54 protein-coding genes (2 of these 54 cut by a window edge) are annotated in these 56892 nt (G+C 68.1%); 26 read left to right on the top strand and 28 right to left on the bottom strand.

Translation table 11 applies throughout. From position 1 onward, the window contains the following. Positions 1 to 1316, top strand: partial view of an FdhF/YdeP family oxidoreductase gene (locus DTA22_RS16585; protein WP_112300148.1) — the 3' portion only. It extends 991 nt beyond the left edge of the window; 1316 of the gene's 2307 nt are visible here — the last part of the coding sequence; the start codon falls outside the window, past its left edge; it ends in the stop codon at positions 1314 to 1316. After that, positions 1316 to 2137 (top strand): formate dehydrogenase accessory sulfurtransferase FdhD, encoded by an 822-nt coding sequence (gene fdhD, locus DTA22_RS16580; RefSeq protein ID WP_112300147.1) that lies wholly within the window; start codon positions 1316 to 1318, stop codon positions 2135 to 2137. Before DTA22_RS16585 ends, fdhD begins: the two co-directional genes overlap by 1 nt. Before the next feature lie 77 nt (positions 2138 to 2214). Here fdhD and DTA22_RS16575 read toward each other — a convergent pair whose 3' ends face one another. The 4 genes from DTA22_RS16575 to DTA22_RS16560 all read right to left on the bottom strand — a co-directional run bounded on the left by DTA22_RS16575 (position 2215) and on the right by DTA22_RS16560 (position 5088). Next, positions 2215 to 3453, bottom strand: a complete 1239-nt coding sequence (locus DTA22_RS16575) for a helix-turn-helix transcriptional regulator (RefSeq protein WP_112300146.1) — start codon at positions 3451 to 3453, stop codon at positions 2215 to 2217. Between the two features lie 101 nt (positions 3454 to 3554). After that, complete coding sequence (locus tag DTA22_RS16570) at positions 3555 to 4046, bottom strand: Clp protease N-terminal domain-containing protein (protein WP_112300145.1); 492 nt, start codon at positions 4044 to 4046, stop codon at positions 3555 to 3557. Continuing rightward, entirely contained in the window at positions 4043 to 4258 is a 216-nt protein-coding gene (locus tag DTA22_RS16565) for a hypothetical protein (RefSeq protein ID WP_005260938.1), read from the bottom strand. Before DTA22_RS16565 ends, DTA22_RS16570 begins: the two co-directional genes overlap by 4 nt. A gap of 59 nt (positions 4259 to 4317) precedes the next feature. Next, positions 4318 to 5088, bottom strand: coding sequence for an IclR family transcriptional regulator (locus DTA22_RS16560; RefSeq protein WP_037226090.1), 771 nt, complete (start codon positions 5086 to 5088; stop codon positions 4318 to 4320). 213 nt (positions 5089 to 5301) lie between these two features. Between DTA22_RS16560 and dctA the strand changes: the two genes are divergently transcribed. The 15 genes from dctA to DTA22_RS16485 all read left to right on the top strand — a co-directional run bounded on the left by dctA (position 5302) and on the right by DTA22_RS16485 (position 25717). Beyond that, the gene (gene dctA / locus DTA22_RS16555; RefSeq protein ID WP_112300144.1) at positions 5302 to 6735 is read left to right on the top strand and encodes a C4-dicarboxylate transporter DctA; all 1434 of its coding nucleotides are present in this window, start codon (positions 5302 to 5304) and stop codon (positions 6733 to 6735) included. After that, a complete protein-coding gene (locus DTA22_RS16550) occupies positions 6728 to 7510 on the top strand; it encodes an MTAP family purine nucleoside phosphorylase (RefSeq protein ID WP_112300143.1) in 783 nt (260 codons plus the stop codon). The genes dctA and DTA22_RS16550 overlap by 8 nt, the downstream gene beginning before the upstream one ends. Before the next feature lie 4 nt (positions 7511 to 7514). Next, on the top strand, positions 7515 to 7922 hold the full coding sequence (locus DTA22_RS16545; protein ID WP_009475269.1) for an allophanate hydrolase-related protein: 408 nt from the start codon (positions 7515 to 7517) through the stop codon (positions 7920 to 7922). 26 nt (positions 7923 to 7948) lie between these two features. Further along, entirely contained in the window at positions 7949 to 8770 is an 822-nt protein-coding gene (locus DTA22_RS16540; protein WP_112300142.1) for a hydroxypyruvate isomerase family protein, read from the top strand. A 34-nt stretch (positions 8771 to 8804) separates the two neighbouring features. Next, positions 8805 to 9689 carry a 2-hydroxy-3-oxopropionate reductase gene (locus DTA22_RS16535; protein WP_112300141.1) on the top strand — a complete coding sequence of 295 codons (885 nt, stop codon included), beginning with the start codon at positions 8805 to 8807 and terminating at the stop codon, positions 9687 to 9689. A gap of 36 nt (positions 9690 to 9725) precedes the next feature. Next, a complete protein-coding gene (gene gcl / locus DTA22_RS16530) occupies positions 9726 to 11531 on the top strand; it encodes a glyoxylate carboligase (RefSeq protein ID WP_037226084.1) in 1806 nt (601 codons plus the stop codon). 8 nt (positions 11532 to 11539) lie between these two features. After that, on the top strand, positions 11540 to 12691 hold the full coding sequence (locus tag DTA22_RS16525; RefSeq protein WP_112300140.1) for a glycerate kinase: 1152 nt from the start codon (positions 11540 to 11542) through the stop codon (positions 12689 to 12691). Continuing rightward, complete coding sequence (gene alc, locus DTA22_RS16520; RefSeq protein ID WP_112300139.1) at positions 12688 to 13746, top strand: allantoicase; 1059 nt, start codon at positions 12688 to 12690, stop codon at positions 13744 to 13746. Before DTA22_RS16525 ends, alc begins: the two co-directional genes overlap by 4 nt. Positions 13747 to 13782: 36 nt before the next feature. Beyond that, on the top strand, positions 13783 to 15180 hold the full coding sequence (locus DTA22_RS16515; protein ID WP_112300138.1) for an NAD-dependent malic enzyme: 1398 nt from the start codon (positions 13783 to 13785) through the stop codon (positions 15178 to 15180). Further along, a complete protein-coding gene (gene allB, locus DTA22_RS16510; RefSeq protein WP_112300385.1) occupies positions 15173 to 16516 on the top strand; it encodes an allantoinase AllB in 1344 nt (447 codons plus the stop codon). Before DTA22_RS16515 ends, allB begins: the two co-directional genes overlap by 8 nt. 207 nt (positions 16517 to 16723) lie before the next feature. Further along, positions 16724 to 18241 (top strand): NCS1 family nucleobase:cation symporter-1, encoded by a 1518-nt coding sequence (locus DTA22_RS16505; protein ID WP_112300137.1) that lies wholly within the window; start codon positions 16724 to 16726, stop codon positions 18239 to 18241. A 12-nt stretch (positions 18242 to 18253) separates the two neighbouring features. After that, positions 18254 to 18982: an aspartate/glutamate racemase family protein gene (locus DTA22_RS16500; protein ID WP_112300136.1), complete on the top strand. Its 729-nt coding sequence runs from the start codon at positions 18254 to 18256 to the stop codon at positions 18980 to 18982. 84 nt (positions 18983 to 19066) lie between these two features. Next, positions 19067 to 21907: a pyruvate dehydrogenase (acetyl-transferring), homodimeric type gene (gene aceE, locus DTA22_RS16495; RefSeq protein ID WP_112300135.1), complete on the top strand. Its 2841-nt coding sequence runs from the start codon at positions 19067 to 19069 to the stop codon at positions 21905 to 21907. Between the two features lie 18 nt (positions 21908 to 21925). After that, positions 21926 to 23398, top strand: a complete 1473-nt coding sequence (pyk, locus tag DTA22_RS16490) for a pyruvate kinase (RefSeq protein ID WP_052032816.1) — start codon at positions 21926 to 21928, stop codon at positions 23396 to 23398. A 135-nt stretch (positions 23399 to 23533) separates the two neighbouring features. Beyond that, positions 23534 to 25717: a malate synthase G gene (locus DTA22_RS16485; protein ID WP_112300134.1), complete on the top strand. Its 2184-nt coding sequence runs from the start codon at positions 23534 to 23536 to the stop codon at positions 25715 to 25717. 58 nt (positions 25718 to 25775) lie between these two features. On the opposite strand, the gene DTA22_RS16480 is transcribed toward DTA22_RS16485, so the two are convergent. The 9 genes from DTA22_RS16480 to DTA22_RS16440 all read right to left on the bottom strand — a co-directional run bounded on the left by DTA22_RS16480 (position 25776) and on the right by DTA22_RS16440 (position 34212). After that, on the bottom strand, positions 25776 to 26513 hold the full coding sequence (locus tag DTA22_RS16480; protein WP_112300133.1) for an anti-sigma factor: 738 nt from the start codon (positions 26511 to 26513) through the stop codon (positions 25776 to 25778). After that, positions 26506 to 27084 (bottom strand): sigma-70 family RNA polymerase sigma factor, encoded by a 579-nt coding sequence (locus tag DTA22_RS16475; protein WP_005259110.1) that lies wholly within the window; start codon positions 27082 to 27084, stop codon positions 26506 to 26508. Before DTA22_RS16475 ends, DTA22_RS16480 begins: the two co-directional genes overlap by 8 nt. Before the next feature lie 98 nt (positions 27085 to 27182). Then, positions 27183 to 27983 (bottom strand): DUF1295 domain-containing protein, encoded by an 801-nt coding sequence (locus DTA22_RS16470; protein WP_112300132.1) that lies wholly within the window; start codon positions 27981 to 27983, stop codon positions 27183 to 27185. Next, positions 27980 to 29290 carry a class I SAM-dependent methyltransferase gene (locus DTA22_RS16465; protein WP_112300131.1) on the bottom strand — a complete coding sequence of 437 codons (1311 nt, stop codon included), beginning with the start codon at positions 29288 to 29290 and terminating at the stop codon, positions 27980 to 27982. Before DTA22_RS16465 ends, DTA22_RS16470 begins: the two co-directional genes overlap by 4 nt. Next, complete coding sequence (locus tag DTA22_RS16460; RefSeq protein ID WP_112300130.1) at positions 29287 to 30669, bottom strand: class I SAM-dependent methyltransferase; 1383 nt, start codon at positions 30667 to 30669, stop codon at positions 29287 to 29289. Before DTA22_RS16460 ends, DTA22_RS16465 begins: the two co-directional genes overlap by 4 nt. Continuing rightward, a complete protein-coding gene (locus DTA22_RS16455; RefSeq protein ID WP_112300129.1) occupies positions 30666 to 31397 on the bottom strand; it encodes a DUF1365 domain-containing protein in 732 nt (243 codons plus the stop codon). The genes DTA22_RS16460 and DTA22_RS16455 overlap by 4 nt, the downstream gene beginning before the upstream one ends. Continuing rightward, positions 31394 to 32734, bottom strand: a complete 1341-nt coding sequence (locus tag DTA22_RS16450; protein WP_112300128.1) for an NAD(P)/FAD-dependent oxidoreductase — start codon at positions 32732 to 32734, stop codon at positions 31394 to 31396. The genes DTA22_RS16455 and DTA22_RS16450 overlap by 4 nt, the downstream gene beginning before the upstream one ends. Continuing rightward, on the bottom strand, positions 32727 to 33374 hold the full coding sequence (locus DTA22_RS16445; RefSeq protein ID WP_112300127.1) for an alpha/beta hydrolase family protein: 648 nt from the start codon (positions 33372 to 33374) through the stop codon (positions 32727 to 32729). Before DTA22_RS16445 ends, DTA22_RS16450 begins: the two co-directional genes overlap by 8 nt. A 172-nt stretch (positions 33375 to 33546) precedes the next feature. Then, positions 33547 to 34212, bottom strand: coding sequence for a fasciclin domain-containing protein (locus DTA22_RS16440; RefSeq protein WP_112300126.1), 666 nt, complete (start codon positions 34210 to 34212; stop codon positions 33547 to 33549). Positions 34213 to 34419: 207 nt separating this feature from the next. On the opposite strand from DTA22_RS16440, the gene DTA22_RS16435 reads away from it, so the two are divergent. Next, entirely contained in the window at positions 34420 to 35019 is a 600-nt protein-coding gene (locus DTA22_RS16435) for a lipocalin family protein (protein WP_112300383.1), read from the top strand. Here the strand turns inward: DTA22_RS16435 and DTA22_RS16430 are convergent. Continuing rightward, complete coding sequence (locus tag DTA22_RS16430; protein ID WP_112300125.1) at positions 34998 to 36479, bottom strand: SDR family oxidoreductase; 1482 nt, start codon at positions 36477 to 36479, stop codon at positions 34998 to 35000. The genes DTA22_RS16435 and DTA22_RS16430 overlap by 22 nt on opposite strands. 59 nt (positions 36480 to 36538) lie before the next feature. On the opposite strand from DTA22_RS16430, the gene DTA22_RS16425 reads away from it, so the two are divergent. Next, entirely contained in the window at positions 36539 to 37885 is a 1347-nt protein-coding gene (locus DTA22_RS16425; RefSeq protein ID WP_037226059.1) for a TIGR01777 family oxidoreductase, read from the top strand. Here the strand turns inward: DTA22_RS16425 and DTA22_RS16420 are convergent. Continuing rightward, positions 37882 to 38238, bottom strand: coding sequence for an MmcQ/YjbR family DNA-binding protein (locus tag DTA22_RS16420; RefSeq protein ID WP_037226057.1), 357 nt, complete (start codon positions 38236 to 38238; stop codon positions 37882 to 37884). The genes DTA22_RS16425 and DTA22_RS16420 overlap by 4 nt on opposite strands. A 77-nt stretch (positions 38239 to 38315) precedes the next feature. Beyond that, a complete protein-coding gene (locus DTA22_RS16415) occupies positions 38316 to 39431 on the bottom strand; it encodes an acyl-CoA dehydrogenase family protein (RefSeq protein ID WP_112300124.1) in 1116 nt (371 codons plus the stop codon). A 168-nt stretch (positions 39432 to 39599) separates the two neighbouring features. On the opposite strand from DTA22_RS16415, the gene DTA22_RS16410 reads away from it, so the two are divergent. The 3 genes from DTA22_RS16410 to DTA22_RS16400 are packed head-to-tail and all read left to right on the top strand — an operon-like array spanning position 39600 to position 42842. Beyond that, complete coding sequence (locus tag DTA22_RS16410) at positions 39600 to 40832, top strand: aminotransferase class I/II-fold pyridoxal phosphate-dependent enzyme (protein WP_112300382.1); 1233 nt, start codon at positions 39600 to 39602, stop codon at positions 40830 to 40832. After that, on the top strand, positions 40832 to 42379 hold the full coding sequence (locus DTA22_RS16405; RefSeq protein ID WP_112300123.1) for an NAD-dependent epimerase/dehydratase family protein: 1548 nt from the start codon (positions 40832 to 40834) through the stop codon (positions 42377 to 42379). Before DTA22_RS16410 ends, DTA22_RS16405 begins: the two co-directional genes overlap by 1 nt. A 43-nt stretch (positions 42380 to 42422) precedes the next feature. Beyond that, entirely contained in the window at positions 42423 to 42842 is a 420-nt protein-coding gene (locus DTA22_RS16400; RefSeq protein WP_112300122.1) for a carboxymuconolactone decarboxylase family protein, read from the top strand. A 16-nt stretch (positions 42843 to 42858) separates the two neighbouring features. Here the strand turns inward: DTA22_RS16400 and aztD are convergent, their stop codons facing one another. The 4 genes from aztD to aztB form a co-directional block, all read right to left on the bottom strand. Further along, entirely contained in the window at positions 42859 to 44013 is a 1155-nt protein-coding gene (gene aztD / locus DTA22_RS16395; RefSeq protein WP_112300121.1) for a zinc metallochaperone AztD, read from the bottom strand. A gap of 75 nt (positions 44014 to 44088) precedes the next feature. Beyond that, positions 44089 to 45000, bottom strand: coding sequence for a zinc ABC transporter substrate-binding protein AztC (aztC, locus tag DTA22_RS16390; RefSeq protein WP_112300120.1), 912 nt, complete (start codon positions 44998 to 45000; stop codon positions 44089 to 44091). Positions 45001 to 45005: 5 nt separating this feature from the next. Then, positions 45006 to 46280 carry an ABC transporter gene (locus tag DTA22_RS16385; RefSeq protein WP_112300119.1) on the bottom strand — a complete coding sequence of 425 codons (1275 nt, stop codon included), beginning with the start codon at positions 46278 to 46280 and terminating at the stop codon, positions 45006 to 45008. 13 nt (positions 46281 to 46293) lie between these two features. Further along, a complete protein-coding gene (aztB, locus tag DTA22_RS16380) occupies positions 46294 to 47148 on the bottom strand; it encodes a zinc ABC transporter permease AztB (protein ID WP_112300118.1) in 855 nt (284 codons plus the stop codon). A gap of 18 nt (positions 47149 to 47166) precedes the next feature. On the opposite strand from aztB, the gene aztA reads away from it, so the two are divergent. Next, the gene (gene aztA / locus DTA22_RS16375; protein WP_037226044.1) at positions 47167 to 47802 is read left to right on the top strand and encodes a zinc ABC transporter ATP-binding protein AztA; all 636 of its coding nucleotides are present in this window, start codon (positions 47167 to 47169) and stop codon (positions 47800 to 47802) included. Here aztA and DTA22_RS16370 read toward each other — a convergent pair. The 3 genes from DTA22_RS16370 to DTA22_RS16360 form a co-directional block, all read right to left on the bottom strand. Beyond that, entirely contained in the window at positions 47783 to 48175 is a 393-nt protein-coding gene (locus DTA22_RS16370; protein ID WP_112300380.1) for a VOC family protein, read from the bottom strand. The two genes, aztA and DTA22_RS16370, sit on opposite strands and share 20 nt — an antisense overlap. 26 nt (positions 48176 to 48201) lie before the next feature. After that, positions 48202 to 48678: a VOC family protein gene (locus tag DTA22_RS16365; protein ID WP_112300117.1), complete on the bottom strand. Its 477-nt coding sequence runs from the start codon at positions 48676 to 48678 to the stop codon at positions 48202 to 48204. A 91-nt stretch (positions 48679 to 48769) separates the two neighbouring features. Further along, positions 48770 to 50047 carry an MFS transporter gene (locus tag DTA22_RS16360; RefSeq protein WP_112300116.1) on the bottom strand — a complete coding sequence of 426 codons (1278 nt, stop codon included), beginning with the start codon at positions 50045 to 50047 and terminating at the stop codon, positions 48770 to 48772. A 275-nt stretch (positions 50048 to 50322) separates the two neighbouring features. Here DTA22_RS16360 and DTA22_RS16355 point away from each other — a divergent pair, with 275 nt between their 5' ends. The 3 genes from DTA22_RS16355 to DTA22_RS16345 all read left to right on the top strand — a co-directional run bounded on the left by DTA22_RS16355 (position 50323) and on the right by DTA22_RS16345 (position 54416). Then, the gene (locus tag DTA22_RS16355; protein WP_112300115.1) at positions 50323 to 52392 is read left to right on the top strand and encodes an acyltransferase family protein; all 2070 of its coding nucleotides are present in this window, start codon (positions 50323 to 50325) and stop codon (positions 52390 to 52392) included. Positions 52393 to 52408: 16 nt separating this feature from the next. Then, the gene (locus tag DTA22_RS16350; protein WP_037226037.1) at positions 52409 to 53146 is read left to right on the top strand and encodes an IclR family transcriptional regulator; all 738 of its coding nucleotides are present in this window, start codon (positions 52409 to 52411) and stop codon (positions 53144 to 53146) included. A 91-nt stretch (positions 53147 to 53237) separates the two neighbouring features. Continuing rightward, positions 53238 to 54416: a 4-hydroxybenzoate 3-monooxygenase gene (locus DTA22_RS16345; protein ID WP_112300114.1), complete on the top strand. Its 1179-nt coding sequence runs from the start codon at positions 53238 to 53240 to the stop codon at positions 54414 to 54416. A gap of 32 nt (positions 54417 to 54448) precedes the next feature. On the opposite strand, the gene DTA22_RS16340 is transcribed toward DTA22_RS16345, so the two are convergent. The 5 genes in view from DTA22_RS16340 to DTA22_RS16320 are tightly spaced (at most 10 nt apart) and all read right to left on the bottom strand, a layout consistent with a single transcriptional unit that may run on beyond the window. Then, entirely contained in the window at positions 54449 to 55075 is a 627-nt protein-coding gene (locus DTA22_RS16340) for a TetR family transcriptional regulator (RefSeq protein WP_112300113.1), read from the bottom strand. A gap of 10 nt (positions 55076 to 55085) precedes the next feature. Continuing rightward, the gene (locus tag DTA22_RS16335) at positions 55086 to 56351 is read right to left on the bottom strand and encodes an NAD(P)/FAD-dependent oxidoreductase (protein ID WP_112300112.1); all 1266 of its coding nucleotides are present in this window, start codon (positions 56349 to 56351) and stop codon (positions 55086 to 55088) included. Between the two features lie 5 nt (positions 56352 to 56356). Continuing rightward, a complete protein-coding gene (locus DTA22_RS16330) occupies positions 56357 to 56542 on the bottom strand; it encodes a rubredoxin (protein WP_037226029.1) in 186 nt (61 codons plus the stop codon). Position 56543: 1 nt separating this feature from the next. Next, complete coding sequence (locus DTA22_RS16325; protein WP_112300111.1) at positions 56544 to 56711, bottom strand: rubredoxin; 168 nt, start codon at positions 56709 to 56711, stop codon at positions 56544 to 56546. Continuing rightward, on the bottom strand, positions 56711 to 56892 hold the 3' end of the coding sequence (locus tag DTA22_RS16320; protein ID WP_112300379.1) for an alkane 1-monooxygenase. Its footprint extends 1051 nt past the window's final position; 182 of the gene's 1233 nt are visible here — the last part of the coding sequence; its start codon lies off the right edge, out of view — the gene reads right to left on this strand; its stop codon occupies positions 56711 to 56713. The genes DTA22_RS16325 and DTA22_RS16320 overlap by 1 nt, the downstream gene beginning before the upstream one ends.

Genomic DNA, 56892 nt, shown 5'->3' with positions numbered 1-56892 from the left:
AGGAGTGCGCGGCGCATCTGCGGCAGGTCGATCTGGGCACGGTGGTCCGGGCGACCGGGCTGACGCTCGAACAGATCCAGGCCACCGCGAACGCGTTGATCGCCTCGAAGAAGACCATCATCTGCTGGGCGATGGGGTTGACCCAGCAGACGCACGGGGTCGCGACCATCCAGGACGCGGTGAACCTGCTGCTGTTGCAGGGGATGATCGGCAAACCCGGGGCCGGGGTGTGCCCGGTCCGCGGGCACTCGAACGTCCAGGGCGACCGGACGATGGGGATCTGGGAGAAGATGCCCGAGTCGTTCCTCGCCGCGTTGGACGCCGAATTCGGCATCCGCTCGCCGCGGGAGCACGGCCTGGACGCGGTCGACTCGATCCGGGCGATGCGGGACGGGAAGGCGTCGGTGTTCGTCGGGATGGGCGGCAACTTCGTCTCGGCGACGCCGGACACCGAGACCACCGAGGCCGCGCTGCGGGGGTGTGCGCTGACGGTGCAGGTGTCGACGAAACTGAACCGCTCCCACCTCGTCACCGGGCGGACCGCGCTGATCCTGCCCTCGTTGGGCCGCACCGACAAGGACGTCCAGAACGGTAAGAAACAGCAGGTCACGGTCGAGGACTCGATGTCGATGGTGCACCTGTCCCGCGGCAGCCTGAAGCCGGCCGGCGACCAGTTGCGTAGTGAGATCGCGATCGTGTGCGGGATCGCGCAGGCGCTGTTCGGTCCCGACCATTCGGTGCCGTGGCGGGAGTTCACCGCCGACTACGACCGCATCCGCGATTCCATCGCCCGGGTGATCCCCGGGTTCGAGGACTTCAACCGCAAGGTCCGCGGGCCGGACGGGTTCGGGCTGCCGCACCCACCCCGGGACGAGCGCCGGTTCGTGACGGACACGGGGAAGGCCAATTTCACGGTCAACGAGCTGTCCTGGCTGCCGGTACCCGAGGGCCGGTTGATGTTGCAGACGATGCGCTCGCACGATCAGTACAACACCACCATCTACGGTCTCGACGACCGCTATCGCGGTGTCAAGGGCGGACGGCGGGTGCTGTTCATCGCCCCCGACGACATCGCCGCACTCGGGTACACCGACGGGGACCGGGTGGACCTGATCTCCGAATGGGAGGCCCCGGACGGGACGGTGCAGGAGCGCCGCGCCGACGACTTCCGGTTGGTGCCGTACCCCACGCCGCGGGGGAACGTCGCCGCCTACTACCCGGAGACGAATCCACTGATCCCGCTCGATCACGTGGCCCGCAAGTCGAACACCCCGGTGTCGAAGGCGATCACGATCCGTCTCGAACGGCGTCTGTGATGGGGCGTGTGACCACCCGGACCCCGGTCACCCGGATCACCGACACCCGGCAGTCCACCCGCCCCGACACCGTGGTGGTGGAGGAGCCGCTCGAGATCCGGGTGAACGGGACACCACTGGCGGTCACCATGCGCACCCCCGGCTCCGATGTCGAACTGGCGCAGGGTTTCCTGCTGACCGAGGGCATCATCGCCGACCGCGCGGACATCGCGTCGATCCGCTACTGCAACAGCGTCGACGAGCACGGTGCCAACACCTACAACGTCCTCGACGTCGACCTCGCACCCGGGGTGTTCCTGCCCGACACCGGTATCGAACGCAACTTCTACACCACCTCCTCGTGCGGGGTGTGCGGGAAGGCGTCGCTCGACGCGATCCGGCAACGCACGAAGCATTCGCCGGCCACCGACACGGTGCGGGTGCCGGCCGCGACGATCGCGGAGCTGCCCGACCGATTGCGGGCCGCGCAACGGGTCTTCGAGACCACCGGCGGTCTGCACGCGGCCGGATTGTTCACCCGGACCGGGGAACTGCTCGCGATCAAGGAGGACGTGGGGCGGCACAACGCCGTCGACAAGCTGATCGGCTGGGCCACCGAACAGAACCGGGTCCCGCTGCGCGGCAGCGTCCTGCTCGTGTCCGGCCGGGCGTCGTTCGAGCTGGCGCAGAAGGCGGTGATGGCCGGCATCCCCGTCCTCGCCGCCGTGTCCGCGCCCTCCTCGCTGGCGATCGACCTCGCCCACGACACCGGGCTCACCCTCATCGGGTTCCTCCGCGGCACCACCATGAACATCTACACCCACCCCGACCGCATCACCTGACGTGAGTGGCAAAGCGTGCGCCCGCACACTTTGCCACTCACATGGGGGTCAGCGCCGGATCGGCAGCGTCGCGACGCTCATGCATGCCTGCTGGTGGCGTCGGCGCGGATGCCGGCCTCGAGGGCGATCGCGCCCGCCTCACCTCGGGACGCCACACCGAGCTTCTTCAGCACACCCGCGACGTGGAATTTGACCGTGCTCTCGCTGATGCCGAGGCTGTCGGCGATCGCCTTGTTCCTCTTGCCGGTCGCGAGGTGGCCGAGGACCTCGAGTTCGCGGGGGTTGAGGTCGCCGAGTTGCTGTTCGTCCGGTCGCGCCACCGGCACGTCGAGGGGGATCGCGACGGCCACCCGGGACCCCCACCCGTCGACCGACTCGACGTCGATCCGGCCACCGAGTGTGTGCACCCGGCCGGAGAGTTGCCGCACCAGCGCGTCGGTGTCGAGACCGCCGTCGCCGTCGTCGCGGACTTCGACGAGGAGGTTCGCGCCGTCGCAGTCCCAGGCGATGCGGATTCGCTCCAGGGCGGCCTGCGCCGCGAACGCCAGGACGGCGCTCCGCACGACGGCCCGCGCGGCGCTGGCGACCTCGCCGGGCAGCGCGCGACCGTCGACCGGCGGATCGACGTAGTCGACGCGCACAGGCCGGTGCTGGAGCAGCGGCCGCAGTTCGCCCTGCAGCCGGGCGAACGCGGTGGTGACGGCTTCCTCCGCGAGGTTGCGGTCGGATTCGCCCGCGGAACGCAGAGTCACCAGCGCCGAGGACGCCGTCTCGCTCGCTGTGATCCGCGACCGGCGGTCGTCCAGGTCCTTGGACCGGAGCGTCGACAGGATCGATTCGAGCGTCGCCGCGTGCAGGTCCGTCAGCTCCACGATGGTCCTGGCCCGCTCGCTTGACGCCGCCCGCGACTCCGCCAGGTATGCCGGGCTCGCCTGCGCCACCTGATGCCGGATCGACACTGCGACGACGCCGAAGGCGCCCGCCACCAGCGGAACCTCCCGAATGCGCTGCCGCGGCTTCGGGAGAACGAGGAGGAGGGTGCCCGTCGCGTCCAGCAGCGCCCACACTTTCCGCTTCGCGCCGGCAATCACGGTTTGGTCGTCGAACGGGGTGCCTTCCGTCATGCGGGTGCGCAGCGCGTCCAGTTCGGCGATGGTGACGCGTTCGACCACCGACGGATCACCGCTGACCTTGCGGGGACGTCCCGTGCATTCCCGGGTGAAGATCACCAGCGCGGTGTGCGGCCAGATGTCGGCGAGGAACTTGGAGAAGCGGACGGCGATGTCGGGCAGCGGACCGTCGATGACGTCCCGCATGGAACCGAGAACATCTGCAGGGGACACAGAAGTCGAGCTGGGAAGAACCACGTGTCGAGCCTATCCGCGCAGGCGGCGAACATCGGGCCTGGGCCGTCCGCTCACGATGCCGGCTCGGCCCGGGCGGCGTCGACGACGTCGGACCGGACGAGCCCCAGTGATTCCAGGGCCCGCGCCGCGGTGCCGTGCGTGATGGTGGCGACGGCTGCGACGATGTCGGCACCGACGATCGGTCGCCGTTCCGACTTCGCGAGAGCCACCGCATTGCGGAACGCGGCCTGGGCCGGTTCGGTCAGCCGCAGCGGCCCGGTGCGGGGGCGGCTGAGTGCGCTGGTGGCGACGCCCGCGTCCGTCATGCCTGCCGCCGCGAGGGCTTCCCCGTGCACGCGAATGACCGCCTCGCGCAGTGCGTCCCGGTTCGATCCGAGATGCTCGAAGACCCGGCGGGCCGTACCGTCCGGCAGCGTGAACGATGCGAGCAGCAGGTGCTCGAGGCCCGGTTCCCGGTCGCCCAGCCGGTCGGCCTCGGCCTCTGTTTCGGAGAACAGCGTCTTCATCGTCCGCATGTCGCGCCATGCCCGGGTGAACTTCATCGTGTGCCCCTCGTCTTCTTGTCGGAGGATCGTCCGGGACCGAGGCGTTTGTGTGCCGCCTGACCCGAGACGCCGAGAGCCTGACCGATGTCCGCCCAGGTCCAGCCGGCGGACAGTGCGTGTGCGACGGCGTCACGCTCGAGCTGGTCGGCCTGACGCCGCAGCGCGACGACGGCGGCGAAAGCGGTCGCCGGGTTCGGATCGTCACTCACGCTATCAACTTAAGTTGATGCGGCGGATCCGTCAACCTTTGTTGATGAGTCGCCCGGATTCAGAGAGCGGCGTTCTTGTCGAACTCGGTGCCGAGTTCCTTCGCGACGCGCTTGAGCAGCGGCACGATCTGGTCGGCCGACTCGAGGGTGACGCGGGCCGCGGGCCCGGAGACGGAGATGGCGGTGGGGGTCGGAGCGTTCGGCACCGGCACCGAGAAGCAACGGACGCCGATCTCCTGCTCGCCCTCGTCGATCGCGAACCCGCGGTTTCTGCTCAATTCGAGATCGGCGATCAGCATGTCGGGGTCGGTCAGGGAGTTCTCGGTGTACGTCGTCATGCCGGTCCGGCTGACCAATGAGCGCACGGCGTCATTCGACAGTTGCATGAGGATGGCTTTGCCGACGCCGGTGCAGTGTGGGTAGACGCGTCGGCCGACCTCGGTGAACATCCGCATCGCGTGCTCGGACGGCACCTGCGCGACATAGACGGCCATGGTGCCGTCGAGAACGGCCATGTTCGCGGTCTCGCCGGTTCCGCGCACCAGTTCGGACAGGTGCGGTCGCGACCAGGCGCCGATCAGCTGGGTGGCGCTCTCGCCGAGGCGAATGAGCTTGGGCCCGAGCGCGTACCGCCGGGTGGGTAGCTGCCGGACATATCCGCGGTTCATCAGGGTGCGGATGAGCCGGTGGATGGTCGGGAGGGGGAGTCCGGCCAGGTCGGCGAGTTCGCTGACCCCGATGGACCCGCCGGCGCTCGCCATGATCTCGAGTATGTCGAATGCGCGCTCGACCGACTGCACGCCACCGGCCGGACTCTGACCGTTCGTCATGTCTGTCTCCATCCTCTGACTGCCCGAGAGCCTCCACATTCTTTCCGTCAGACGGAAAGGGCGCTCCGTATGACGATAGCGCGGGAGTGACGGATCGCGACGATTCCTTCGCTACATCGGTTGACAAACCCGGGTGTGACGGCGTTCACTATATCGAGATACGAAATACAACTTCCATAATATGGAAAACGCCAAGCCCCGAGGGAGGGCCCCGTGTCTGAAGTCGAAATCGCTGCGAAACCCACAAAGCAGCGTTGGTACAGATCACTTTTCGTCCAGGTCCTGATCGGAATTGCCCTGGGCATCGCCACCGGAATCCTGTTTCCGGAGTTCTCCCATCACCTGGCGCCGCTGGGTGAGGGCTTCATCAAGCTGATCAAAATGGTCGTGTCGCCGCTGATCTTCCTGGTGATCGTCACCGGCATCGCCAAGGTCGGCAGCATGAAAGCGCTCGGAAAGATCGGCGGCAAGGCGCTGCTCTGGTTCACGGCCGCGACGACCTTCGCGCTCGGGCTCGGCCTGCTCGTCGGAAACCTCGTCAAGCCGGGTAGCGGGCTCAACATCGACCCGGCCACACTGGACACCAGCGCCCTGGACGAGAAGACGCAGGGCGGCCACCTGCCGGGTGGCGTCGAGTTCGTCATGCACATCATCCCGACCAGCGTGTTCGATGCGTTCGCGCAGAACAACCTGCTGCAGGTGCTGCTGTTCGCGATCCTGTTCGGCGTCGCGCTGGCGTCCTTCAGTGAATCGGCTCCGCCGATCCTGATGGATGTGATCGACCAGACGCTGCACGTCATCTTCCGCATCGTCGGCTACATCATGTACCTGGCGCCTCTCGGTGCGTTCGGTGCGATGGCATTCACCGTCGGCAATTACGGTGCCGGCTCCCTCAAATCCTTCGGAATACTCATCCTGGCGTGCTACGGCGCTGCACTGGTCTTCATCGTCGTCCTGTCGATCGTGGTCAAGCTGATCACCGGAGTGAACGCATGGAAGTTCATCAAGTACTGCCGCGAAGAATTCATGCTCGCCCTGGGCACCGGATCGTCCGAGGCGGTCATGCCCCGCATCATCAAGAAGTTGGACAACGCGGGATGCGACCGCGCCGTCGTCGGTCTGGTGATCCCTACCGGCTACTCGTTCAACCTCGACGGAGCCGCGATCTACCTGTCGCTGGCGATGATGTTCCTGGCGCAGGCGGTCGGGGTGGACCTCGGCTTCGGCGAGCAGCTCGTGATCATGGGCATCCTCATTCTCAGTTCCAAGGGTATGGCGGGGGTGCCGGGGTCGGCCTTCGTCGCCCTGTCCGCGACCGCTGCCGCGATCGGCGCGTTCCCCGTGGCCGCCGTCGCGTTGCTGCTCGGCGCCGACCGGCTCATGGACTCCATGCGCGTGTTCACGAACCTGCTCGGTAACTGCCTCGCCACGTTTGTGGTCGCGAACTGGGAGGGCATGCTCGACAAGGACAAGATGCGAGCGGTTCTCGACGGGAAGGTCACGCCCGACGACCCGGACGACGTCACCATTCACCCGCACCCGGGGCACGAACACCTCGAGGACGCCCCGGCACGGCCGGCGATCGAGAGGCGCGAAGCGCTGACCACGAACGGGGCCTCGGAAGGAACGGTGAACCACCATGCCTGACACCCAGCCCACCGTCGGAGTGCTCGGCACCTGGGGTTACTACGGACTCCTCGACGACGCCGAGCAGGTTCAGGTCGACACCCCGTACGGGCCGACGTCGGACAGCATCGTCCTCGGGTCGTCAGGGGGCCGCCGGCTCGCCTACCTGACCCGCACCGGACGGCACCGCGACATCCCGCCCCACCGCATCAATGCCCGCGCGAACATCTGGGCCCTGCACAGCCTGGGCGTGCGAACGATCCTCGCGCCCACCCCGTCCGGCTCGCTGCGACCGGCGATCGGCGTCGGCTCGGTCGTCGTGCCCGACCAGCTCGTCGACCGCACCGGCCGCACCGACGACACCTTCCACGACGACGACGTCCACGTGTCCTTCGCGGATCCGTTCTGCGTCCGCGGACGCCAGGCGGTGGTCTCGACGCTCCGCCGGAGCGGATGGGTGGTCAACGACGGCGGCGTCATGGTGGCGATCCGCGGCCCCCGATTCTCGACCCGGGCCGAATCCCGCTGGTACGCGGCCCAGGGATGGGACCTGATCAGCATGACCCCGTACCCCGAGGCGGCGCTGGCCCGTGAACTGGGCATGTCCTACACCTGCATCGCCCTGGTCACCGATCACGACGTCATCAGCGACACCCCGTGGCCGGTCACCCAGGACCTGGTGCGCGAAGGTCTGGACGCCAACACCAAACGACTACGCGAAGCGCTGCTTCAGGTAGCGATCGAACTGGCAGGCAAGCCCGAACCGGCGACACCTGCCCACGGAAGAAGGAGCTGACAAGATGGCCGAATTGTTCTGCAACGGTGGAGCGATGCGTGGCGGAAACCTGCATCACAACGTGTCTGCACACACGTTCCTCGGCACGGTCCGGACCGCACCGAAGTACCGATTCTTCTCCGTACGCGACGAATTCCCCGCACTGCTGCTGGCAGAGACCGGGGGAGCCTCGATCGAGGGCGAGCTCTACGACGTGCCGATCGGTGACATTCGCACCGACTTCCTCCCCGAGGAGCCCGAGGAACTCGAGCTCACCGTGATCGAACTGTCGGACGGCCGTTCGGTTCTGGCGGTAGGCCTGCGACCGGGCCTCCTCGAGAGCAGAGCCGGCGAGCTCACCGAGATCACCGATCACGGCGGCTGGCGACGCTATCGCGGCCTGCCCGAGCCCGACAACACCACCGTCTCCTGAACACCCCGACAGCGAAAGAACAACCGATGGATACCTTGGCCTACACCCTGAACTGCTCGATCCTGCTCACCGACGTGCCGCTCCTGCAGCGCCCGCAGGCTGCCCGCGACGCCGGATTCGACGCCGTCGAATTCTGGTGGCCCTTCGACACCGCCGTACCGCGGGACAGCGACGTCGACGCGTTCGTGGCCGCGATCGAGAACGCCGGAGTGCAGCTCACCGGGTTGAATTTCGCGGCGGGCAACATGCCGGCGGGGGATCGCGGACTGCTGTCCGACCCGGCGCAGGTCTCGGCGTTCCGCGACAACATCGACATCACCGTCGGAATCGGAGAACGGCTGGGCACCAGAGCTTTCAACGCCCTGTATGGTAATCGTATCGACGGCACGGATCCGAAGATTCAGGACGACACGGCCACCGACAACCTCGCCCAGGCGGGCAAGGCGGCGGATCGCATCGGTGCGGTCGTGCTCGTCGAACCGGTCAGCGGCACGCCGGCGTACCCGCTGAAGACCGCCGGCGAGGCGATCGCCGTCATCGACCGGGTGAAGGCCGAACACGGTGTCGATTCGCTCCGGCTCCTCGCGGACCTCTACCACCTCGAGGTCAACGGCGACGACGTCGGCGCCGCGATCGACGCCTACGCCGACCGCATCGGGCACGTGCAGATCGCGGATGCTCCGGGTCGCGGAGAACCCGGCACCGGAACGCTCGACATCGACGGCTACCTGAAGAGGCTCGCCGGACACGGCTACCGCGGATACGTCGGGCTCGAGTACAAGTCGACGCGGCCGGACACCTTCGACTGGTTGCCCCGCGAACAGCGCGCGTCCCGCGCCGCCCACTGACACACCACCACTTTCGACGGAATCGAGGAGACTCGTGAGCACTATCGCATTCATCGGACTCGGAATCATGGGTAGCCCCATGGCCGTTCATCTCGCCAAGGCCGGACACCAGGTGGTCGGATACAACCGCTCGCCCGAGCGCACCGCGGCACTCGTCGAAGCCGGCGGCACCGCGGCGGACTCCATCGCCAAGGCCGTCGCCGGCGCCGACGTCGTGGCCGTGATGGTCCCCGACTCGCCCGATGTGCAGGCCGTACTCGCCGGTGAGGACGGAGTCTTCGACCACGCCCCGGCAGGCGCTCTGATCATCGACTTCTCCAGCATCCGGCCCGACGTCACCACCGCACTCGCCGCGCAGGCGGCCGAGCGTGGATTCCGGCTGATCGACGCCCCGGTATCGGGTGGCGAGGCCGGGGCGGTCAACGCCGCACTGTCGATCATGGTCGGCGGCGCCCCGGAAGACTTCGAGTCGGCCAGGCCGATCCTCGACGTCGTCGGGAAGACGGTGGTCCACGTGGGCCCGAACGGATCCGGGCAGACGGTGAAGGCAGCGAACCAGCTGATCGTCGCCGGCAACATCCAGCTCCTCGCCGAGGCGATCATCTTCCTCGAGGCCTACGGTGTCGACACCGCGGCCGCGGTGGAGGTACTCGGCGGCGGGCTCGCCGGATCTGCCGTCCTGAACCAGAAGGCGCAGAAGATGCTGGACCGGTCGTTCGAACCCGGATTCCGTATCGACCTGCACCACAAGGATCTCGGCATCGTGACCAGCGCTGCCCGTGAGGCCGGCGTCGTGACACCCCTCGGCGCCGTCCTCGCCCAGCTGATGGCCTCCGCCCGTGCGAACGGTGATGGTGGCCTGGATCATTCGGGCCTGCTGCGCGGAGTGGAGCGGCTGTCCGGCCGCCCCTCCCAGTGACCCGCCTCAACTCGTAATCCTCGATGGAGAACTGATATGCCTCGTATGCGCGCCGCTGATGCAGCGGTCAAGATTCTGGAACTCGAAGGTGCCACCCAGGCCTTCGGCCTCCCCGGTGCGGCGATCAACCCGTTCTACGCAGCAATGCGTGACCACGGTGGGATCAAGCACGTCCTCGCCCGCCACGTCGAGGGCGCATCCCACATGGCCGAGGGGTTCACCCGCGCCAAGGCCGGAAACATCGGTGTCTGCATCGGGACGTCCGGGCCGGCCGGGACCGACATGATCACCGGCCTGTACTCGGCGATGGCGGACTCGATCCCGATCCTCGCGATCACCGGGCAGGCCCCGGTCGCGCGTCTGCACAAGGAAGACTTCCAGGCCGTCGACATCGCCGCGATCGCGGGGCCGGTCACGAAGATGGCGATGACGGTGCTCGAGCCGGCCCAGGTTCCGGGTGCGTTCGCGCAGGCATTTCACCTGATGCGGTCCGGTCGGCCCGGACCTGTTCTCATCGACCTGCCGATCGACGTGCAACTGGCGGAGATCGAGTTCGACCCGGACACGTACCAGCCGCTGCCCGTGTACAAGCCGGCCGCGTCCCGGGCGCAGGCGGAGAAGGCGCTCGACATGCTGGAGGCCGCCGACCGCCCGCTGATCGTCGCAGGCGGCGGCATCATCAACGCCGACGCCGCGGATCTGCTCGTGGAACTGGCGGAACTGCTGGACGTTCCGGTGGTGCCGACGCTGATGGGCTGGGGCACCATCCCGGACGACCACCGCCTCGCCGCGGGCATGGTCGGTCTGCAGACCGCCCACCGGTACGGCAACGCCACCATGCTGGCGTCGGACTTCGTCCTGGGCATCGGCAACCGCTGGGCCAACCGGCACACGGGCGGACTCGACACCTACCGCAAGGGGCGCAAGTTCGTTCACGTCGACATCGAACCCACCCAGATCGGGCGCGTGTTCGCACCGGACTACGGGATCGTCTCCGACGCCAAGGCCGCGCTCGAGCTGTTCGTCGCCGTCGCGAAGGAGCGGAAGGCCGCCGGAACCCTGGCGGACCGCAGCACCTGGGTCGAGGACTGTGCCACCCGGAAGCGGACCATGCAGCGCAAGACCCACTTCGACGACGTCCCGGTCAAACCGCAGCGGGTGTACGAGGAGATGAACCGCGTCTTCGGGCGCAACACCCGGTACGTCAGCACGATCGGGCTCTCGCAGATCGCCGGCGGCCAGTTCCTGCACGTCTACAAGGCGCGCAACTGGATCAACTGCGGGCAGGCCGGCCCGCTGGGCTGGACCATTCCCGCCGCTCTCGGAGTGGTTGCCGCGGAGCCGGAGACGCCCGTCGTGGCGCTGTCGGGTGACTACGACTTCCAGTTCATGATCGAGGAACTGGCGGTGGGCGCCCAGTTCAACCTGCCGTACATCCACGTCGTGGTGAACAACTCCTACCTGGGACTGATCCGTCAGGCGCAGCGCGCATTCGACATGGACTTCTGCGTGCAACTGGGCTTCGACAACATCAACACCCAGGAAGCCACCGAACACGATGTGCTGCCCGCGGTCCCGAAGGGGTACGGCGTCGATCACGTCAAGGTCGCCGAGGGCCTGGGCTGCAAGGCGCTGCGGGTCACCGAGCCCGGTGAGATCGCCGGCGCCCTCGAGAAGGCGCGTGAACTCGCCGGTGAGCACAAGGTGCCGGTGGTGGTCGAGGTCTTCCTCGAGCGGGTCACCAACATCGCGATGGGCACCGAACTCGACAACGTCGCCGAGTTCGAGGATCTGGCGGAGAGCTGGGAGCACGCTCCCACAGCCCTCATGCTGCTGGACTAGGGGGCACCGTGACACGTGTACTGGTCGCACCCGACAAGTTCAAGGGATCCCTCACCGCCGCGGAAGTGGCGGACGCCCTCGCCGACGGACTCGTCGCCGGTGATCCGTCCTGGGTGATCGATCGTGTTCCGGTCGCGGACGGCGGCGACGGCACCGTCGCGGCGGCCGTCGCCGCAGGATGGTCGCCGGTCGCCGTGGCCACCACCGGGCCGACGGGTCGGCCCGTCACCTCGTCCTACGCGGTGCGCGGCTCGACCGCGGTGGTCGAACTGGCATCGGCGGTGGGCTTGGTACTGCTCCCGGACGGTGTGGCGGACCCCTTGGGTGCCAGTACATTCGGACTCGGCACCGTCGTCAGGCACGCGCTGGAGGGGGGAGCCCGCGAGATCATCGTCGGTCTCGGGGGCAGCGCGTCAACCGACGGCGGTGCCGGCTTGTTACAGGCTCTCGGCGTGCGTGTCCTCGGCGCCGACGGCACCGAGGTCGCGCAGGGGGGAGCGGTGCTGCGCCAGGCAGCCCGGGTCGACCTGACCGGCCTCCACCCGGCGGCGCGTGAGGCGCATTTCCGACTCGCCTGCGACGTCGACAATCCGCTCCTCGGCCCGACCGGGGCCACCGCGGTGTACGCAAGCCAGAAGGGCGCTGCCGCAGAAGAACTGGTGGTGCTCGAGGACGCCATGACCCGGTGGGCGCAGGTCGTGCGCGCCGCGACCGGCCGCGACGACAGCCGGGTCGCGGGGGCGGGCGCTGCGGGAGGTGCGGCGTTCGGCGCGATCTCGGTGCTGGGGGCCGACACCCGGCCCGGCATCGACACCGTCCTGGGGCTCGTCGACTTCCCTGGGAGGCTCGCCGGGGCGGACCTCGTCATCACCGGCGAGGGGTCACTCGACGAGCAGAGTCTCCACGGCAAGGCGCCGATCGGCGTCGCGACCGAGGCGCGTAGGGCCGGAATCCCCGTCCTGGCCGTGTGCGGCCGAAACCTGCTCAGCGACATCCAATTGCACAGCGCCGGCATCTCCGCGGCATACGCGCTCGCGGACCTGGAACCGGACCTTCACCGATCGATCAGAGATGCGGCGGAACTACTGCGCCGGATCGGCTGCACGATCGCGGCATCGACTGCCGAACTCGCACCACTCAGCACACGAGGAGAATCATGACGTCCACCGACTTCACCGCACTACCCGACCTCGCCTCACGCGCCCTCGGCGGAAGCGTATCCGCGGCCAACGACGAACTGTTCGCCCAGCGGGAGAACCTCATCAAGGCGGAGGCCCCGTTCTTCGACCCGGCCGATTTCGGGCACAAGGGCAAGGTGTACGACGGGTGGGAGACCCGCCGCCGCCGCGACGACGGCCACGACTACGCGATCGTCCGGCTCGGGGCCGCGGGCATCATCCACGGGATCGTCGTGGACACCGCGCACTTCAAGGGCAACTACCCGCCCTTCATCTCCGTCGAGGCGGCGTCGATCGAGGGCTACCCGTCCATCGAGGAGGTCATGAAGGCGGACTGGCAGACCATCGTCGAGAAGTCCCCGGCCGAGGGTCACGCCGCGAACGCCTACGCCGTCGCCGACCGGCACCGGTGGACACACGTGCGGCTGTCGATCTACCCCGACGGCGGCGTCGCGCGGTTGCGTGTGCACGGTGAGGTCGTGCCCGACCCCCGGTTCCTGGACGGGACGGTGGACCTGCTGGCGGCGGAGAACGGCGGACGCCTCGTCGGCTGCTCCGACGCGTTCTACGCCTCGCCCGCGAACATCATCCTTCCCGGGCGGGCCCGGAACATGGGGGAGGGCTGGGAGAACTCCCGGCGTCGTGGCGGCGGCAACGACTTCGCGGTGTTCTCGCTGGCCGCGGCCGGCATTCCCCGGCACGTCGAGATCGACACCAGCTACTACGTGGGGAACGCGCCCGGCTGGGTGCGGTTGAGCACCGCCGACGCGCGGACCGCCGACATCACGGACGAGGGCGCGTGGACCGAACTGCTGTCCCGCACGGCCGTGCAGCCCGACACGAGGCACCGGTTCGTCCTGGACGGCACCGACGCGGCCACGCACCTGCGACTCGACGTCTACCCCGACGGCGGCCTGTCCCGGCTGCGGCTGTTCGGCGATCTCGACGCGACAGCGCTGTCGGAGACGCGACGCACCTGGTGGGAAGCCCTTCCCCAGAGCCATCAAGCGCTCGTCGCCGACCAGGCGCCGCGCTAGTCCGAGCCCCTACCTGACGAACCCGAGGAAACACGCATGCCCAATCCCAGTCCCGGTTACTCCATCACCGTTCGCGTCACGGCCCCGGTCGGGGCAGGCACCACTTCGACTCTCGCGGGGGCGGTGGCCTCCGTGAAGGGCGCCATGACCGCGTTGGACGTGGTGGAGAGCCACCCCGACCACATGGTCATCGACGTGACGTGCGACGCCTCCGACGTCGAGCACGCCGAGCAGATCGCATCGGCAATCGCCGACGTGCCCGGCGTCGTGGTGGGCAAGGTCAGTGACCGCACGTTCCTGCTCCACCTGGGCGGGAAACTCGAAGTGGTGCCGAAGGTTCCGCTCAAGCACCGCGACGACCTGTCCCGCGCGTACACGCCCGGTGTCGCCCGGGTCTGCACCGCCATCGCGGAGAACCCCGAGGACGTCCGGCGGCTGACGATCAAGCGCAACACCGTCGCGGTCGTCACCGACGGCTCGGCCGTGCTGGGGCTGGGCAACATCGGTGCCGCCGCGTCGATTCCCGTGATGGAGGGCAAGGCGGCACTGTTCAAGCAGTTCGCCGACGTCGACGCGTGGCCGGTCTGCCTGGACACCCAGGACACGGACGCGATCGTCGAGATCGTCCGGGCCCTCGCACCGGTGTACGGCGGAATCAACCTCGAGGACATCTCCGCCCCCCGCTGCTTCGAGATCGAGGCACGGCTCCGCGACATGCTGGACATCCCGGTGTTCCACGACGATCAGCACGGCACCGCCATCGTGGTTCTCGCCGCACTGACCAACGCGCTGCGGGTGGTCGAGAAGAGCCTCGACACGGTGAAGATCGTGGTCTCGGGTGTCGGAGCCGCCGGACACGCGATCATCCGGCTGCTGGTCGCGCAGGGTGCGACGAACATCGTGGCGTGCGGGCGGAACGGAATCCTCTCGCCCGACGACACGTCCGACTCGTTCCGGTCCTGGATCGCGAACAACACCAACCCGGACGCGCGGTCCGGATCGCTGCGGGACGCACTGGTCGGCGCGGACGTGTTCATCGGTGTCTCGGCGCCGGACATCCTGACCGGCGACGACATCGAAACGATGGGTCCCGACTCGATCGTGTTCGCACTGGCCAACCCCGTGCCCGAGGTCGATCCGGTCGCGGCAGGCAGGCACGCGGCGGTCGTCGCGATCGGGCGCTCCGACTTCCCGAACCAGATCAACAACGTGCTCGCGTTCCCGGGCGTGTTCCGGGGTCTGCTCGACGCGCACGCCGTCGAGATCACCGACGACATGCTCATCGCCGCCGCCCGCGCGATCTCCGATTCGGTGTCTCCGTCGGAACTCAATCCCACGTACATCGTGCCGAGTGTGTTCGATGCCGCAGTCGCCCCGGCCGTGGCGGCCGCGGTGCGCGGCGCGGCGGGTGTGGGGCGTGAAGACGATGTCTGACCGGCTCGACCTGCTGTTCCGTGCCCCGCGGGTGATCACCGCGGCCGGGGAGGTCGCCCGCTGCGTGGGTGTGCGGGACGGCCGGATCGTCGTCATCGAACCGTTCGGCGCCCAGCTCGACGCCGAGGTCGTCGTCGAGTTGGGCGACGACGAGGTGCTGATCCCCGGTCTCGTCGACACGCACGTGCACGTCAACGAACCGGGCCGCACCGAGTGGGAGGGGTTCGCGAGCGCGACCCGGGCCGCGGCCGCCGGCGGGGTGACCACGATCGTCGACATGCCGCTCAACAGCATCCCGCCGACCGTCGACGTCGCGGCACTGGACGTGAAACGCCGGGTCGCCGCCGATCAGGCGTACGTCGACGTCGGGTTCTGGGGCGGCGCCGTACCCGGCAACGTCCCGGACCTGCGAGCCCTGCACGACGCGGGCGTGTTCGGGTTCAAGTGCTTCCTGCTGCATTCCGGCGTCGACGAGTTTCCGCCGCTGGATCCGGCCGAGCTCGAACTGGCGCTGAAGGAGATCGCCGGGTTCGGCGCGATGATGATCGTGCACGCGGAAGACGCGCACGCGATCGACCGCGCGACGTCACCCGGCGGCGAGAACTACGCGGACTTCCTCGACTCGCGGCCGCGCGGTGCCGAGAATCTCGCCATCGCGGAGGTTATCGAGCTGGCCCGGTGGACCGGGTGCCGGGTGCACATCCTGCACCTGTCGAGCTCCGATGCGTTGCCGATGATCGCGTCCGCCCGCAAGGACGGCGTGAAGCTCACCGTGGAGACGTGCCCGCACTATCTGTCGTTCGTATCCGAAGAGATACCCTCGGGAGCAACGCAATTCAAGTGCTGTCCGCCGATCCGTGAGGCCGGGAACCGTGAGCTGCTGTGGCAGGGCCTGGCCGACGGCGTGATCGACTGCGTCGTCACCGATCACTCCCCGTGCACGGTCGACCTCAAGAGATTCGACATCGGCGACTTCGGTGTCGCGTGGGGCGGCATCGCCTCGCTGCAGGTGTCGCTGTCCGCGGTGTGGTCGGAGGCCAAACGTCGCGGGCACAGCCTGAACGACGTGGTCCGGTGGATGGCGGAGAACCCGGCCGAGCAGGTCGGGCTGAACACGAAAGGGCACATCGCGCTGGGGTACGCGGCGGATTTCGCCGTGTTCGCGCCCGAGGAGGCGTTCGTGGTCGACGTGGCAAACCTGCAGCACAAGAATCCCGTCTCCGCCTACGATCGGCGTGCCCTGGCCGGCGTCGTGCGCAGTACCTGGCTTGCCGGCAAGCGGATCGAGCTCGATGAGGCGCCCCGGGGGCGGCTGCTCAGCCGCGGACTGGCCTGACCGTGCCCCGACCTCACCCCCTGTAGCGCTGGATCCGAAATATCTAGTGCTACAGGGGGTTTGTCGTGTTCGGGGCGATGCGGCACCAAGATATATCCTGCGGAAATCATTGACCGGCCAGTGTTGCCTGGCTCACACTTGGAGGGACCAATGGAACAAGATTTCCGCGATACGGAATATTGTTCGCCGCCACGCAAGGACAGGCACATGCTCATAGACGACACAGTCTCGCGGCACACCACCACCGTCGCGACACCGACGCCGCCAGCGGCCGAGACGAGTACCACACTCTACAACCTGGACCTGGCACCCACGAAGGCCTCGGGTCGCCGCTGGGGTAGCTACAGCATCTTCACGCTGTGGACCAACGACGTCCACAACATCGCCAACTACTCGTTCGCCATCGGCCTGTTCGCGCTCGGGCTGGGCGGCGGCCACATGATCCTGTCGCTCATGATCGGTGCGGTCATCGTCTGCGTCGCGATGACCTACGCCGGGTTCATGGGCCAGAAGACGGGCGTGCCCTTCCCCGTGATGAGCCGGATCAGTTTCGGAATCCGCGGCGCCCAGATTCCCGCCATCGTCCGCGCGGTCATCGCGATCGTCTGGTTCGGAATCCAGACCTACCTCGCGTCGATCGTCTTCCGGATCTTCCTCGTCGCCGTGGCACCGTCGCTCGACCGCTTCGACCAGAACTCGATCCTCGGACTCTCCAGCCTCGGATGGATCTGCTTCATCGGGATCTGGGCGATCCAGATCGTCGTCCTCGTCTACGGAATGGAGGCCGTGCGCCGATTCGAGAGCCTGGCCGGTCCGCTGATCCTGGTCACGGTCGGCTCGCTTGCCCTGTGGATGCTGTTCCGCACCGACTTCTCGATCGCGTGGACGTCCGATCAGCCCGCCTCGGGTGGGGAGATGTGGCGGCAGGTCTTCGCCGGGGCGGCCCTGTGGATGTCGATCTACGGCACCCTGATCCTCAACTTCTGCGACTTCTCGCGGCGCTCCCCGTCGAAGACCGCCGTCGTGCGCGGCAACTTCTGGGGTCTGTTCGTCAACGTCCTCGCGTTCGCCGTCATCGCGTTCATTCTGTGCGGCGCCCAGTTCCAGATCGACGGGACGATCATCGACAGCCCCACCGACATCGTCGCGGCAATCCCGAACACCCTGTTCCTGTCGCTGGCCTGCCTCGCCCTCGTGATCGTGACGATGGCCGTCAACGTCATGGCAAACTTCGTGGCACCGTCGTACGTGCTGTCGAACCTCGCCCCCGAGAAGATCAGCTTCCGCAAGGCAGGCATCATCAGCGCCTGCATCGGCGTGGTCCTGCTGCCGTGGAATCTCTACGACAGCCCGGTGGTGATCAACTACTTCCTCGGTGGCCTCGGTGCCGTCCTCGGCCCGCTGTTCGGCATCATCTTCGTCGACTACTGGTTCATCCGCCGCACGAAGGTCGACGTACCCGCCCTCTACTCGGACGGTCCGACCGGAACCTACTACTACCGCAAGGGATTCAACCTTCGGGCGATCTATGCCCTCGTTCCCGCCGCGCTCGTCAGCACCTTGTTCGCGGTCGTCCCGGCCTTCCATCTCGTCGCCCCGTTCTCCTGGTTCATCGGAGCGGGCCTGGCGGCAGCAATCTACGCGGTCGTCGGCGACCGCACCCGGCAGTACGTGGACGTGTCCGGCGAGTCCATCGCCGTGGACAGCGGCCACGGCGACCACTGACAGGAGCTTTCGATGCGTATTCTCGTCGTCAACGTCAACACCACCACGTCCATCACGGACGCCATCGCCAAGCAGGCCGAGACCGTGGCGGCACCCGGTACCGAGATCGTCGGGCTCACACCGGAGATCGGTGCGGAATCCGTGGAAGGAAACTTCGAAAGCTACCTCGCCGCGATCGCGGTGATGGACCGGGTGCGGTCGTACCCGGAACAGTACGACGCGGTGATCCAGGCCGGGTACGGCGAACACGGCCGGGAGGGCCTGCAGGAACTGCTCGACGTACCCGTCGTCGACATCACCGAGGCGTCCGCCAGTGTCGCAATGATGCTGGGACACAAGTACTCCGTGGTCACCACCCTCGACCGCACCGTACCGCTCATCGAAGACCGGCTCCGGCTCGCCGGCCTCGACGCCAAGTGTGCGAGTGTACGCGCGAGCGGTCTGCCCGTCCTCGCGCTGGAATCCGACCCCGAGGCCGCGATCGAGGCGATCGTCGACGAGGCCGAAGCTGCAGTGCGCGAAGACAAGGCCGAGGTGATCTGCCTCGGCTGCGGCGGAATGGCCGGCCTCGACGACCGAATCCGTGAGCGCACCGGCGTTCCGGTGGTCGACGGCGTCAGTGCGGCTGTCAAATTGGCGGAATCTCTTGTAGGGTTGGGACTCTCGACCTCGAAGGTGCGCACCTACGCGCCCCCACGTCCCAAGCAGATCACAGGATGGCCGCTCGCGAAACCGCGGTAGTCACCTGTGCAGTGAGTCGCACAGCGTCGTCCTCACCCCGGACGGCCACCACGGCGCCCTATCCCGCGCCCGCAACGATGGAGTATCCCTTTGCTCGAACAGACCACGACCTCCGTAGACCCCGGCCGCGCCGGTTCGGTTCGCGTCATCCGTGAGGGTGTTGCGTCTTATCTGCCGGATATCGACCCGGACGAGACCACGGAGTGGTTGGAATCGTTCGACGGACTGTTGGACCGGTCCGGACCGACCCGTGCCCGGTATCTGATGTTGCGGATGCTCGAGCGGGCCGGGGAGAAGCACGTCGCTTTGCCGGCGTTGACGTCGACCGATTATGTGAACACCATCCCGACGGAGAACGAGCCGTGGTTCCCCGGCGACGAGGAGACCGAGCGCCGGTACCGGGCGTTCATCCGGTGGAACGCGGCGGTGATGGTGACCCGTGCGCAACGGCCGGGGGTCGGGGTCGGTGGCCACATCTCGACGTATGCGTCGTCGGCCGCGCTGTACGAGGTGGGGTTCAACCACTTCTTCCGCGGCAAGGACCATCCCGGGGGTGGGGATCAGATCTTCATCCAGGGCCACGCCTCGCCGGGCATCTATGCCCGCGCCTTTTTGGAGGGGCGGATCCCGGCGGAGCGGATGGACGGGTTCCGGCAGGAGCACTCGCACGCCGATCAGGGCGGCGGGTTGCCGTCGTACCCGCACCCCCGGCTGCTGCCGGATTTCTGGGAGTTCCCGACCGTGTCGATGGGGTTGGGCCCGATGAACGCGATCTACCAGGCCCGGTTCAACCACTACCTGCACGACCGCGGCATCAAGGACACCGCCGATCAGCACGTGTGGGCGTTCCTCGGGGACGGGGAGATGGACGAACCGGAATCGCGGGGTCTGGCGCATGTGGCGGCCACCGAAGGTCTGGACAATTTGACGTTCGTGGTGAACTGCAACCTGCAACGCCTCGACGGCCCGGTCCGCGGCAACGGCAAGATCATCCAGGAGCTGGAGTCGTTCTTCCGCGGCGCCGGCTGGAACGTGATCAAGGTGGTCTGGGGCCGCGAGTGGGACGCGTTGTTGCACGCGGACCGGGACGGTGCCCTGGTCAACCTGATGAACGTCACCCCGGACGGGGACTACCAAACGTATAAGGCCAACGACGGCGGGTACGTGCGGGAGCACTTCTTCGGGAGGGATCCGCGGACGAAGGAACTGGTCGCGAACCTGTCCGATCAGGACATCTGGAACCTCAAGCGCGGCGGCCACGACTACCGCAAGATCTATGCCGCGTACGCGGCGGCGATGGCGCACAAGGGGCAGCCGACGGTGATCCTGGCGCACACCATCAAGGGCTACACCCTGGGCAAGCACTTCGAGGGCCGCAACGCCACCCACCAGATGAAGAAGCTCACCCTGGATGATCTGAAGAATTTCCGGGACCTGCAGCGCATCCCGATCTCCGACGAAGAGTTGGAGAAGGACCCGAAGATGCCGCCGTACTACCACCCCGGCGCGGACGCCCCGGAAATCCGGTACATGCTCGACCGGCGGAAGGCGTTGGGTGGGTTCCTGCCGCAGCGCCGCACCAGCCCGGCGCCGTTGCCGCAGCCGGCGGACTCGACCTACGACGTGGTCCGCAAGGGCTCCGGTAAGCAGCAGGTCGCGACCACCATGGCGTTGGTGCGGATCATGAAGGAGTTGTTGCGGGACAAGGAGATCGGCAAGCGGATCGTGCCGATCATCCCGGACGAGGCCCGCACCTTCGGGATGGACTCCTGGTTCCCGTCGCTGAAGATCTACAACCGCAACGGGCAGTTGTACACCGCGGTCGACGCCGATCTGATGCTGGCCTACAAGGAGTCGGAGATCGGGCAGATCCTGCACGAGGGCATCAACGAGGCCGGCTCGACCGCCTCGTTCACCGCGGTCGGCACCTCCTACGCCACCCACGGTGAGCCGATGATCCCGCTGTACATCTTCTACTCGATGTTCGGGTTCCAACGCACCGGCGACGGCCTGTGGGCGGCGGCGGATCAGATGGCCCGCGGCTTCGTCCTCGGCGCCACCGCCGGACGCACCACCCTCACCGGCGAGGGACTCCAGCACGCCGACGGGCACTCGCTGCTGCTGGCGTCGACGAACCCGGCCGCCGTCGCCTACGACCCGGCGTTCTCCTACGAGATCGCGCACATCGTCAAGGACGGGCTGCGCCGGATGTACGGCGGCACCGAGGGGGTCGACGGGTTCGGCGGCGAGGACATCTTCTACTACATCACCCTCTACAACGAGCCCTACACCCAGCCCGCCGAGCCCGCCGACCTGAACGTCGAGGGCCTGCTCAAGGGCATGTACCTGTTCAAGAAGTCCGAGGCATCCGGCGGCTCCGCGCCAGAAAATGGGCACTCCGCAGGCTCCGCGCCTAGGGCCCAGATCCTGGTCTCCGGTGTCACCATGCCCGAGGGCCTACGCGCCCAGCAGCTGCTCGCCGACGACTGGGGCGTTGCCGCGGACGTGTGGTCGGTCACCTCCTGGGGTGAGCTGCGCCGCGAGGGCATCGAACGGGAGCAGCAGGCGCTGCGCGACCCCGGCACCGACGCCCCGCTGCCGTACGTCACGCAGGCGTTGTCCGATGCCGCCGGCCCGTTCGTGGCGGCCTCGGACTGGATGCGCGCCGTCGCCGACCAGATCCGCCAGTGGGTCCCCGGCTCGTACACCACCCTCGGCACCGACGGGTTCGGGTTCTCCGACACCCGCCCCGCCGCCCGCCGGTACTTCAACGTCGACGCCGAATCCATCGTCGTCGCCGTGCTGTCCACCCTCGCCGGCGAAGGCACCCTCGACCGCTCCAAGGCCGTCGAAGCCGCCAACCGGTACCGCATCGACGACGTCCGCGCCGCCGCCATCTCCTACGCCGACACCGGCAGCGCATAGAACGGAATCGAAAAACCGATGACAGCAACAGTTTCCGAACAACTCCTCACACCCGTCCGGGAGGCGCCCGCGTCGGCGAGGCGCGCGAAGATCGTGTGCACCCTCGGGCCCGCGACGGCAACCGGCGACCGCATACGCGAACTCGTCGACTGCGGAATGGACATCGCACGGCTCAACTTCAGCCACGGCGAACATGCCGACCACGAGGAGAACTACCTCCGGGTGCGGGACGCGTCCGAACTCACCGGCCGGGCGGTCGGTGTTCTCGCCGACCTCCAGGGCCCGAAGATCAGGTTGGGGCGCTTCGCCGAAGGCAGCACCGTCTGGTCGGACGGCGACGTCGTGCGGATCACCGTCGACGAGTGCGACGGCACCCACGACCGGGTGTCGACCACCTACAAGCAACTGGCCGAGGACGCCGAGCCCGGTGACCGGTTGCTCGTCGACGACGGCAAGATCGGATTGGTCGTCACCGGCGTCGACGGCAACGACGTCGTGTGCCGGGTCACCGAGGGCGGCCCGGTCAGCAACAACAAGGGTGTGTCCCTGCCGGGGATGAACGTGTCGGTTCCCGCCCTGTCGGACAAGGACATCGCCGATCTCGAGTTCGCGCTGCGTCTCGGTGTCGACCTCATCGCCCTGTCGTTCGTGCGATCGGCGGCAGACATCGAACTCGTCCATGCCGTGATGGACCGGGTCGGCCGCCGGGTCCCCGTGATCGCGAAGCTCGAGAAACCGGAGGCGATCGACAACCTCGAGGCGATCGTGCTGGCGTTCGACGCTGTGATGGTCGCCCGGGGCGATCTGGGCGTCGAACTTCCCCTCGAACAGGTGCCGCTCGCGCAGAAACGGGCCATCCAGGTCGCCCGCGAGAACGCGAAGCCGGTGATCGTCGCGACGCAGATGCTCGAGTCGATGATCGAGAACTCGCGGCCCACCCGCGCCGAGGCGTCCGACGTGGCCAACGCCGTCCTCGACGGCGCCGACGCCGTCATGCTGTCGGGTGAAACGTCCGTCGGGAAGCACGTGATGGAGACGGTCCGCACCATGGGCCGGATCATCAGTGCCGTGGAGGAGAAGTCCACGCACGTTCCGCCGCTGGCGCACGTGCCCCGCACGAAGGGCGGTGTGCTGTCCTACGCGGCGCGCGACATCGGGGAACGATTGGGCGCCGCGGCGCTCGTCGCGTTCACCCAATCCGGGGACACCGTGCGGCGGCTCGCGCGGCTGCACACTCCGCTGCCGTTGCTGGCGTTCACCCCGCTCCCGGCGGTGCGCGCTCAACTCGCGCTGACGTGGGGCACCGAGACGTTCCTCGTCGACCCCGTGGAGTCGACCGACCAGATGATCCACCAGGTCGACCACGCGCTCCTCGGCCTGGGCCGGTACCAGCGGGGCGACCTCGTGGTCATCGTCGCGGGATCGCCTCCGGGCACCGTCGGCTCGACCAACCTGATCCACGTCCACCGCATCGGCGACGAAGACCACTGATCGGATGTGACGCCGTAACCGTACGCCCGTCCGCTATTGACAGAACTCGATGGACACGGTTTTCTTAATGTCAAGATACGAAACTGTGTTTTCGCATCGTGGAAGTTTTGCCAAGTGCGGAAGGTGAGTCATTTCATGACTGAGCGTGTTGAGGTCGGCGGTCTGCAGGTCGCGAAGGTGCTCTACGACTTCGTGAACGAGGAGGCACTGCCCGGGACCGGGGTGTCGGTGGACGGGTTCTGGTCGGGTGCGGCCAAGGTGATCGGGGATCTGGCGCCGAAGAACCAGGCGCTGCTCGCCACCCGCGACGACCTGCAGGCCCGGATCGACGCCTGGCACCGGGACCGGGCCGGCACCGCGATCGACCCGGCCGAGTACACGGCGTTCCTCACCGAGATCGGGTACCTGGTGCCCGAACCGGCCCCGTTCGCGGTGTCCACGGCGAACGTGGACACCGAGATCACCGCCACCGCCGGCCCGCAGCTGGTGGTCCCGGTCCTCAACGCCCGCTTCGCGCTGAACGCCTCCAACGCCCGCTGGGGGTCGCTGTACGACGCCCTGTACGGCACCAACGCCATCCCCGACGACGGCGGCGCGGAGGCGGGCGACACCTACAACAAGGTCCGCGGCGACAGGGTCATCGCCTGGGCCCGGCAGTTCCTCGACACCGCCGCCCCCCTCGCGCAGGGGTCGCACGCCGACGCCGCCCGCTACACCGTCGACGGCACCGCCCTGCGGGTGCAGCTCGCCGACGGCACGATCACCACCCTCGCCGAGCCGGGCAAGTTCGTCGGCTACCTCGGCGCCCCCGACGCCCCGACCGGTGTGCTGCTGCGCAATCACGGGTTGCACGCGGAAATCCAGATCGACCCCACCTCCCCGATCGGCCGGACGGACGCGGCCGGGGTCAAGGATGTGGTGCTCGAGTCCGCGGTCACCACCATCATGGACTTCGAGGACTCCGTCGCCGCCGTCGACGCCGACGACAAGGTGATCGGCTACCGCAACTGGCTCGGACTCAACCGCGGCGACCTGGCCGAGGAGATGACCAAGGGCGGGAAGGCGTTCACCCGCCGCCTCAACGGCGACCGCACCTACACCGCCCCGGACGGGTCCGAACTGACCCTGCACGGGCGGTCGCTGCTGTTCGTCCGCAACGTCGGCCATCTGATGACCACCCCGGCGATCCTGCACCCGGACGGCACCGAAATCCCCGAGGGCATCCTCGACGCCCTGATCACCTCCCTGTGCGCCGTCCACGGGCTCGGCACCTCCGAGGCGACCGGCCCGCTGGTCAACTCCCGCACCGGGTCGATCTACATCGTCAAACCCAAGCAGCACGGACCCGACGAGGTCGCGTTCACCACCGAACTGTTCGGCCGCGTCGAGCAGGTGTTGGGATTGCCCGCCAACACCCTCAAGGTCGGCATCATGGACGAGGAACGCCGCACCACCGTCAACCTCGCCGCCTGCATCCGGGAGGCGTCGGAGCGGGTGGTGTTCATCAACACCGGGTTCCTCGACCGCACCGGCGACGAGATCCACACCTCGATGGAGGCCGGGCCGATGATCCGCAAGGCCGAGATGAAGAAGCAGACCTGGATCACCGCCTACGAGGACTGGAACGTCGACGTCGGCCTGGCGTGCGGGTTGCAGGGGCGGGCGCAGATCGGCAAGGGCATGTGGGCGATGACCGAGCTGATGGCCGAGATGCTCGAGCAGAAGATCGGCCACCCCAAGGCCGGCGCGAACACCGCGTGGGTGCCGTCCCCGACCGGGGCCACCCTGCACGCCACCCACTACCACCAGGTCGACGTGGTCGCCGTCCAGAACCGGCTGACCGGCACCCGGCGGGCCACCCTCGACGAGATCCTCACCATCCCCCTCGCCCCGAACACCGACTGGTCCGAGGCCGAGAAGCAGGAAGAACTCGACAACAACTGCCAGTCCATCCTCGGGTACGTGGTCCGCTGGATCGACGCCGGCGTCGGCTGCTCCAAGGTCCCCGACATCCACGACGTCGCCCTGATGGAGGACCGCGCCACCCTCCGCATCTCCTCCCAGCTGCTGGCGAACTGGATCCGGCACGGCGTGGTCACCGCCGACCAGGTGGTGCAGTCGCTGCAACGGATGGCCCCCGTCGTGGACCGGCAGAACCAGAACGACCCCACCTACCGGCCGCTGGCCCCGGACTTCGACACCAACATCGCCTTCCAAGCCGCCAAGGAACTCATCCTCGACGGCACCCACCAGCCCTCCGGCTACACCGAACCGATCCTGCACCGCCGCCGCCGCGAATACAAAGCCGCCAACGCCTGACCGAAAGCCCCCCACGTGAGTGGCGAAGCGTGCCCCGGCACACTTCGCCACTCACGTGTCAGGTGAGGTTCACCGTCGCGAAGATGTCGCCGGTCGGCTGGGTGGAACCGCCGGGCGGTTCCACACTGAATCCGAGCGCCGTGGACTGGTCGATGTCGTTCACGACCGCGGTGGTCGACGGCGACACGTCATCGGCTTCCATGATTCCGGCGGACACCGGTTCGTGCGACGGTCCGAGCAGCCACATCTGATAGACGGAACCGGACTCGGGCGGTGGGACGTCGTTCATCACCAGCACGCCGGCGTCGACGTCCTTGGAGTACACGACGGTGGCCGAACCGCCACCGGCGATCGGTGCCACCGCCGTGCGGACGTCGTCGGCGGCGAGGATCTGCGCGGGCACGGGTTGGCCGTCCTCGCTCTGCAACTGCTGAGCGACGGTGATGCCACCCACGGCGAGGACGATCACCGCGGCCGCCGCACTCAGGGCTGCCACGAGACGCCTGCGCTTGCGCGCACGAACCTCGTCCAGCGCTATCGGTGCGGGCGCAGCGGCAGTGCCGGGCAACGCATCGAGGATGCGCCCGAGCAGGTAGTCGGGCGGCTCGACCGCGGTGGACGCGGACTGGGCGGCCATCGTCTCGTGCACGCCGCGGACGGCGGTGTCGAATTCGAGGCGGACGTCGGGCGGTGCGCTCTGGACCGCGGTGTCGATCTCGCGGCGCTGCTGATCGTCGACGGCGTCGAGGGCGTACACCTGAGCGAGGTCGAGGATGTCGTGCTGGGACTCATCCATCGAACTGCACCCCCAGACATTGCTTGAGCCTGATCAATCCGTCTCGAATTCGTGACTTCACCGTGGGAAGCGCAACCGACAGCCGTTCCGACACCTCTCGGTACGTCAGCCCCCCGTAATAGGCGAGGACCACGGTTCTCTGCTGGACTTCGGTGAGCGTGCCGAGGCAGTCGACGACGTCGCTGGTGTCGCCGCGTCGGGTGACCTCTTCCGACACCGCGTCGAACGGTCCGTACCAACTCGAGGCGCCGTAGGCGGCTTCCCGTTCGGTGCCGGACTGCTCCGACCGCACCCGGTCGACGGCACGGCGATGGGCGAGGGTGATCAGCCACGACAGCGGCGACCCCTGCTTCGGATCGAATTTCTCCGCGTTGTTCCAGACCTGCAGGTACACCTCTTGGGTGGTTTCCTCGCTGTATCCGGGATCGCGCAGGACCCGCAGCACCATGCCGTACACCCGCGCGCTGGTGCGTTCGTAGAAGTCGCTGAAGGCATCCCGCTCGCCCTGTGCGATACGCGCCAGCAACGCCGTCAGCGTCACGTTCTCCGTGTCCCTGTCGACACCGGTCATCGGCCCATTCCGTTCATCGATCCACAGCCTAATAGCAGGTTGCGGCCGGTGTGGCCACGATGGGACCCGACGGGGAGCGAGCGATGCCGGCATAGCGCTCACCGCTTCGGCGGCAAGGGGAGGAAGTAGCTGGTTCGCTGCTGGTATTCGGGGTAGCCGGGACGCTGCGACATTGACTTCTCGAGCAGCCTGGCCCCGGTCGCGAACACCAGGAAGTACGTCATGACCACGGGAGACAGCACGGTGACGGCGCCGGGCCACACGCTCGCCGCGATGAGCCACAGTCCCCACCACACGCAGGAATCGCCGAAGTAGTTCGGGTGCCGCGTCCACGCCCACAGGCCGGCGTCCATGATCTCGCCCTTGTTGGACGGGTCCGCCTTGAACGCCTTCAACTGGTGGTCGCCGACCGATTCGAACACGACGCCGACCACCCACAGGAGCACTCCGAGCACCCCGACGACCGTGCCGAGGCCGGATGCGGGACCGAGCACGGCCGACACCTGCAGCGGCAGCGAGACGAACCACTGCGCGAGTCCCTGGGTGAGAAAGATCTTCCTGACGACGACACCGGGCGAGTCGCCGCCGGCCCGGTCGAGCATCTCCACGTAGCGCGGGTCCTCGCCTTTGCCCGCGGACTTGGCGTACATGTGCCAGGTCAGTCGCAGACCCCACACGGCGACGAGCACCACCACCAGCCAGCGGCGCAGTGTGTCGCCGTCGCCGATGACGGCGGCCACGAGCGCCACCAGGACGAAACCGAGGCCCCAGGACACGTCGACGACGTTGTAGCGTCCGATCCGCCGGCCGACGAGGAACGTCGCGGCCTGGAGGACGGCGAGCACCAGAACGCTCGCCGCGGTGACGGCGCCGAAGTCCGACCAGTCGAATCCGTTCATCGGAGCACGTCGGATCCCGCGGAGTCGACCCGCACGGCAGGCATCAGCGACCGACCCGCGGCCGTCGGCTTCACGGCCAGGATCTGATCGACACCCATGCGGCCCTGCTCGAAGCTCATCCCGCCGCCGACGAGATACAGCCGCCACACCCGGGCCATCTCGAGCCCGACCATCTCGACGACGTCGTCCCAGCGGGACTCGAACTTCTCCAGCCAGGCGTCGACGGTCCAGACGTAATGCTCGCGAAGACCATGCACGTCGCGCACCTCGAGCCCGGCTCGTTCGAGGTACGCGACGCTCTCACCGACGGGACGCATGGTCATGTCGGGAGCTATGAACGACTCGATGAACGGGCCGCCGCCGGGATGGCGTCCGGTGCGCGACATCTGCTGGATCAGCACCCGCGCACCGGGCTTCGCGTTGTCGTAGAGGGCCTGCGCGTACCGGGCGTAGTTCTTCTCGCCCACGTGCTCACCCATTTCGAGGGAGGCGACGGCGTCGAACGGGCCGTCGGGGACCTCGCGGTAATCCTGCAGACGGATCTCGACGCGGTCCTGCAACCCTCGCTCGGCGATCCGCTTGTCGATGAACGTCTTCTGCTCGCGGGAGATGGTGACACCGACCACCTGTGCGTCGTAGGCGGCTGCGGCGTGGAGGCTCAGCGATCCCCAGCCGCAACCGACGTCGAGCAGTCGCATGCCCGGTTCGAGTCCGATCTTGCGGCACACCAGGTCGAGCTTGTCCCGCTGGGCGTCCTCGAGTCCGTAGTCCGAATCCTGCGGCGTTCCCGGCGCATTCCGGGTGAAGTAGGCGCACGAGTAGGCCATCTGCGGGTCGAGGATCAGGGCGTAGAAATCGTTGGACAGGTCGTAGTGGTGACTGATCGCGGCGCGGTCACGCAGCAGGCTGTGCAGCCGTCCGCGGATGTTCGCCTGCGTGGCAGGCGCGGGGAGCGGTCCGCCCGCGACCCCCAGCTTCGCGGCGACACGCAGCACCTTCGCAACCGTCGACGGGCTCGGCCGGACTCCGCCGAGCCCTCGCTCGCGGGCCACCGCCCACACGTGTGCCAGGGCCTCGCCCAGGTCGCCCTCGACGTCGATCTCACCCGTCACGTAGGCCTGCGCGGCCCCGAGTTCGCCGGGGTTCCACAGCAATCGGCGCAGGGCGTCCGGGCTGCGCAGCACCACCTTCGGCGCCGTGACCGGGCCTGCGGTGCTGCCGTCCCACGCGGTCAGATGCACGGGCAGTTCGCCGCGGACGAGCGGACGCAACGCCTTGTCGAGTTCGGCGGCAACGGTCACGGTCATGCTCCCGTCTTGTCGAGGACGAGCTGCTGGACGTCGATGTAGCCGGAGCGGAACCCGGCCTCCGAGTAGCAGAGGTAGAAATGCCACATGCGGCGGAAGGTCTCGTCGAATCCGAGTGCCTCGGCCTGCGCGCTGTGCGCGGCGAACCGTTCCTTCCACAGGCGCAGCGTCTCCGCGTAGTGCTGTCCCATGCTCAGGCGTTCCCGCACCCGTAGTGCGGTGTGTTCGGCGGTGATCGATTCGATCGCCTCGGTCGACGGGAGGAACCCGCCCGGGAAGATGTACTTGTGCACCCAGGTGTAGGTGTTGCGGGTCTGCAGCATCCGATCGTGCGGCATGGTGATCGCCTGCAGCGCAACCTTTCCGCCCGGTGCGAGAAGCTTGTCGAGCACCCGGAAGTAGGTGGCCCAGTACTGATGTCCGACGGCCTCGATCATCTCGACGGACACGATGGCGTCGTACTCGCCGTCCACGTTGCGGTAGTCGAGCAGGTCGATCTGCACGGACTCCGAGTGTCCGGCCTCGGCGACGCGCAGACGGGCCAGGCTCTGCTGTTCGCTGGACAGAGTCACCGAACGGACCACGGCACCGCGTTCCGCCGCCCGGATGCACAGTTCTCCCCAGCCCGTCCCGACCTCGAGCAGCCTGGTGCCCGCACCGACGCCGGCCTCGTCGAGCAGCCGATCGATCTTGCGGCGCTGCGCGTCCGCGAAGTCCTCCCACTTCGGGCTGATCTGTGGGACGGGTGCCCGCAGGACCGTCACGTCCCGGACCTGCCCCACGCGGGTCGGGGTCGACGAGAACAGTGCGCTCGAGTACGTCAGCGTCTCGTCGAGGAATGTCTCGAACATCTCGTTGGACAGGTCGTAGTGCCGGGAGATGTTGGAGCGGGTGTTCTGCTCGGTGTTGCGTTCCTGGGCGGGATGTTTGGCGACGTAGAGTGCGCGCAACCGTTGCAGCGGGCGGGGAATGAGGGTCGCCATCCGTGAGGCGAACACGCTCAGCACCGCGGCCAGATCCGGCGACGTCCAATCGCCGGCCATGTAGGACTCGCCGAAGCCGATGAGGCCGCTCGTCCCGACCCGCCGGGCGAACGCGTCGGGATTCCGGATGATCATGCGCGGCAGGATTTCCTGCTCCCGGCGTGCCCCCACCAGGGTGCCGTCGGGGTACTCGATGCGGACGTCGAGGTCGGCGGCCGCGCGGCGGAACAGGCGGTCGGCGACCTTCGCCGACACCGAGGCGCGCGCACCGGTCGGCACGTCGGCCAGCCCGGGCCAGATCCGGTTGTCGATCCGCGGATCCTCGCCGGTGAACGCGAGGTCGGCGGTACTCAGGGCGGGCGATCCGTCCATGTCGGTGTCCTTGTTCCTTCTCACTGAACTGTCTCCTTCTGCCGGCCGTCGGGCCGGGCCGTGACGGGGAGTCCACGGGCCCACAAAGTGATTCCCTGGATGCGAATGCGAGCCGACACCACGAGAGGTGCCAGGGGAGTGCGTAGTTGAGTTCTCAGGACCGTGCGGCGGGTGGCCGGCTGCCGCGTCCCCCGCACCGTCGCGGTGAACGGGGCGTGCCCGTCCCGGTGGAGCACCACGTTCAGGGAGAGCGTGTCGCCGGGCTCGGGAAACCGCATCTCGTAACGGCCGCTCACGTCGTTGAACGGTGAGACGTAGAACTGCTTGTCCACCTCGGCGCGGTCGTTGCCGTCGGGCCGGATCAGGTAGCTGTGCCGCTGATCATAGGTGTTGTGCACCTCGGCGATCACACAGCGGAGGCCGCCGTCGATGTCGTGGCACCAGTACACGCTGAGCGGGTTGAACACGTAGCCGAGCACCCGCGCGTTGAGTAGCGCCGTCACCGTGCCACCGCGCAGGTCGACTCCGTGGGTGGCGAGGAACGCATCCACCCTGGCGCGCAGCGTGTCCGCGCCGGCGCCGGGGCCCATTTCGAAGTGGTCCTCGGCGCGGAAGCGGGCGAACGGACCGAGCCAGCCGGGAAGGTCGTCGACGTCGACGTACCAGCTGTAGCTCGAATACTCGAAACTGTTGCGGACCGGTTCGGTGCGCGCGTGCCGGATCGTCGTCGAGTAGATCGCCGGCGCGGTCACGACACCGTCTCCCGTTCGCGGTGTCGTCCGGTGTGCGTGTCCCACGATCCGCCGATCCGTTCGGCGGCGCGCAGACCCGAGAGCGCCCCGTCCTCGTGGAACCCCCAGCCGTGGTAGGCGCCCGCGAAAGCGAAGGTGCCGGAACCGAGTTCGCGCAACCGCGACTGCGCGGCCACGGAATCGGGGGTGTAGACGGGGTGCTCGTACGTCATCTCGGTGACGACCTTCGACGGGTCGACGAGGTGCTTCCCGCCGAGTGTGACGAGGAACCGCCGGTCGCGCACGGTATCCAGGCGCATGAGCCGGGTCATGTCGTAGGTGACGATCACGCCGGTCGCGTCCGTGCCGTCGGCGGGAGTCAGGTAGTTCCAGGAGGCCCGGGCGTTCTCCGCGCGGGGGAGCAGCGACTCGTCGGTGTGCAGCTGAGCGTGATTCACCGAGTACGGCATATCACCCAGGATCTCGGTCTCGAGGTCCGAGGCGTCGCCGAGCACGGCGAGCGCCTGACGGGGGTGAACGGCCACCACCACGGCGTCGAAGTACCGCACGTCGCCGCGGCCGTCGACGATGCACGCGCCGCCGTCCGGGGTGCGTTCCACCTGCTGGACGGGGGTGTCGAGAAGTATCTCGTCGAGGTGTGCCGCCACCTTCTCGACGTAGCGGGCGGAGCCGCCGGTCACGGTGCGCCAGGTGGGTGACCCGAAGACGGTGAGCATTCCGTGGTGCTCGAGAAACGTGAACAGGTAGCGGGCCGGGTAGTGCTCGGCCGTCGTGGGGTCACACGACCACACCGCCGCGACGAGCGGAGTCATGAAATGCTCGACGAAGTACGGGCTGAAACCGTTGCGGCTCAGGAACTCGCCCAGCGGTTCCCGCGCGCCGACGTCGTCGGCGGGAGCGTCGAGCACGGTGCGGGCGCAACGGTGGAACCGGAGGACCTCGCCGAGCATCCGCCAGTACCGCGGCCGGGCCAGGGTGCGCGCGGTGGGGAACAGCCCGCGGATCCCCTTCGCGCCTGCATATTCGAGCCCGCTCGCATCGGATCGGATCGACATCGACATGTCCGAATCCTGGGTGGCCACGTCGAGTTCGGCGAACAGGCGCAGCAGGGTGGGGTAGGTGCGGTCGTTGTGCACGATGAAGCCCGTGTCGACGTCCACTTCTGCGCCCGAGTCGAGTGTCAGGTGGTGCGTGTGGGCGTGACCGCCGAGACGGGCGTCGGCCTCGTAGAGGGTGACACGGTCGTGGCGGGACAGAACGTAGGCGGCGGTCAGCCCTGCGACGCCGCTACCGATCACCGCGACGTTCCTGCGTTCGAGCTTCTCCGAATCATGCATGGCGACCTGCTTTCCGGTCAGTCGGTGCGGCGACGACACCTTCGGCAATGAAGGCGTCGAGAACGAAATCGGCGGTGATGCGATGCCACCGGCGAGGCCGGGTGAGCATGAAGTGTCCGGCTCCCGTCAGGGGAGTCCACGACGCGTTCACCCCACGAGCCAGCGCCTGCTCGGTCTGGACCCGGGAAGAGGTGGGATCCGTCCAGCGGTCGGCGGTTCCGTGCGCGACCATCAGGCTGCGGTCGGCGGGCACCAGTTCGCCGTCGGATTCGGGCCACCAGGGTGCGAGCGCGGCGATCGCCCGGACGTTGTCGAGGGCGGCGAGGTGAGCGGCGACGCGGCCGCCCATCGAATGCCCGACGACGGCGACGGGGACGTCCCCGAACCGCTGTCGGGCCCGCTCGAGAGCGACCCGGGCGTCGTGCACGGGGCTGGCCTCGGGGGCGTTCCATCCGCGGACCCGGTACTGCACGCGCTCCACGACGATTCCCTGCCTCCCGAGCGTGGACCGCAGAGACCAGGCCATCCAGGTCATGCGCAGATTCGACAGGTGCCAGAACCGCGAGGGTGCCTGACTGCGTGGTTTGCCGCCGGGCAGCACGAGCACGTACGCCGGGGCGGTGGGTGAGCCTTTCTCCATAACCGTTATTCGGAGCTGACTTTGCGCCGGATGGGCGGACCCGCACCCGCTCACGTGAGTGGCGAAGCGTGCCGGAGCACACCATGGCACTCACGTGGGGCACGCGAGAGCCCGGCGGCATCGGTGTGGGACCGATGCCGCCGGGCGCGGGAGAACTGTGAGAGGAGGGTGCTTACTGGGGCATCAGAACGGAGTCGACCAGGTACACCGTGGCGTTGGCGGTCTGGACGCCACCGCAGATGACGCCGGCGTCGTTGACCTTCAGGTTGTCGCCCGAACCGGTGACGGTGACCGTGCCACCCTCGACGGTCGTGTGCTGGCCGTCGATGTCACTCGGCGCGATCTGGCCGGGGACCACGTGGTACGTCAGGACCTTGGTGAGCAGCGCCGGGTCGGTCTTGAGGGTCTCGATGGTGGCCGGGTCGACCTTCGCGAACGCGGCATCCACCGGCGCGAACACCGTGAACTGTCCGCTGTTCAGCGTGTCCACCAGGTTGACCTGCGGGTTGAGCTGACCGGATACGGCGGCGGTGAGGGTGGTGAGCAGCGGGTTGTTGGACGCGGCCGTCGCGACCGGATCCTGCGCCATGCCGCTGACCGAACCGGCGCCGTCCGGCACCGTCTTCGCGTACTCGGCGCAGCCCGGACCGACCAGGTTTGCGGCGGGATCGGCCATGGCGGACGAGGTCATCGAACCGGACGACATCGACTCGGACGTCATCGCCTCCGAGGCCGAGCCGCTGCTCGACGAGTCGCTGTCGTCCGACGAACACGCTGCGCCCAGCAGGACGAGGGACGTGCTCGCTGCGACTGCCAGAACTCGTGTGGTGATGTTCATGGGTTATTGCCTCTCTCCGGTGTGGGTGCGGATGAGCACCATCGACAGGCATTCGGAGCGGTCTCCCGAACGGATGGGTCGAAGGTTTTCGCGGATCGACCCATCCGATCCGGGAGAGGCGTCGAATGCCCCGAGAGAGGGTGCTGCGCAGGCCCTCTGTTCAGGCTGCCCGTTTCGTCGACGCAAGAGATCGTGAAAGGACTCGAGATGACACTCTCGAAGGCACGTGGATTCGCCGCAGGACTGCTGACCGTCGCTGCGGCCGTGGTGCTGGCGAACCCGGCACAGGCTCAGCCCGGTGCGCTCGCACCCGTCCCGTCCCTCGACGTCCAGAGGTACCTCGGCACGTGGTATCAGTTGGCCGCTGTGCCACAGCCGTTCAACCTGGACTGTGCGCGGGACACGAGGGCGACGTACGGGCTCGTCGACCCGTCGAACGTCAGCGTCGCCAACTCGTGCACCACCTGGTCGGGCGGAACGAACGGCATCAACGGCAATGCGCGTGTCACCGACCCGGTCACCAATGCGCAACTCCACGTGAGTTTCCCGGACGTGCCGTTTCAGAGTTCACTAGACGGTCCCACCAACTATGTGGTCACTTACATCGCCGACGACTACTCGTGGGCGCTCGTCGGTGACCCGGCACGGGCTTCGGGTTTCGTCCTGTCCCGCAACCCGGCGGTCGACGACGCGGGATGGACGCAGATCCGGCAGGTGGTGGAATCGCGTGGCTACAACTCGTGCCTGTTGCTGACGTCCCCGACCACCGGTGGCCGAGAAGGAATTCAGCCGCTCTGCACGGTCTGACGGGCCGCGGAGCCGGTGATGTTCTCCATCATGCCTTTGAAGATGATTCCGTGGAACGGCATGATGGAGTACCAATACAGCCGTCCGGCGAGGCCTTTCGGGAAGAAGATGGCCCGCTGATCGAGTCGGGACCGGTCGGGATCCACACTGTGGACGCGCCATTCGAGCCACGCCCCGCCCGGTGCCCGCATCTCGGCGCGCAGTCGTAGCAGCGACCCCCGGTCGATGCGTTCGACCCGCCAGAAATCCAGGGGGTCGCCGGTGTTGAGCTGTTTCGGGTTCCGGCGTCCACGGGTGAGTCCGACACCGCCGACCACGCGGTCGAGCCAGCCGCGCACCGACCACGCGAGTGGGAACGAGTACCAGCCGTTTTCCCCGCCGATGCTCTCGACGACGCTCCACAGCGTTCCGGCGTTCGCGTCGCAGTCCTTGGTGCGTTCGTCGGTGTAGACGACCTCACCGGCCCAATCGGGATCGGACGGGAGCGGATCGGACGGGGCGCCGACCGGGGACGCACTGGCCCATGTCGTCTCCACCTCGCCGTTGTCGATGCGCCGCAACGCCAATCGCACGGCATCCCGGTACGTGGTCAGGCCTGCCTTCGGCGGCGGGATGACATCGTCGATGTCGTGCTCGGAGGCGACCGCGTCGTTCTGCAGCGATTCGATCAGGGCCCGCCCGAGCGAGCGGGGGATCGGGGTGACCAGACCGATCCACAGACCGGCGAGCTTCGGGGTCAGCACAGGGAGGACGAGGATGCGACGCTGACGCAGACCGGCGACCTCGGCGTACGTCTGCATCATCTCGCCGTAGCGGATGACGTCGGGGCCGCCGATGTCGAAGGTGCGGCTGCGCGGCAACGGTGCCTCGGCCGCGGCGACGAGGTAGTGCAGAACGTCGCGGACGGCGATCGGCTGGATCCTGTTGTTCACCCACCGCGGGGTGGTCATCACGGGGAGCCGGTTGGTGAGGTGGCGGATCATCTCGAACGACGCCGAACCGGAGCCGATGACCACCCCGGCCTGCAGAACCATTGTGGGAACACCGGAGTCGACGAGGATCTGCCCCACCTGGGTGCGGGAGCGCAGGTGCGGCGAAAGGTCGACCGAGTCGGGATGCAGTCCGCCGAGGTAGACGATCCGGCCGACACCGGACGTGCGGGCGGCCTCGGCCACGTTCTCCGCGCTGACGCGTTCGGCCTCCTCGAACTCGTCCGACCCGCCCATCGAATGCACGAGGTAGTAGACGACGTCCACGTCCGTGAAAGCGGCAGAAAGGGATTCGGGATCGCTCAGGTCGCCGCGAGCGATCTCGACGTCGGACGCCCAGGGAACGTCGGTGAGCTTTTCGGGTGAACGCACCAGCACCCGCACCCGGTAGCCGGCTTCCGCGAGCCGGGGTGCGAGGCGTCCGCCGATGTATCCGGTGGCGCCGGTGACCAGTACACGTAACTGTGTCATTCCCACACGCTACTCGTCGTTGTCACCGCCTCGCCCGCTGTGGCGACTAAGGTCGGGTCATGGGCATCGTGCATTCGAGTGTGGTCGAGGCCTCGCGGGACGAGTTGTTCGCCTGGCACACGAGGGCCGGGGCGTTCACCCGGCTGTCACCACCCTGGCAGCCACTGAGTCTCGCGAAGGAATCCGAGTCTCTGGAATCGGGTCGTGCCGAACTGCGCCTGCCCGGCGGCCTGACGTGGATCGCGCAGCACGACGCGAAGGAGTACGACCCTCCGCACCGGTTCGTCGACTATTCGGCTGCCCTGCCGCTGCGACTGCTGGTGCCGTGGCGGCACACGCACACGTTCGACGTCGTGTCAGAGGGCCGGACCCGGGTCACCGACCGGGTCGACACCATCGTGCCCGGCCACTTCCTCCGATCGACGTTCGTCTACCGCCATCGCCAGCTCGCCGACGACATGGACCGGCACCACTGGGCGTCCACCCTCCTGCCGGGTCCCCTCACCGTCGCGGTGACGGGGAGCTCCGGTCTCGTCGGCTCCGCCCTCACCGCGTTCCTGAGCACCGGCGGGCACCGGGTGGTTCGCTTAGTGCGCCGCGCTCCCAGCACACCCGACGAGCGGCGCTGGAACCCCGACGCTCCTGCCGCGGACCTGCTCGACGGAGTCGACGCCGTGATTCACCTCGCCGGCGCATCCATCGCGGGACGGTTCACCGACGGTCATCGCCGGGCGATCAGGGACAGTCGCATCGAGCCCACCCGAAGGCTGGCGGAAGTCGCCGCAGCGTCCGGGCAGGGACCGAAGATCTTCGTCGGTGCGTCGGCGATCGGGTACTACGGCCCCGACCGGGGCGACGAGGTGCTCCACGAGCAGGACCCGCGGGGCGACGGCTTCCTCGCCGATGTCGTGGCGGACTGGGAGGACGCAGCGAAGCCGGCCGCCGACGCAGGACTGCGGGTGGTCCACGTCCGCACGGGGATCGTCCAGTCGCCGAGCGGCGGCGTTCTGCGCCTGCAACGGCCGCTGTTCGAGGTCGGACTCGGAGGTCGTCTCGGTGCCGGAACGCAGTGGTTGTCGTGGATCGACATCGACGATCTGATCGACGTCTACCACCGCGCCGTCGTCGATGCGGGGTTGAGCGGTCCGGTCAACGCGGTGGCGCCGAACCCGGTTCGCAACGAGGAGTACACCGCAGTCCTGGCGTCGGTGCTGCACCGGCCGGCGTTCCTCCCGGTCCCCGATTTCGGCCCGAAGCTCCTGCTCGGCGAGCAGGGCGCGCGCGAACTCGCCCTCGCCGATCAGCGCGTCACCCCGGGCAAGCTCCTCGACCGCGGTCACCGGTTCCGGCGCCCCGACCTCGACACGGCGCTGCGCCACCAGCTCGGGCGGTTCACGACGGACTAGGGGTGCCCCCCGGCGTCGTACGCCGCCACGACGCGCTTCGGGGCGGTGAGACGCCACGCCTCCTCGACGAGTTCGGCCAGTTCGTCGGTGTCGACACGGTCGAGGACGACGTCGATCCAGCCCCACCGGCCGAAGAACGGCGCGACCAGGAAGACGTCGGGATCCTCCTGCAGCAGAGCCGCCTGCGTTTCCTTCGTCGCTTTGAGGCACACGGTGGGGGCGCCGTACCCGACGAGACCGAACATCTTCTTGCGCACGCGGAAGGTCGGCTGATCACCCCAGTTGGCGATCACGACCTCGTGCGCCTCCGGCAACGCCAGCATCATCGCGCGCACGTCGTGTTCGGTGGGCATCACAGCTCCTGGTCGGGCGGTCGGTGGTCCGGGGACCTTTATATCCCCGGCCACCGACAGCCCGGACCGCGGCGGGGTCAGACGAAGGCGAACTCGTCTCCGGCGTGGAACTTGGCGAGCGATTCGGAGACCGAACGCCGTGACGGCGGGTGGAAGGCGAATGCGTGGACGGCGGCGGCGAGGTAGCCGATATCGGAGGACGTGATGAACGCGATCCCGCCGAGCGACTCGACGGCCGCCGCGGACGCGCGGACGAGTGCGTCGCGAATCGCAATGCGCGAGAACAACAGCCGAACCGAGATGTCTTGTCCGCGTTCGCCTTCGTCGACGGCGCGGGCGATGTTCTCGATCGCGGCCATCGCGTTCTCCACGTCGGCGGCGGCGCGCACGTAACCCTCGTAGTCGTCCTTGCCTGCCGCCAGTAGCCGCTCGAGCAGAGCGCTGGCCGCGCCCAGGTAATTCGCGGTGACGAGCATGCCGAACCACAGGTACCCGGTCATCTCGTGTCGGCCGTCGGGGTCGTCGGCGCCGTTGAGGAGGACGAGGTCGGCGGGCACCTCGACGTCCTCGAGGTGCACCTCGTCGCTCTCGGCTCCCGCGAGGATCCAGCTCTCCCAGAACGGGCGCACCGAAATGCCCGGCGTGCCGGCGGGGATCAGCGCGATCGCCCGCTCACCGGTGTCGACCTCCACGCTGGCGGTGAGCAGGTCCATCGAACTCGACAGACTGCACGGCTTCTTGCTGCCGTTGACGAGGTAGCTCGACCCGGTCCTGGTGGCGGTCATCGTGGGGATGAAGACGTTGCCGCCGGTGACGCCCTCGGAGAAGCCGGAGGCGACGACGGCGCGTTGTTCCACGAGGCTCGTGATCAGCGCGCGGTCCTCGTCCGTGCCCTCCTGCGCGAACTCGTTGAGGGTGGCGAGCGACAGATGGTGCATGGTGGTGGCGGCGCCGAGAGACGGCGACCTGCTCCCGATCGCCCGTTGGACCCGCACGGAGTCCAGGGCGGAGGCGCCCAGCCCGCCGGACTCCTTCGGAATGGTCAGAGCGGTACCGCCCGCGTCCCGGAAGCGCCCGATCGTCCCGCTGTCCCGGCCCTCCAGCGTCAGCAGTGGTGTCTCGTCCAGGTAGGTGGCGAGGTCGGGCAGATACGACTTCAGCGCTGCGTGTTCACGGGCCATCAATGCGGTCATGACACTCCTCGAATGTGTTCGCGGAAATTCCGGATCTCCAGGGAGATCCATAGGGATATTCGGAGTGAGGAGTAATCCGGTTTGGTCGGTGCCACCAAACCGCATCCGCGGCCGCTCCGAATCGACGGAGAAATTCCGATCATGCACACCGCGAGGAGATTGGTATCGATGGCTGCGAACAGATTGATCCAGAGGCTGGCTGGCGACGACCGGGTAGATCTGCTCCGGGCAGTTCGTGAGTCCGATGTGAGTCCGTACTTCCGGGTGATGGAGTCCGCCACCGCGCCCATCGTCCAGGTGGAGGGCGCCGACCGGATCATGCTCGGTTCCAACAACTATCTCGGGCTGGCCGATCACCCCGCCATCCGTCAGGGAGCGCAGGACGCCCTCGATACGTTCGGCGGCGCGATCACCGGAAGCCGCCTCCTGAACGGCACCATGGACCTGCACCTCGACCTCGAATCGGAAATCGCCGAATGGCACGGCACCGAGGACGCCATGGTCTTCACCACCGGCTATCAAACGAATCTCGGCACCATCAGTGCCGTCGTCGGCGTGGGCGACGTCGTCGCGGTCGACTCTGCCGCCCACGCGTCGATTCGAGACGGATGTGCTCTGTCCGGTGCGACGATCCGCAAATTCCGTCACAACGACGTCGCCGACCTGGAGAGCATTCTCGGGGACACCGCAGACGGGGACGGCGCGGTGCTGGTGATCGTGGACGGGTTGTATTCGATGGAGGGCGATCTCGCCCCACTCGGCGCGGTCTCCGAACTCTGCGACCGCTACGGTGCGGCCCTGATGGTGGACGAGGCGCACAGTCTCGGTATCTTCGGCAAGCAGAGGACCGGCGCCGCCGAACTGCTCGGCATCGACGGCGACACCGACATCCGGATGGCCTCGCTGTCCAAGAGTCCCAGCTCCACAGGAGGATTCATCGCGGGGTCCCGTGACCTGCTCGACTCGCTGCGGGTGAATGCCCGTGCCTTCCTGTTCACGACGTCCGGTGTTCCCGCCGCGGTGGGGGCGTCCCTCGCCGCGGTGCGACTGATCCGCAGCGAGGAGGGGGAACAGCGCGCACGACGCGCGCTGGACAACGCCGCGGTCCTGCGGTCCGGACTGGCGGACAACGGACTCGACGTGGGTGCGTTGTCGCCCCTGCCCGGCGGTGGTGAGACCGTGACGCCCATCGTGTCCGTCCACGTCGGCGACGACCTCGAGGCGATGAACCTCTGGCGCGCCCTGTTCGACAGGGGTGTGTTCACCAGTGCGGCACTCTATCCCGCCGTTCCCCGCTCGGGGGCGATGCTCCGGCTGTGCGTCATGGCCACCCACACGGACACACAGTTGCGGCGGGCGGTCGACGTGATCTCCGAGACCGTCAGGGAGGCCGCGGCGTGATGAAGGTGGCCGTCACCGGCGCGACGAGCGACTTCGGCGCCGCGATCCTGCCTGTGCTGCTGGCGGATCCGGACATCGACACGGTGATCGGGCTCGCCAGGCGGGAACTGCCGATCGAACATCCGAAACTCGAGTCCGTCCGGATGGACATTCGTGATCCGGGCATCGAGGAGGTGTTCCGTGGCTGCGAGGCCGTGGTCCACCTGGCGTTCGTGGTGGAGGAGATCCGGGACAAGGCGGAGACCCACGACATCAACCTGAGGGGTTCCCGCAACGTCATCGACTCCGCTTACCGGGCAGGCGTGCTGCGCGTCGTGATCGCGTCGAGCATCAACGCGTACGGCCCCGAGCTGCGTCCGAAGCCGGTGAACGAAGACGTCTATCCCGCAGGCGATCCCGACCGATACTATTTCCACGACAAGGCCGAGGTCGAGCATTACGCCGAGTGGTGGCTGCGCCGCCACCCGGGGGAGATGGCGATCTCGATGCTGCGGCCCACCTACATCATCGGACCGGACTTCTCCAACGACGGCATCGACCAGCTCACCGGCCCGGTCGGGGCCTTTCCGCGGGCCGACGACGCCGCGTATCAATTCCTGCACCAGCGGGACATGGCGGATGCGTTTCACCGCGCCGCGAAGCAGGACCTGGTGGGCCCGTTCAACCTCGGACCGCGGGACTGGGTGGGTGTCCGCGACCTCGCGGCGATGCAGGGACAGCGGATGTTCGACGTGCCCGAACGCCCGGCGGTCGTGGCGGCGAACGTCGCGTTCCGGCTCGGACTCACCGCGTTCTCCGGCCAGTGGGTGACCGCGGGGGAGACCGTCGTCGATTCGACGCGCCTGACCGAGGCGACCGGCTGGGCGCCGACGCTGACGGCCCGGGAATCGGCGGCCGTCATGGTCCTGCTACAGGGGAAACCCCTGCTGCGCAGGGAAGATGCCCTGGAACGCCGCATCGCCTGCGAGGCGGCGCTGGAGCCGGCATCCGAATTCGTCGGCGTCGACGGCCGCGGGATCGAGCACGTCCAGATTCCCGCGGCGACCGGGGCCGTGCACGCCGAGGTTCACGCGGCGCGGTCGGGCGGCTCAGCCACCGTGGAGTCGGGTGGCTCAGCCACCGTGGTCCTGCCGGCACCACCCGGACTCCACGCGCGGTACCTCACCCCCTTCGCCGCGGAACTGGCGGAGAACGGCGTCGACGTCGTCGTCGTGGACCTCCCCGGACACGGGTTGAGCACGGGGAAGCGAGGTCGTGCGACGGCGGCCGGGGTGAACGACGCCCTGGCGGTTGCCCTCGGCTACGCCCGGATCCGGTTCGGTGCCACTCCGCTGGTGGTGAGGGTCGGCGACGCGACCGAGCGCGTGTCGCGGCCGGGACGATGGCGATCGAAGATTTCCCGCTCGCGGACCCAGATGTCGGTCAACCCGGCCGACGGACTGCTCCCGCGGCGGCTGCGGTACGAGGGTGGGCTGGAGGATGTCCCGCACGCCTACTCCGTCCGCGACGTCGTCTCCCTCACCCGCGCCGATCGCGTCGACTCGTAGAGTGACTCTCGAACACGTAGGCGCTGTGAACAGGAGTGAACCCATGACCAGTGAAGAACCCGGGAAGCGGAGTCCGGCCGTCGAGGCGGGGCTGACGGTGCGGCGTGAGGTGATGGGCGCCGACTTCGTCGAGCGGGCGCTCACTCGCACAGCGGGGACCGACAGTGAGCAGCTGCAGGAGTTCGTCACCGAGCACGTCTGGGACGCCGTGTGGAACCGGCCGGGGCTGGATCGGCGCAGCCGCAGCCTCCTCAACCTCGGCATGCTCATCGCGCTGCGCGCGCACGGTGAGCTGAAGGGTCACGTGCGGGGTGCCCTGCGCAACGGTCTGACCCGCACCGAGGTCGTCGAAGCGGTGATCCACGCGAGCGCCTACTGCGGCGCCCCCGCCGGGTTGTCGGCGATGGCGGTGGTGCAGGAGGCGCTCGACGCGGAACTGGGACCGCTCAAATCCGAAGACTGACGCTGCGATACGCGAATCAGCGGGCGACGCCGGTGATCTCGTTCGGGGTCTCCGGCAGGTCGGCCTGCCCGGACACTGCCCAGGTGTCGAGGTCGATCGTGTGGATCTTCTTGTTCGCGGGGTCGGTCACGTAGGCGGTGTGGTCCTGCACGTACAGCGCGGGCCTCGGCGACTGCCACTTGTCCGGCTCGGTCCACGGATCGATGACGTCGACGGTGCGGCTCACCGCCTTGCTGTTCGGGTCGATCACGTGCACGGCGCCGTCGGTGCCGAGGACGAGGGCCTCACCGTGCGGGGCTCGCCCGAGCGAGCGGAACGTGTAGCTGGTGCCCAGGTCGACGAGGGTGAGTTGTCCGGTGGCGGTGTCGGTGAGCGAGACTCGTTCGGGGCGTTCGAGTTCGGCGTCGGGATCGGTCTTGTAATCGCCCAGGATTATCGGTGAATCCTCGTCGCCGGCCTGGTTTCCGATTCGCCCGTAGGGGTCCGGGCTGGTGACCTTGGTGATGACGCCGTCCCGGTAGATCAGCAGGCCGTTCTGGCATCCCACGACCACCGTCTCGCCGGCGGCGACGGCCTCACCGTGCACGCCGGGGCAGTCCTCGTTGCGCACGATCTCCTTGCGGTCGCGGTCGAGTACGACGATGCCGGTGCGTTCGTCCTCGTTGCCGACCGTGGTGAGCAGGCTGCCGTCCGAGAGTTCCACGGCCACTCCGTGATGCGCCTCCGGCGTCGTGAACTCGGTGGTGTCGGGTGTGCCGTCGGAGAGTTCGGCCGGATCGAACACGCGCACGAGTCCGGTGCCGTCGTCGAACAACACGGTCTTGCCGTCGTGCCGGACCACGTGGCCGGGCGTCTTCGCCTCGAACGTGACGTCGGTGAGGGCGGGTTCGGCGGTGTCGAGGGCGGTGAAGCTGTTTCCGGTGCTGACCAGCACGTGCCGGTCGTCGCCTGCGGGGTTGAGCCGGGTGAATCCGTCCACCTCGGCCGAACCGACCACGTCGAGGCTCTGCGCGTCGAGAACCAGCACACCGCCGTCGTAGCTGAGTGCCAGCCGCGGTGTGGCCGAGTCGGTGGTGGTCGCTTCGGCCGTGCCGGAGTCGGTGGAGCAGGACGTGAGCAGTGTCGCCGAGAGTGCCACGGCGGCAACGGCGGTGGGGAGAGGTCTACGCATAAGGGTCACTCAGGAGAATTAACTCTTATTGCAAACGGTTGTCAAAGTCGGAAATGTGCATATGTGAATGCGTCGCTACGTCAGCCCCTCCGCGATCGCCAGGGAATTCGAATCCATCATCTCGATGTACGTGCCCGCGCCCGAGCCGATCTCGCCCAGCGATTCCGTGAACAGCGAGACGACGTCGACGGGAACACCGGCCTCCGAGGCCAAGACCTGCGCGAGCCGATCGGGCTGGGAGGAGTCGACGAAGATCGCGGGAACCCGCGCCGCAGTGATCGTCGCGGCGAGGTCCGAGAGGTCCGACGCGCTGGGCGACGCCAGGGTCGTCCCGCTGGGAATCACCGCCCCCACGGTGTCGAAGCCGAAACGTTGGGCCAGATAACCGAAGACGTGATGATTGGTCACCAGCTTTCGCCGATCTGCGGGGACGGTCGCGAATCTGTCCGTCATCCGGGCGGTGAGTTCCCCGAGTTGCCGGGCGTAGCCGTCCGAGTTCGTGCGGACGGCTCCCGCGTCGATCTCCGGCACGTGGTCGATCACCGCGTCGCGGATCAGTGCAACAGCCTCGCGTACCCGGTCCGGATCGGTCCAGATGTGCGGATCCAGGGTGCCCGTGGACTTTCCGGAACGGTACTCGATCGGCCGCACGGCCTCACCGACGTGCAGGATCGGGACGCCCTCGGAGCGTGCGGTGTCGACGGTTTTGCCGATTCCCTCCTCGAGTCCGAGACCGTTCGAGACGAGCAGGTCGGCACGCTCCACCCGCGCGGCGTCCGATGCGGAGATCTCGAACGAATGGGGATCGGCGCCTCTCGGCATCAGCACCATCACGTCGGCCTGGTCGCCGACGACGTTCTGCACCACATCACCCAGAATGTTCGTGGTCACGACCACGACCGGTCCGTCGGAGGCGCCCGGGGAGCACGCCGTCACGGACAGCGTCGTGAGTGCGGCCAGCAGGGCCGCCGGCAGCAGGCGCCGCATCCCGCTCACAGCCCGACCACGCCGAGGGTGGACGCGGCGACCCCGACATCGAGAGTGCGCGCGACCCGCGCATCGTCCCGGAAGTCGATCTCGGTCACCGTCTTCGACGCGGGATCCGAGACGTACGCGCGGGTGCCGCCGACGACGACGGCAGGCGGAGTCGCCGACTCGTCGCTCCAGTCGTAGGGGGCGGCCAGGACGTGCGAGGAAGCGGTCTCCGCGCCGGACGCCGTGTCGTACACGCGGAAGGTGCCGTCCGCGAGGACCGCGAACACGGTGCGGCCGTCGCCCGACAGCGCGACATCCAGCGCGCGATCCGCGGTCCGGACGTGCGTCCACCCGCGGGTGCGGGCATCGAAGACCAGCACCCCGTCATTGGTGGCGGTGGGTCCGGCGGCGGCGACCTGGATCGGCAGGCCGTCGTGTCCGCGGAACGACATGGGTCGGGTGGCGGCGCCGATGCCTGCCGGGTACGGAATCTTCTCCGACGTCCACGCGCCGGCGGCGGTGGTCGCGAGGAACAGTCCGTCGTCGCACGCGGCCAGTGCGTCCGTGTCGGACACCGCCGTGCCGTGCATGTTCGGGCAGGCGGTGTCGAAGCCATGCTCGACCTCCCCGTCCGCGGTGTGGACCTCGAACGTGCCGGGGCGGGAATCGGTTCCGTTCGTGGCCGAGTGCGACACCACGAAACCGTCGGCGATCGGCAGGGCAACGCCGTGGTGCGGTGCGTCGGCGTCCACGACGGCGCCGACGTCGATGCTGTCCTTGCGGAGCGCGGCGAAATCGATCACGCGGGCGACGCCGTCGCCGTCGAAAAACGTCGCCACCTTGTCGTCACCTTCGATGACGTGCGCCGGCGTGCCGCCCTCGAGGACGCCGAGTTCGACCGGTGGCTTGGTGTACGAGTGGGTGTGGTCACCGTGGTCGATGGTCCAGGAACCGGCGTCCACCACATGCACCGCGCCGCCCGCGCCGTCCACGGCGAACGCGTAGCGGTCCTTCACCGTCGTCACCCGCGCCGGGTTGTCGAACTCGAACGAATGGAGAGTCTCGGCGGTCGCAAGGTCGAGCACGTCCACGCGGCCGGAATCGGCATCCGACACGACGAGCCGGGGTTCGGGCCCCTCGATCTCGGTGGATCCGGCCTCGGCGGCAAGGTCGCTACCCGGTTGGCTCCGGCTGTCGGGGGACGCGGCCTCCTCCTGTGGAGATGCGCAGCCGCCGAGGGTCAGCGCGGCGACCGCGGCAATTGCTGCGCGGGCGAGGGTCGTGTTCGGCATTGAGGGTCTCCATCTATCGAACGGGTATCGGGGTCGGCAAGAGGGCAGGCCGAAGTCGTCGCGCCGCCGACCGGGCCAGGGCCGCGACGAAGAACTGGAGCACGGCGATTCCGGCGATCGTCGCGCCCGCGGCGGTGTCGGCATTCCACGACACGATCAGCCCGGCGAAGGTGGCGGACCAGCCGAGGAGCACGGCAATCGCCATCGTCGCGCCGATCGACCTGCCGAACAGCGCTGCGGTGGCGGACGGGGCGACGAGGAGGCCGAACACGAGCAGGGTGCCGACGATGCGGAACGAGGCGACCACTGCGAGGACCACCAGTGCGAGGAGCGCGAGGTGCGCCCACCGAGGCTGCAGACCCAGGGTGTGGGCCTTGCGTTCGTCGAAGACGAGGGCGACGAAGGGGCGGTACGCGATCACCGAGACGATCCCGGCGACCGCGGCCGCCGCCGCGAGCCAGATCAGGTCTTCCCGCGTCGCCGACAGGACGTCACCGAACAGGAAGGCGGTGAGATCGACCGCGAACGACCGTGCACGCGAGACGATCACGACACCCAGCGCGAGCATGCCGACGAACAGCAGGCCGATCCCGGTGTCCTCGGACAGGCGCGAATTCTTCGACACCCAGGCGACGCCGAGGATCATGACGACCGCACTCGCGGCCGCGCCGACGAGGAGGTTCGCGCCGGCGAGATAGGCGACGGCCACCCCGGGCAGCATCCCGTGTGAGATGGCCTCGCTCATGAAGGCCATGCCGCGCAACACGACCCACGTGCCCACCAGGCCGCAGAGGACGGACACCAGCATTCCCGCGAAGAGCGCGCGCCGGACGAAGGACACCATCAGGGGGTCGAGTAGCCACTGCACTCTGCTAATCTAACGATAATGATTGTCGTAAGCGAAATCGCGGTCCGGTACGGCCCGACCACGGCGTTGAACGGTGTGAGCGTGCGGCTCGCACCGGGCACCGTCACGGCCGTCGTGGGGCACAACGGTTCGGGGAAGTCGACGCTCCTGCAGTGCCTGGCCGGCATCGCGCGACCGACGGCGGGACGGATCGACGGCACGAAGGGGCTGGGCACGGCATATGTGCCGCAACGCAATGCGGTGAGCGATCAGCTCCCGCTGAGCGTGCGCGAGGTGGCGGCCATGGGAGCCTGGAACCGACGCGGATTGTGGCGACGGCTCACTCCCGGCGACCGTGCCGCCGTCGATACGGCGCTGGACAGGCTCGGTCTCGCGGACCTCGGCCGGCGGCGGATCGGCACCCTGTCGGGCGGGCAGCGTCAACGCGCCCTGCTCGCGCAGGCGCTCGTGCAACGCGGCGACTTACTGCTCCTCGACGAGCCCACCACCGGTCTCGACGCCGAAGCCCGCGCGGTGATCGGAAACGTCGTCTCCGAAGAGGCCGCGCGGGGTGCGATCGTCGTCGTGGCCACGCACGAATCCCGCGACGCGGAACGCGCCGACCAGGTGCTGGCCCTGTCGTCGGGGGTGCAGCTCACCCCACTTCGACGATGACGAGCTTGTTGCCGTCCGGGTCTCGGAAGTAGAACATCGGCGGCACGTAGTCGCCCATCCGCAGGACCTCCGCGTCCACGTCGACGCCGTTCGCCGACAGCGTCGCATGGTCGGCGTCAGCGTCCGAGGTGGTGAGGCGGATACCCGTCTCGACGCCCGCGGGGACGCCGTCACGGGTCGGCACGAGCGCGATCGACGTTGCCGATCCCGGTGGCGCCACCTCCACCCACCGCTGTCCGGGGCTGAACTCCGCATCCATGCGGCGTTCGAAACCGAGTGCGCCCACATAGAATTCGAGCGCCCGATCCTGATCGGTGACGGGGACCGCCACGGTGTGCACCCCGTTGATGTGGGTCTTGCCGTCCGAGCTCATGCCGTCCACCTTCTCGTCGGCAGGCGTCACGCCTGCTCGAACGCCTTCTCGAGTTCGGCGACGTCGAGTTTGCGCATCTTCAGCATGGCCTGCATCGCGCGCTGCGCCTTCTCGGTGTCCGGGTCGCGCATGAGTTCGTACAGCCGCTCGGGCACCACTTGCCAGGAGACGCCGAAACGGTCCTTGACCCAACCGCATTGGCTTTCCTCACCGCCGTCGCCGGTGAGGGCGTCCCAATACCGGTCCACTTCCGCCTGATCCTTGCACAGGATCTCGAATGAGATGGCCTCGTCGAACGTGAACTGCGGGCCCCCGTTGAGCGCGATGAACGGCTGCCCGTTGATCTCGAACGACACCGTCAACACTGCCCCCTCCGGACCGGGAGTGTTCGGACCGTAGTGGGTGACCTCCGTGATCCGCGAATTCGGAAACAGGGACGTGTAGAACTTCGCGGCCTCTTCGCCTTGGGTGTCGAACCAGAGGCAGGGAGTGATGGGTTTCATGGCGCAGTTCCTCTCGCAGGTCCTCGTCGATTCATCCTCGCCGATATAGACCGCGCCCATGCCCGAAACTCATCGGACGGCTGTCAGGAGTTCAGTGCACCGTCCGGGTGGACGAGATGGCGATCGCTCCGAGCAGCCCGACCAGGGCGAATGCGTAGAAGCCCCACGGGACCGCATAGCCCGCACCGAGCAGGACGCCGCCGAGGATCGGTCCGCAGATCGCGCCCACCCGGCCCACACCGGCCGACCAGCCGAGAGCGGTCGCACGGATCTGCGGCGGGTGGTTGGCGCTCGTGAACGCGTAGACGAGGACCTGTGCGCTGAACACGAAGCAGCCGGCGAGGAACACCAGCGCGTAGATGCCGAACGACACCTTGACGCTGAGCAGGGCGAGGAACACCGCGGCGCCCGCGAACCAGATGATGGCCGCCGTGCGCGGGCCGATCTTGTTGGCGACGCCGCCCGCGATCAGCAGTCCCACCACAGCGCCGGCGTTGAGGATCAGCAGGAACGTCAGTGACGCGCCGAGGTCGTAGCCCGCCTCGCGCATGATCGTCGGCAGCCACGTGTTGAGACCGTAAACGAGGAGCAGTCCCATGAACGAGGTGACCCAGATGGCGATGCTGTTGCGCAGGAACGGGCGCGAGAACAGGGCGCGCACCGGGTTGGCCGAGGCCGCGACGGGAGCGTCGGCGGCCGGTGCCGCCTCCAGTTCCAGGCCGTACTGCTTCGCGATGGCCTCGGCTTCGGCGCGCTTGCCGTGCGCCAGCAGGTACGACGGGGACTCGGGGAGGTACCGCAGCATCAGCGGAATCAGGACCACGGCGGGCAGGGCGCCGACGACGAACATCGAACGCCAGCCGAACGGTTCGATCAGGACGATCGCCAGCGCAGCGGTCGCGACGGCACCCACGTGGTAGCCGGTCATCAGCAGCGTCGACGCGGAGCCGCCGCCCTGCCTCTTCGAGAACTCGTTGACCAGGGCCAGCGCCGTCGGTAGTGCGCCGCCGAGCCCGACCCCCGCAAGGAAGCGGAACAGTCCGAAGAAGAACGGGTTGGGTGCCACCGCGCAGAGAAGCGTGAGAATGGAGAACGCCGCAACGGCGAACAGGAGTGCACGCCTGCGTCCGACGACGTCGGTGAGCGTGCCGATGACCAGCGCGCCGATCGTCATGCCGACCAGGCCGAATGTCGAGATGAACGTGATCGTTCCCGTGGTCAGACCCCAGTCCTCGTAGTCGAGGAGGGAAGGGATGACGGCGCCGAGGACGACCAGGTCGAAGCCGTCGAGCAGCACGGCTACCCAGCAGAGGGGCGCGACCCAGAGGGCGGTGGAGGCGCGGGCGGCGCTTCGTTGGGAAGTGGTCATGGTGTCCTCGACGTTCGACGGTGATGTGCGCGGACGTTCGCAATGCGAACCCTAGTTCTATACGCGCACTTATTGTGTGGCGCGCCATAGTTGCCTGTCAAACATCGGCTACTCCACACCCAGGCGATCCGCCGCTCCTGGGCGCTCGCCCAATGTCACCTCGGTGCCGTCCATGCAGACCGCTGTGACATTCGGCCGCGCTCGGGTTGGTCAAGAACTGGTAAACCCTGTGTGGATAATCGATCGGGTACCGAGTTGATGAGCCAGGACGGACTGTGAGACCCAACCCCCAGGTGGCCGCGAGCCGTCCGAGCCACGCCGCGACGCCACCGTCGGCTGCGAGCGGTTACCGGTACGACCTCGACGGTCTGCGCGGAATCGCGATCGCGCTGGTCGTGGTCTATCACGTGTGGTTCGGCCGGGTGTCCGGCGGCGTCGACATCTTCCTGGTGCTCTCGGGATTCTTCTTCACCGGCATGCTCGTGCGACGCGCGTCTGCGGGCTCGGGTCCGTCGGTCCCCGCAGTCCTGCGGCGCACCGCCCGCCGCCTGCTGCCCGCGCTGGTGGTGGTGTCGGCCGCGACCGCGGTCGCGACCGTGATCCAGCGGCCGTTCACGCAGTGGTCGGGGATCGCGGACCAACTCCTCGCCTCACTGCTGTACGTGCAGAACTGGCAGCTGGCCCGGACCGCGTCCGATTACGCCGCCGCCGACGCGTCGGTCAGTCCGCTGCAGCACCTGTGGTCGATGTCCGTGCAGGGGCAGTTCTACGTGCTCGCGCTCGCGGTCGTCGCGGGTGTGGCCTGGACGTGCCGCCGCCGGATCGGTCTCGTGCGACCCCTCCTCGGCGGCGTGCTCGGTGCGGGGTTCGTGGCGTCGTTCGTCTATGCCGCGGTGCTGTCGCAGGACCGGCAGTCGTGGGCGTATTTCGACACGTTCGCGCGACTGTGGGAGCTGCTCGCGGGTGCGCTGCTCGCGCTCGTCGTGCACCGCGTCGCGCTGTCTCGGTGGTGGCGCACCGTCCTCGCGGTGTCGGGGTTCGCCGTGGTCCTCGGGTGCGGGTTCCTCGTCGACGGCGCCGCCTTGTTCCCCGGTCCGGCGGCCCTGATTCCGGTCGGTGCGGCGGTGGCGCTGATCCTCGCGGGCGTCGGCCCCTCCGAGCAACCGGGGATCGTGACGATGATGGCGTCGCGGCCGTTCGTCGAACTCGGTGGCCTGGCCTATTCGCTGTACCTGTGGCACTGGCCGATCCTCATCTTCTACCTCACGTGGCGCGAGCGGCCCGCGGTCGGCGCGCTCGGTGGACTCGCGGTGATCCTCGTGTCGCTGGTGCTGGCGTGGCTCACCCAGCGGCTGATCGAAGTGCGGTTCCAGACGGGGTCGGCCCGTCCGCGGCGGTTGCTGACCGCGCTGGTCGCGATCCTCGGCGTCGCCGTGGTGGGAACCGCGTCCGGCTGGCACGTGTATCTGGTCCGCAACCCCGAGACGACCGCCCGGGTCGGTGAGCTGGACCCGTGGCTGTACCCGGGCGCGGCGTCGCTGACCGACGGCGCATTCGCGCCGCGCACGGACATGCGACCCACCCTGCTCGAGGCGTCGGGAGATCTTCCGCAGCCGACCCTCGACGGCTGCATCTCCGACCTGACCACCCGCGACGTCGTCACCTGCGTGTACGGCGACCTCAGCGCGGAGCGGACGATCGCCGTGGTGGGCAGTTCTCACGCCGAGCACTGGGTGCCCGCGCTCGATCGCATCGGGCAACAGCGCGGTGTCCGGGTCGAGACGTACCTCAAGATGGGGTGCCCGCTGACCGTCGCGGACGTCCCGCTGCTCGCCGGCGAGCCGTATCCCGACTGCGGCGACTGGTCCCGCGACGTCCTCGACCGTCTCCGGGATCACCGGCCGGACTGGGTGTTCTCGACGTCCTCGCGTCCCAACGAGGAGGGCGCCGGCGACGTCACGCCCGAAGACTACGTGGGCCTGTGGGCGCGGCTCGCGGATTTCGGGCTGCCGTTCCTCGGCATCCGCGACACGCCGTGGCTGCACAACGACGGCGTCCCGTATTCGGTCGTCGACTGCCTCGCCGACGGCGGCGACGCCGACAGCTGCGGCATGCCCCGGGACGATGTGCTGGCCCCGGACAACCCCACGCTCGACGCGGCCCGCGACCTGCCGTCGGTGCATCCGCTCGACCTCACGAACGCCGTGTGTGACGTGGCGATCTGCCGTGCGGTGCAGGGAAACATCCTCGTCTATCACGATTCGCATCACCTCTCGGCGACATACGTCCGGAGCCTCGTCCCCGAACTCGACCGGCAGATCGGCATGGCCACCCGCTGGTGGTGACCGGGATACTGGCGGCATGTCCGAAGACGATCGCAGCATGCTGGGACGCGCCTTCCTGGTGCTGGGTTCGTTCACGTCGGAGCGTCCGCGGCTGTCGCAGTCGGAGCTGAGCCGGCGCACCGGACTGCCGCTGCCGACGGTGCACCGGCTGTGCCGTCAGCTGGTCGACAACGGCGCCCTCGAACGCGTCGACGACGGGCACTACGAGATAGGGGTGCGGGTGTGGGAGCTGGGTGCGCTCGCGCCCCGCGCTCACGGATTGCGGCAGGTGGCGTTGCCCTATCTCGAGGACCTGTACGAGGCGACGCGCGAGAACGTCCAGCTCGTGGTCCGGGAAGATCTCGAGGCTCTCTACCTCGAACGGCTGTCGGCGCGCGGCGCCGTGACCGTCGTCGGGAGGGCCGGCGGCAGGCTGCCGCTGCACGCGTCCAGCGGCGGTCTCGTGTTGCTGGCGTTCGGCGGCAAAGCCCTGCTCGACGAGGTCCTCGCGGCGGGCCTGGAACGCTTCACGCCGTCGACCATCACCACCGAACATCGCCTGCGCAGCACCCTCGACGACATCCGCCGGACCGGCTGGGTCACGTGCCGCGAACACCTCAACGTCGGGACGCTGGCCGTGGCCGCGCCGGTGTCGCGGTCGACGGGTGAGGTGGTCGCAGCGGTGTCGGTCGTGGTTCCGGCGGAGAAGGATCCCGCGCCCCTGATCCCTGCGGTGCGGGCGGCTGCGCGCGGCATTTCCCGCGGCGTCGCGTAGCTCGTCTTTCACTCAGTGAAAGAGGGGGTGTTGCGATCACACGGTGGGCAGCACAGTGACTGGTGTCACGAACTACGCGAGGAGTCTGCTCATGAACACACAGGTCGGGATCGTCGGCGGGGGTCCCGCAGGGCTGATGCTGTCCCATCTCCTGCACCTGAAGGGAATCGATTCCGTCGTGCTCGAAAGCCGCACCCGCGAGGAGGTGGAGGGCACGATCCGGGCCGGTGTGCTCGAACAGAACACCGTCGACCTGATGGTCGACACCGGACTCGGCGACCGCGTCAAGCGTGAAGGACTCACCCACCACGGCATCGAACTGCGGTTCGGCGGCCGCGGCCACCGCATCGACTTCGACGAACTGACGGGCGGTCGCGCCGTCACCGTCTACCCGCAGCACGAGGTCCTCAAGGACCTCATCGCCCGGCGTCTCGAAGACGGCGGCGACATCCGATTCGGCGTCTCCGACGTGCAGGTTCTGCACCACACGTCCGACAACCCGAAAATCACCTACCTCGACGCCGACGGCAACGAGCAGACGCTCACCTGCGCGCTCGTCGCCGGCTGCGACGGATCGCGCACCACGACCCGCGGTCTCATCCCCGAGACCACCGTGCGCACCGACCACTTCCGCCAGTACCCGTTCGCCTGGTTCGGCATCCTCGCCGAGGCCCCGCCGTCGTCCGAGGAACTGATCTACGCCAACCACCCCCGCGGCTTCGCGCTCATCAGCACCCGCACGCCGGAGGTCCAGCGGCATTACCTGCAGGTCGACCCGGACGACTCCGTCGACAACTGGTCCGACGACCGCATCTGGTCGGAACTGCACGCCCGCGTCGACGGCGAGGGCGCGGAGATCAAGGACGGCAAGATCTTCCAGAAGTCGATCCTGCAGTTCCGCAGCTTCGTGTGCGAGCCCATGCAGCACGGCAACCTCTTCCTCGCCGGCGACGCCGCCCACACCGTGCCGCCCACCGGCGCGAAGGGCATGAACCTGGCGATCGCCGACGTGTACTTCCTGTCCAAGGCGATGGCCGAGTTCTTCGCCACCCGCAGCCGGGCGGGGCTCGAGGGCTACACCGACAGCGTCCTCCCGCGCGTGTGGCGGACCCAGCACTTCTCCTGGTGGATGTCCTCGATGCTGCATCGACTCCCTGACGACACCGGATTCGGCCACAAGCGGCAGGTCGCCGAACTGGACATGGTCACCCGCTCCGTCGCCGGCCGCACCCTCATCGCCGAGAACTATGTCGGCACCCCGTTGGGCTGACGCCCCCGTGAGTACTTATTAACGTCGGGCGGTTAAGAAGTACTCACGGGTGGCGGAGCCGCAACGAACGGGGCGAACAGCCGGGCGGTGTTCGCGGACGCCGCCGCGGTGTCCTCGGGTGGGTTGGCGATGAAACTCAAGGCGAGCCGGACGATGGCGTGTGCGATGATCCCGGCGTCGTCCGGGGAGGAGTTCACCCACGACCGTTGCAACGTCTGGGAGAGCCGTTCGGCCGCCGGTTGGATGATGATGTTGCTGTCCGTCGTGATCAGGCGCAGCAGATCCTCGGGTGCCTTCCCCTGGTGCAGCGACGTCACCAGGGGATCGGCTCCGCTGAGTTCGAAGAACGTCGCATATCCTTGCCGCAGAGCAGTTGTCGCGTCGCCGGGGTTCTCGTACAGCGCCGATTCGATGACGGTGACGAGGTTGTCGGTCAGCCGAAGTGCGTACCCCTCCGCCAGGCCGCGCCGCGATCGGAACTCTTTGTAGATCGTCTGCCTGCTCAGCCCCGCGGCGACCGCGACGTCGGTCATGGTGATTGTCGGCCACGGACGTTCCAGCAGCAGTTCCCGGAGCGCATCGAGGGTTGTCTCCCGCATCAGTGACGTTGCGGCCAGCCGGTACCGACTCGGTCGGTCGGTGCGGTCGTCTGCTGGCATGACCTCGATGCTAGCGGGCGGCCGCGACCCGACCCTCCCGCTCGCCGGCGAGCACGTCGGTCAGAGCAACCGACTCGTCCGCCAACGCGGCGCGGTCGACGGCGCCGCCCCGGGCGATCATCGTGCGCACGGTGCGGAGGTCTTTCGGGCGGCCAACGGCGATGACCCCGACCGGCGTGCCCTCACGCACCGCGACCGCTGTGAAATCGCGATCGGCGATCGAACCGCGGATCACGTAGTCGTCGTCGAAACGGGTCGCGCCGGCGAACTGCACGGTGTGGCCGTACTGGTTGGACCACCCCCACGGAACGTCGGTGAACGGTGTGGGCTTCCCGAGGATGGACTGCGCGGCGGCAATTCCCTGTGCCTGAGCGCCGTTCCAGTGTTCGGAACGATATCGCTCGTCGTCACGCGCACCGGGGATGTTGGCGGCGTCTCCGGCCGCGTAGACGCCGTCGGCCGAGGTGCGGAACTGCCCATCGACGGTGATGCCGTTGTGGACGCGCAGTCCCGCCGCGACCGCGAGCGTCACCTCCGGGACGGTGCCGACCGAGACGAGGACGGTTCCGGCATTCCAGCTGCGACCGTCGTCCGCGACGGCGCGGGCGGAGCTGTCGTCGCTCACGTCGAGCGACGACAGTGCGACATCCGTGCAGACGTCGACATCGTTCTCGGCGTGCAGCGACGCGATCATCGTCGAGACTTCCGGGGGCACAATTCGACTGAGGAGCGCCGGGTCGCGTTCGAGAACGGTGACCTCCGCGCCGAGCGACCGCGCCGTCGCAGCGACCTCACATCCGATGAGACCGCCGCCGATCACGAGCAGGGAACCGGTGCGTCGAATCGACGCGCGAAGGGAATCGGCATCGGCCATCGAGCGCAGTGTGAAGACGTTCGCACCGGAGACACCGTCGAGTCGGCGGGCCTTTCCACCGGTCGCGAGCAGCAGGGCACTGAACTGCAGAGTTTCCCCGGAGGAGAGGGTCAGGCGCTTCCTGCCGGTATCGAGTCCGACGGCCGTTGCGCCGGTGATCAATTCGATCTCCCTCTCCTCCCAGAAAGAGTCGGGCTTCAGCGTGGTCTTCTCCGCGGCCGTGGCACCCGACAGGAAGTCTTTCGACACCGTCGGGCGCCGATACGGCGGTGCGGGTTCGTCTCCGATCAGGACGACGCGCCCGCGGAAGCCTTCCGAGCGGAGCGTCTGCGCGGCGCTCGCCCCTGCGATACCCGACCCGACGATAACCACCGTCGACAGTTCCGCGGAGAGATTCGGCATTGCGCTCACGCCCTGCTGACCTCGACCATGTCGAAGTCCGCCTTGGCGGCCCCGCAGTCGGGGCACGACCAGTCCTCGGGAATGTCGTCCCATCTGGTGCCCGGCTCGATGCCGTCCTCCGGCCAGCCCTCGGCCTCGTCGTACTCGAATCCGCATTGGACACAGCGGAAAAGCTTGAAATCGGTACTCATGTCACGCCACCTTCGGGTCGAAATCGATCTTTTCGCGGACCCCGCAGTCGGGGCAGCACCAGTCGTCGGGCACATCGGCCCACGAGGTGCCGGCGGGGAATCCCTCACGCGGTGCGCCGGACGCCTCGTCGTAGACGTAGTCGCAGACCGGGCACTGGTAGGCGGCCATCACCGAACTCCGCCGCTGTACTTGGCCAGCACCTTCTCGCGCTTGCCGGGTTGGATGTTCACGCGGGTGATGTCGCCGTCGTAGTGGTCGAGCACGCGGTGATCCATCACCTTGCGCCAGAGCGGCGGGAAATACGCGAGCGTGATCATGCTGGCGTAGCCGCTGGGCAGGTTGGGAGCAC

Source organism: Rhodococcus wratislaviensis (assembly GCF_900455735.1).
GTDB lineage: Bacteria > Actinomycetota > Actinomycetes > Mycobacteriales > Mycobacteriaceae > Rhodococcus_F > Rhodococcus_F wratislaviensis.
The sequence above is the reverse complement of the archived record's forward strand: the minus strand, read 5'-3'. Positions and strand labels throughout refer to the sequence as shown.

What these genes read in the sequence shown, in the direction of transcription:
- fdhD (WP_112300147.1), top strand. Translation starts at nt 1,316, where the DNA reads ATGGGGCGTGTGACCACCCGGACCCCGGTCACCCGGATCACCGACACC.
- DTA22_RS16575 (WP_112300146.1), bottom strand. Translation starts at nt 3,453, where the DNA reads ATGCGGGACGTCATCGACGGTCCGCTGCCCGACATCGCCGTCCGCTTC.
- DTA22_RS16570 (WP_112300145.1), bottom strand. Translation starts at nt 4,046, where the DNA reads ATGAAGTTCACCCGGGCATGGCGCGACATGCGGACGATGAAGACGCTG.
- DTA22_RS16560 (WP_037226090.1), bottom strand. Translation starts at nt 5,088, where the DNA reads ATGACGAACGGTCAGAGTCCGGCCGGTGGCGTGCAGTCGGTCGAGCGC.
- DTA22_RS16550 (WP_112300143.1), top strand. Translation starts at nt 6,728, where the DNA reads ATGCCTGACACCCAGCCCACCGTCGGAGTGCTCGGCACCTGGGGTTAC.
- DTA22_RS16545 (WP_009475269.1), top strand. Translation starts at nt 7,515, where the DNA reads ATGGCCGAATTGTTCTGCAACGGTGGAGCGATGCGTGGCGGAAACCTG.
- DTA22_RS16540 (WP_112300142.1), top strand. Translation starts at nt 7,949, where the DNA reads ATGGATACCTTGGCCTACACCCTGAACTGCTCGATCCTGCTCACCGAC.
- gcl (WP_037226084.1), top strand. Translation starts at nt 9,726, where the DNA reads ATGCCTCGTATGCGCGCCGCTGATGCAGCGGTCAAGATTCTGGAACTC.
- alc (WP_112300139.1), top strand. Translation starts at nt 12,688, where the DNA reads ATGACGTCCACCGACTTCACCGCACTACCCGACCTCGCCTCACGCGCC.
- DTA22_RS16515 (WP_112300138.1), top strand. Translation starts at nt 13,783, where the DNA reads ATGCCCAATCCCAGTCCCGGTTACTCCATCACCGTTCGCGTCACGGCC.
- allB (WP_112300385.1), top strand. Translation starts at nt 15,173, where the DNA reads ATGTCTGACCGGCTCGACCTGCTGTTCCGTGCCCCGCGGGTGATCACC.
- DTA22_RS16505 (WP_112300137.1), top strand. Translation starts at nt 16,724, where the DNA reads ATGCTCATAGACGACACAGTCTCGCGGCACACCACCACCGTCGCGACA.
- DTA22_RS16500 (WP_112300136.1), top strand. Translation starts at nt 18,254, where the DNA reads ATGCGTATTCTCGTCGTCAACGTCAACACCACCACGTCCATCACGGAC.
- pyk (WP_052032816.1), top strand. Translation starts at nt 21,926, where the DNA reads ATGACAGCAACAGTTTCCGAACAACTCCTCACACCCGTCCGGGAGGCG.
- DTA22_RS16485 (WP_112300134.1), top strand. Translation starts at nt 23,534, where the DNA reads ATGACTGAGCGTGTTGAGGTCGGCGGTCTGCAGGTCGCGAAGGTGCTC.
- DTA22_RS16480 (WP_112300133.1), bottom strand. Translation starts at nt 26,513, where the DNA reads ATGGATGAGTCCCAGCACGACATCCTCGACCTCGCTCAGGTGTACGCC.
- DTA22_RS16475 (WP_005259110.1), bottom strand. Translation starts at nt 27,084, where the DNA reads ATGACCGGTGTCGACAGGGACACGGAGAACGTGACGCTGACGGCGTTG.
- DTA22_RS16470 (WP_112300132.1), bottom strand. Translation starts at nt 27,983, where the DNA reads ATGAACGGATTCGACTGGTCGGACTTCGGCGCCGTCACCGCGGCGAGC.
- DTA22_RS16465 (WP_112300131.1), bottom strand. Translation starts at nt 29,290, where the DNA reads ATGACCGTGACCGTTGCCGCCGAACTCGACAAGGCGTTGCGTCCGCTC.
- DTA22_RS16450 (WP_112300128.1), bottom strand. Translation starts at nt 32,734, where the DNA reads ATGCATGATTCGGAGAAGCTCGAACGCAGGAACGTCGCGGTGATCGGT.
- DTA22_RS16445 (WP_112300127.1), bottom strand. Translation starts at nt 33,374, where the DNA reads ATGGAGAAAGGCTCACCCACCGCCCCGGCGTACGTGCTCGTGCTGCCC.
- DTA22_RS16440 (WP_112300126.1), bottom strand. Translation starts at nt 34,212, where the DNA reads ATGAACATCACCACACGAGTTCTGGCAGTCGCAGCGAGCACGTCCCTC.
- DTA22_RS16435 (WP_112300383.1), top strand. Translation starts at nt 34,420, where the DNA reads ATGACACTCTCGAAGGCACGTGGATTCGCCGCAGGACTGCTGACCGTC.
- DTA22_RS16430 (WP_112300125.1), bottom strand. Translation starts at nt 36,479, where the DNA reads ATGACACAGTTACGTGTACTGGTCACCGGCGCCACCGGATACATCGGC.
- DTA22_RS16425 (WP_037226059.1), top strand. Translation starts at nt 36,539, where the DNA reads ATGGGCATCGTGCATTCGAGTGTGGTCGAGGCCTCGCGGGACGAGTTG.
- DTA22_RS16420 (WP_037226057.1), bottom strand. Translation starts at nt 38,238, where the DNA reads ATGCCCACCGAACACGACGTGCGCGCGATGATGCTGGCGTTGCCGGAG.
- DTA22_RS16415 (WP_112300124.1), bottom strand. Translation starts at nt 39,431, where the DNA reads ATGACCGCATTGATGGCCCGTGAACACGCAGCGCTGAAGTCGTATCTG.
- DTA22_RS16410 (WP_112300382.1), top strand. Translation starts at nt 39,600, where the DNA reads ATGGCTGCGAACAGATTGATCCAGAGGCTGGCTGGCGACGACCGGGTA.
- DTA22_RS16405 (WP_112300123.1), top strand. Translation starts at nt 40,832, where the DNA reads ATGAAGGTGGCCGTCACCGGCGCGACGAGCGACTTCGGCGCCGCGATC.
- DTA22_RS16400 (WP_112300122.1), top strand. Translation starts at nt 42,423, where the DNA reads ATGACCAGTGAAGAACCCGGGAAGCGGAGTCCGGCCGTCGAGGCGGGG.
- aztD (WP_112300121.1), bottom strand. Translation starts at nt 44,013, where the DNA reads ATGCGTAGACCTCTCCCCACCGCCGTTGCCGCCGTGGCACTCTCGGCG.
- aztC (WP_112300120.1), bottom strand. Translation starts at nt 45,000, where the DNA reads ATGCGGCGCCTGCTGCCGGCGGCCCTGCTGGCCGCACTCACGACGCTG.
- DTA22_RS16385 (WP_112300119.1), bottom strand. Translation starts at nt 46,280, where the DNA reads ATGCCGAACACGACCCTCGCCCGCGCAGCAATTGCCGCGGTCGCCGCG.
- aztA (WP_037226044.1), top strand. Translation starts at nt 47,167, where the DNA reads ATGATTGTCGTAAGCGAAATCGCGGTCCGGTACGGCCCGACCACGGCG.
- DTA22_RS16370 (WP_112300380.1), bottom strand. Translation starts at nt 48,175, where the DNA reads ATGAGCTCGGACGGCAAGACCCACATCAACGGGGTGCACACCGTGGCG.
- DTA22_RS16365 (WP_112300117.1), bottom strand. Translation starts at nt 48,678, where the DNA reads ATGAAACCCATCACTCCCTGCCTCTGGTTCGACACCCAAGGCGAAGAG.
- DTA22_RS16360 (WP_112300116.1), bottom strand. Translation starts at nt 50,047, where the DNA reads ATGACCACTTCCCAACGAAGCGCCGCCCGCGCCTCCACCGCCCTCTGG.
- DTA22_RS16350 (WP_037226037.1), top strand. Translation starts at nt 52,409, where the DNA reads ATGTCCGAAGACGATCGCAGCATGCTGGGACGCGCCTTCCTGGTGCTG.
- DTA22_RS16345 (WP_112300114.1), top strand. Translation starts at nt 53,238, where the DNA reads ATGAACACACAGGTCGGGATCGTCGGCGGGGGTCCCGCAGGGCTGATG.
- DTA22_RS16340 (WP_112300113.1), bottom strand. Translation starts at nt 55,075, where the DNA reads ATGCCAGCAGACGACCGCACCGACCGACCGAGTCGGTACCGGCTGGCC.
- DTA22_RS16335 (WP_112300112.1), bottom strand. Translation starts at nt 56,351, where the DNA reads ATGCCGAATCTCTCCGCGGAACTGTCGACGGTGGTTATCGTCGGGTCG.
- DTA22_RS16330 (WP_037226029.1), bottom strand. Translation starts at nt 56,542, where the DNA reads ATGAGTACCGATTTCAAGCTTTTCCGCTGTGTCCAATGCGGATTCGAG.
- DTA22_RS16325 (WP_112300111.1), bottom strand. Translation starts at nt 56,711, where the DNA reads ATGGCCGCCTACCAGTGCCCGGTCTGCGACTACGTCTACGACGAGGCG.